Origin of the sequence: Nocardiopsis alkaliphila YIM 80379, from assembly GCF_000341005.1 — a bacterium.
Classification (GTDB): Bacteria; Actinomycetota; Actinomycetes; order Streptosporangiales; family Streptosporangiaceae; genus Nocardiopsis; species Nocardiopsis alkaliphila.
Genome location: NZ_ANBD01000039.1, coordinates 56,710 through 114,380, shown reverse-complemented (window position 1 = coordinate 114,380; position 57,671 = coordinate 56,710). Strand labels below are relative to the sequence as shown.

Annotated in this window: 51 protein-coding genes (2 of these 51 only partly in view); 17 read left to right on the top strand and 34 right to left on the bottom strand. The window is 67.7% G+C overall.

What is annotated here, in order from left to right; genetic code table 11:
- From D472_RS0105895 to D472_RS0105870, 6 genes are all read right to left on the bottom strand, one after another.
- Positions 1–221, bottom strand: the start of a protein-coding gene (locus tag D472_RS0105895) for a M48 metallopeptidase family protein (RefSeq protein ID WP_017603577.1). It extends 346 nt beyond the left edge of the window; 221 of the gene's 567 nt are visible here — the first part of the coding sequence; it begins with the start codon at positions 219–221; the stop codon falls past the left edge of the window.
- Positions 222–506: 285 nt separating this feature from the next.
- Complete coding sequence (locus D472_RS28570; protein ID WP_017603576.1) at positions 507–665, bottom strand: hypothetical protein; 159 nt, start codon at positions 663–665, stop codon at positions 507–509.
- A gap of 50 nt (positions 666–715) precedes the next feature.
- A complete protein-coding gene (locus D472_RS0105885; protein WP_017603575.1) occupies positions 716–994 on the bottom strand; it encodes a WhiB family transcriptional regulator in 279 nt (92 codons plus the stop codon).
- A gap of 198 nt (positions 995–1,192) precedes the next feature.
- Positions 1,193–1,528, bottom strand: coding sequence for a hypothetical protein (locus D472_RS0105880; protein ID WP_017603574.1), 336 nt, complete (start codon positions 1,526–1,528; stop codon positions 1,193–1,195).
- 305 nt (positions 1,529–1,833) lie between these two features.
- Positions 1,834–2,724, bottom strand: coding sequence for an acyl-CoA thioesterase II (gene tesB / locus D472_RS0105875; protein WP_017603573.1), 891 nt, complete (start codon positions 2,722–2,724; stop codon positions 1,834–1,836).
- Positions 2,717–4,825, bottom strand: a complete 2,109-nt coding sequence (locus D472_RS0105870) for an ATP-dependent DNA helicase UvrD2 (protein ID WP_017603572.1) — start codon at positions 4,823–4,825, stop codon at positions 2,717–2,719. The genes tesB and D472_RS0105870 overlap by 8 nt, the downstream gene beginning before the upstream one ends.
- 259 nt (positions 4,826–5,084) lie before the next feature.
- On the opposite strand from D472_RS0105870, the gene D472_RS0105860 reads away from it, so the two are divergent.
- Entirely contained in the window at positions 5,085–5,345 is a 261-nt protein-coding gene (locus tag D472_RS0105860) for a mycoredoxin (RefSeq protein ID WP_026117431.1), read from the top strand.
- Positions 5,346–5,494: 149 nt separating this feature from the next.
- On the top strand, positions 5,495–5,932 hold the full coding sequence (locus tag D472_RS0105855) for an ANTAR domain-containing response regulator (protein WP_017603570.1): 438 nt from the start codon (positions 5,495–5,497) through the stop codon (positions 5,930–5,932).
- A gap of 109 nt (positions 5,933–6,041) precedes the next feature.
- On the opposite strand, the gene nudC is transcribed toward D472_RS0105855, so the two are convergent.
- Both nudC and D472_RS0105845 read right to left on the bottom strand, forming a co-directional pair.
- Positions 6,042–6,992 (bottom strand): NAD(+) diphosphatase, encoded by a 951-nt coding sequence (nudC, locus tag D472_RS0105850; RefSeq protein ID WP_017603569.1) that lies wholly within the window; start codon positions 6,990–6,992, stop codon positions 6,042–6,044.
- 108 nt (positions 6,993–7,100) lie between these two features.
- Positions 7,101–8,483 carry a dipeptidase gene (locus D472_RS0105845; RefSeq protein WP_017603568.1) on the bottom strand — a complete coding sequence of 461 codons (1,383 nt, stop codon included), beginning with the start codon at positions 8,481–8,483 and terminating at the stop codon, positions 7,101–7,103.
- Positions 8,484–8,651: 168 nt separating this feature from the next.
- Here D472_RS0105845 and D472_RS0105840 point away from each other — a divergent pair, with 168 nt between their 5' ends.
- Together D472_RS0105840 and D472_RS0105835 are read left to right on the top strand one after the other, a co-directional pair.
- Positions 8,652–9,194, top strand: a complete 543-nt coding sequence (locus D472_RS0105840) for an EF-hand domain-containing protein (RefSeq protein ID WP_017603567.1) — start codon at positions 8,652–8,654, stop codon at positions 9,192–9,194.
- Between the two features lie 261 nt (positions 9,195–9,455).
- Complete coding sequence (locus D472_RS0105835; RefSeq protein WP_033303235.1) at positions 9,456–10,082, top strand: DUF4333 domain-containing protein; 627 nt, start codon at positions 9,456–9,458, stop codon at positions 10,080–10,082.
- Positions 10,083–10,314: 232 nt separating this feature from the next.
- On the opposite strand, the gene D472_RS0105830 is transcribed toward D472_RS0105835, so the two are convergent.
- The 5 genes from D472_RS0105830 to moeZ form a co-directional block, all read right to left on the bottom strand.
- A complete protein-coding gene (locus D472_RS0105830; RefSeq protein ID WP_017603565.1) occupies positions 10,315–13,752 on the bottom strand; it encodes an ATP-dependent helicase in 3,438 nt (1,145 codons plus the stop codon).
- The gene (locus tag D472_RS0105825) at positions 13,745–16,912 is read right to left on the bottom strand and encodes an ATP-dependent helicase (protein ID WP_026117429.1); all 3,168 of its coding nucleotides are present in this window, start codon (positions 16,910–16,912) and stop codon (positions 13,745–13,747) included. Before D472_RS0105825 ends, D472_RS0105830 begins: the two co-directional genes overlap by 8 nt.
- A gap of 85 nt (positions 16,913–16,997) precedes the next feature.
- Positions 16,998–17,330, bottom strand: coding sequence for an MGMT family protein (locus D472_RS0105820; RefSeq protein WP_017603563.1), 333 nt, complete (start codon positions 17,328–17,330; stop codon positions 16,998–17,000).
- Between the two features lie 78 nt (positions 17,331–17,408).
- A complete protein-coding gene (locus D472_RS0105815; protein WP_017603562.1) occupies positions 17,409–17,801 on the bottom strand; it encodes an SPW repeat domain-containing protein in 393 nt (130 codons plus the stop codon).
- Positions 17,802–18,121: 320 nt separating this feature from the next.
- Complete coding sequence (moeZ, locus tag D472_RS0105810) at positions 18,122–19,285, bottom strand: adenylyltransferase/sulfurtransferase MoeZ (protein WP_017603561.1); 1,164 nt, start codon at positions 19,283–19,285, stop codon at positions 18,122–18,124.
- Positions 19,286–19,564: 279 nt separating this feature from the next.
- Between moeZ and D472_RS0105805 the strand changes: the two genes are divergently transcribed.
- The 3 genes from D472_RS0105805 (at position 19,565) to D472_RS0105795 (ending at position 21,845) form a co-directional block, all read left to right on the top strand.
- Positions 19,565–19,789, top strand: coding sequence for a hypothetical protein (locus D472_RS0105805; RefSeq protein ID WP_017603560.1), 225 nt, complete (start codon positions 19,565–19,567; stop codon positions 19,787–19,789).
- 267 nt (positions 19,790–20,056) lie between these two features.
- Positions 20,057–20,704: a TetR/AcrR family transcriptional regulator gene (locus tag D472_RS0105800; protein ID WP_026117428.1), complete on the top strand. Its 648-nt coding sequence runs from the start codon at positions 20,057–20,059 to the stop codon at positions 20,702–20,704.
- 337 nt (positions 20,705–21,041) lie between these two features.
- On the top strand, positions 21,042–21,845 hold the full coding sequence (locus D472_RS0105795; RefSeq protein WP_017603558.1) for a mechanosensitive ion channel family protein: 804 nt from the start codon (positions 21,042–21,044) through the stop codon (positions 21,843–21,845).
- A gap of 164 nt (positions 21,846–22,009) precedes the next feature.
- Here D472_RS0105795 and D472_RS0105790 read toward each other — a convergent pair whose 3' ends face one another.
- The 3 genes from D472_RS0105790 to D472_RS0105780 form a co-directional block, all read right to left on the bottom strand.
- The gene (locus D472_RS0105790; protein WP_017603557.1) at positions 22,010–22,252 is read right to left on the bottom strand and encodes a hypothetical protein; all 243 of its coding nucleotides are present in this window, start codon (positions 22,250–22,252) and stop codon (positions 22,010–22,012) included.
- Between the two features lie 261 nt (positions 22,253–22,513).
- Positions 22,514–22,825 carry a DUF6401 family natural product biosynthesis protein gene (locus D472_RS0105785; RefSeq protein WP_017603556.1) on the bottom strand — a complete coding sequence of 104 codons (312 nt, stop codon included), beginning with the start codon at positions 22,823–22,825 and terminating at the stop codon, positions 22,514–22,516.
- Between the two features lie 251 nt (positions 22,826–23,076).
- Complete coding sequence (locus tag D472_RS0105780) at positions 23,077–23,760, bottom strand: ferritin-like fold-containing protein (protein WP_017603555.1); 684 nt, start codon at positions 23,758–23,760, stop codon at positions 23,077–23,079.
- A 602-nt stretch (positions 23,761–24,362) separates the two neighbouring features.
- Here D472_RS0105780 and D472_RS0105775 point away from each other — a divergent pair.
- Positions 24,363–25,898 (top strand): DEAD/DEAH box helicase, encoded by a 1,536-nt coding sequence (locus tag D472_RS0105775; RefSeq protein ID WP_017603554.1) that lies wholly within the window; start codon positions 24,363–24,365, stop codon positions 25,896–25,898.
- Positions 25,899–26,214: 316 nt separating this feature from the next.
- Positions 26,215–27,123: an alpha/beta fold hydrolase gene (locus D472_RS0105770; RefSeq protein ID WP_026117427.1), complete on the top strand. Its 909-nt coding sequence runs from the start codon at positions 26,215–26,217 to the stop codon at positions 27,121–27,123.
- Between the two features lie 107 nt (positions 27,124–27,230).
- On the opposite strand, the gene D472_RS0105765 is transcribed toward D472_RS0105770, so the two are convergent.
- The 7 genes from D472_RS0105765 to D472_RS0105735 all read right to left on the bottom strand — a co-directional run bounded on the left by D472_RS0105765 (position 27,231) and on the right by D472_RS0105735 (position 35,166).
- The gene (locus D472_RS0105765) at positions 27,231–28,139 is read right to left on the bottom strand and encodes an MBL fold metallo-hydrolase (RefSeq protein ID WP_017603552.1); all 909 of its coding nucleotides are present in this window, start codon (positions 28,137–28,139) and stop codon (positions 27,231–27,233) included.
- Positions 28,140–28,261: 122 nt separating this feature from the next.
- Positions 28,262–29,137, bottom strand: a complete 876-nt coding sequence (locus tag D472_RS0105760; RefSeq protein ID WP_017603551.1) for a PHP domain-containing protein — start codon at positions 29,135–29,137, stop codon at positions 28,262–28,264.
- A 51-nt stretch (positions 29,138–29,188) separates the two neighbouring features.
- The gene (locus D472_RS0105755; RefSeq protein WP_051045946.1) at positions 29,189–29,854 is read right to left on the bottom strand and encodes a DUF6758 family protein; all 666 of its coding nucleotides are present in this window, start codon (positions 29,852–29,854) and stop codon (positions 29,189–29,191) included.
- Between the two features lie 113 nt (positions 29,855–29,967).
- Positions 29,968–31,860: a translational GTPase TypA gene (typA, locus tag D472_RS0105750; RefSeq protein WP_017603549.1), complete on the bottom strand. Its 1,893-nt coding sequence runs from the start codon at positions 31,858–31,860 to the stop codon at positions 29,968–29,970.
- Positions 31,861–32,007: 147 nt separating this feature from the next.
- Positions 32,008–32,448, bottom strand: coding sequence for a (deoxy)nucleoside triphosphate pyrophosphohydrolase (locus tag D472_RS0105745; RefSeq protein ID WP_017603548.1), 441 nt, complete (start codon positions 32,446–32,448; stop codon positions 32,008–32,010).
- 77 nt (positions 32,449–32,525) lie between these two features.
- Positions 32,526–34,745, bottom strand: coding sequence for an SF1B family DNA helicase RecD2 (gene recD2, locus D472_RS0105740; RefSeq protein WP_017603547.1), 2,220 nt, complete (start codon positions 34,743–34,745; stop codon positions 32,526–32,528).
- A gap of 19 nt (positions 34,746–34,764) precedes the next feature.
- Positions 34,765–35,166: an MmcQ/YjbR family DNA-binding protein gene (locus D472_RS0105735; protein ID WP_033303229.1), complete on the bottom strand. Its 402-nt coding sequence runs from the start codon at positions 35,164–35,166 to the stop codon at positions 34,765–34,767.
- Between the two features lie 192 nt (positions 35,167–35,358).
- On the opposite strand from D472_RS0105735, the gene D472_RS29480 reads away from it, so the two are divergent.
- Positions 35,359–35,559 (top strand): protein kinase domain-containing protein, encoded by a 201-nt coding sequence (locus D472_RS29480; RefSeq protein WP_017603545.1) that lies wholly within the window; start codon positions 35,359–35,361, stop codon positions 35,557–35,559.
- Between the two features lie 17 nt (positions 35,560–35,576).
- On the opposite strand, the gene D472_RS0105725 is transcribed toward D472_RS29480, so the two are convergent.
- A complete protein-coding gene (locus D472_RS0105725) occupies positions 35,577–36,065 on the bottom strand; it encodes a hypothetical protein (protein ID WP_017603544.1) in 489 nt (162 codons plus the stop codon).
- Between the two features lie 376 nt (positions 36,066–36,441).
- Here D472_RS0105725 and D472_RS0105720 point away from each other — a divergent pair, with 376 nt between their 5' ends.
- The gene (locus tag D472_RS0105720) at positions 36,442–38,553 is read left to right on the top strand and encodes a 5'-nucleotidase C-terminal domain-containing protein (RefSeq protein ID WP_017603543.1); all 2,112 of its coding nucleotides are present in this window, start codon (positions 36,442–36,444) and stop codon (positions 38,551–38,553) included.
- Positions 38,554–38,623: 70 nt separating this feature from the next.
- Here D472_RS0105720 and D472_RS0105715 read toward each other — a convergent pair whose 3' ends face one another.
- On the bottom strand, positions 38,624–39,202 hold the full coding sequence (locus D472_RS0105715; protein WP_017603542.1) for a hypothetical protein: 579 nt from the start codon (positions 39,200–39,202) through the stop codon (positions 38,624–38,626).
- A gap of 382 nt (positions 39,203–39,584) precedes the next feature.
- On the opposite strand from D472_RS0105715, the gene D472_RS0105710 reads away from it, so the two are divergent.
- Entirely contained in the window at positions 39,585–40,253 is a 669-nt protein-coding gene (locus D472_RS0105710; protein ID WP_017603541.1) for a response regulator transcription factor, read from the top strand.
- Positions 40,254–40,317: 64 nt separating this feature from the next.
- Positions 40,318–41,604 carry a sensor histidine kinase gene (locus D472_RS0105705; protein WP_026117423.1) on the top strand — a complete coding sequence of 429 codons (1,287 nt, stop codon included), beginning with the start codon at positions 40,318–40,320 and terminating at the stop codon, positions 41,602–41,604.
- 24 nt (positions 41,605–41,628) lie between these two features.
- On the opposite strand, the gene D472_RS24895 is transcribed toward D472_RS0105705, so the two are convergent.
- From D472_RS24895 to wecB, 3 genes are all read right to left on the bottom strand, one after another.
- Complete coding sequence (locus D472_RS24895) at positions 41,629–43,818, bottom strand: glycosyltransferase (RefSeq protein ID WP_017603539.1); 2,190 nt, start codon at positions 43,816–43,818, stop codon at positions 41,629–41,631.
- Positions 43,819–43,915: 97 nt separating this feature from the next.
- Positions 43,916–45,664 (bottom strand): hypothetical protein, encoded by a 1,749-nt coding sequence (locus tag D472_RS0105695; RefSeq protein ID WP_017603538.1) that lies wholly within the window; start codon positions 45,662–45,664, stop codon positions 43,916–43,918.
- A 176-nt stretch (positions 45,665–45,840) separates the two neighbouring features.
- Positions 45,841–46,950 (bottom strand): non-hydrolyzing UDP-N-acetylglucosamine 2-epimerase, encoded by a 1,110-nt coding sequence (gene wecB / locus D472_RS0105690; RefSeq protein WP_026117422.1) that lies wholly within the window; start codon positions 46,948–46,950, stop codon positions 45,841–45,843.
- 173 nt (positions 46,951–47,123) lie between these two features.
- Here wecB and D472_RS0105685 point away from each other — a divergent pair, with 173 nt between their 5' ends.
- The 4 genes from D472_RS0105685 (at position 47,124) to D472_RS0105670 (ending at position 52,534) form a co-directional block, all read left to right on the top strand.
- Positions 47,124–48,893: a glycosyltransferase family 4 protein gene (locus D472_RS0105685; RefSeq protein ID WP_033303223.1), complete on the top strand. Its 1,770-nt coding sequence runs from the start codon at positions 47,124–47,126 to the stop codon at positions 48,891–48,893.
- Positions 48,894–48,996: 103 nt separating this feature from the next.
- Positions 48,997–50,373, top strand: a complete 1,377-nt coding sequence (locus D472_RS0105680) for a nucleotide sugar dehydrogenase (protein ID WP_026117421.1) — start codon at positions 48,997–48,999, stop codon at positions 50,371–50,373.
- A gap of 234 nt (positions 50,374–50,607) precedes the next feature.
- The gene (locus D472_RS0105675; protein WP_193373430.1) at positions 50,608–51,819 is read left to right on the top strand and encodes a glycosyltransferase; all 1,212 of its coding nucleotides are present in this window, start codon (positions 50,608–50,610) and stop codon (positions 51,817–51,819) included.
- A 109-nt stretch (positions 51,820–51,928) separates the two neighbouring features.
- Positions 51,929–52,534, top strand: a complete 606-nt coding sequence (locus D472_RS0105670; RefSeq protein WP_017603533.1) for a malonic semialdehyde reductase — start codon at positions 51,929–51,931, stop codon at positions 52,532–52,534.
- 299 nt (positions 52,535–52,833) lie between these two features.
- Here D472_RS0105670 and D472_RS0105665 read toward each other — a convergent pair whose 3' ends face one another.
- The 6 genes from D472_RS0105665 to D472_RS0105640 form a co-directional block, all read right to left on the bottom strand.
- Positions 52,834–53,664, bottom strand: coding sequence for a glycosyltransferase family 2 protein (locus tag D472_RS0105665; RefSeq protein WP_193373431.1), 831 nt, complete (start codon positions 53,662–53,664; stop codon positions 52,834–52,836).
- A 301-nt stretch (positions 53,665–53,965) separates the two neighbouring features.
- On the bottom strand, positions 53,966–54,736 hold the full coding sequence (locus D472_RS0105660) for a CDP-alcohol phosphatidyltransferase family protein (RefSeq protein WP_017603531.1): 771 nt from the start codon (positions 54,734–54,736) through the stop codon (positions 53,966–53,968).
- Positions 54,714–55,763, bottom strand: coding sequence for an iron-containing alcohol dehydrogenase family protein (locus D472_RS0105655; protein ID WP_017603530.1), 1,050 nt, complete (start codon positions 55,761–55,763; stop codon positions 54,714–54,716). The genes D472_RS0105660 and D472_RS0105655 overlap by 23 nt, the downstream gene beginning before the upstream one ends.
- A gap of 5 nt (positions 55,764–55,768) precedes the next feature.
- Positions 55,769–56,500, bottom strand: a complete 732-nt coding sequence (locus tag D472_RS0105650; RefSeq protein ID WP_017603529.1) for a phosphocholine cytidylyltransferase family protein — start codon at positions 56,498–56,500, stop codon at positions 55,769–55,771.
- A 33-nt stretch (positions 56,501–56,533) separates the two neighbouring features.
- Complete coding sequence (locus D472_RS0105645) at positions 56,534–57,265, bottom strand: DUF5941 domain-containing protein (protein WP_394295613.1); 732 nt, start codon at positions 57,263–57,265, stop codon at positions 56,534–56,536.
- A protein-coding gene (locus D472_RS0105640) for a hypothetical protein (RefSeq protein WP_026117418.1) crosses the window boundary here: on the bottom strand, positions 57,262–57,671 show its 3' portion. It continues 337 nt past the right edge of the window; the window shows 410 of its 747 coding nt (coding positions 338–747); its start codon lies beyond the right edge, outside the window; the stop codon is at positions 57,262–57,264. The genes D472_RS0105645 and D472_RS0105640 overlap by 4 nt, the downstream gene beginning before the upstream one ends.

Here is a 57,671-nt window from a genome sequence, read left to right as displayed (position 1 = left end):
GCCAGTTCGACGGCGCGTTCGTGGAGTTCCCGATCACCGGGGCGGCGCCGGCCCTCCCTCGCCTCGAGTTTTCGCAGCATCTGCTCCACCCAGCGCTTTTCCTCTGCGCGGGAGAACGTGGCGGGCACGAGGACGACCGTGGTGTCCCCGTCCCGGTAGGCCGACACGGTGCGTCGGCGACGAGGACTGCGTCGTACCTCGACTTTGGTGTTCGAGGGCACGAACTTTACGGTAGCCCAGCGGAGCGTTTCCGAACAGGTGTCCCCCGCATCGAAATACCGTCGAGGTGTTTTCCCCTCCGGGTCATCGATCCGAACCGGAAAACACCACCAGGTAGCACATTCCGCCCTGGCCCGCACCACTTCCGGGCGGTGAGACGGGCCACGTCAACGCTTCCTCGGGTCGGATGCGTTCGCTTTTGGTTATACGAACGAGACCGGACGGGCCCGGGGCGAGGGGACCGTTCGGTCTCGTTCATCGACGCGCCGCGCGAACCTCGCCCGGCGTCAACACAGCCGCGACCACGCGATTTCCATGATCGCCGCCTCCGCACGGCGCTGTTCACGCCGGCGGGCGCGAAGGTGCCGGGCACCGATCCTTCTGAGCTGACGGTCACGCGGTTCTTCCTCGCTCCAGTGCACCATGCGCATGAGTTCCTGCATCATCGTCCTTCGGGTCCTTCCGGTTCGTGAGGGCTTGGTGGGGTGAGGTGCCGTCAGGCGGCGACGGGAGCGGGGTTCTTCCGAGGACGACCCCGGGGACGCTTGCGCGCCACGACCTGACCTGAGACGAGCAGCTGCCCGCCCCAGACGCCCCACGGTTCGCTCCGCTCCAGAGCGTCCGCCAGGCACTGTTCCTTGATCGGGCAGTTCCCGCAGATGGCCTTCGCGGCCTCGACGTCGGCGGGGGCCTCGGCGAAGAACAGGTCCGGCTCGAGACGGCAGGGAATGTCGACCTCACCCAGCTGGGGCGTGACCAGGACCGACGCAAGCATCGGTACCCTCCAAGATCTTTGATCGTTCGTACAACGCGGTCGGTGTTCGGTCACCGGAACCGGTCCGGTGCGGGACCTGGACTCTGCGATGCCGCCGTCTTCTCCCCGTCCCTGGGGGACGGAGGGCCGTGACGGAGATACAAAGAAAGCCGCGGGCCCCTGTGCTGGGGTCCGCGGCCACGGAGTGGACTCGCCGGTCTAGACCGGAGTCCTCCGTGGACACTCCCCCAGTGCGCCATAACGGCGCGGGGTTTCGATACGGGCGTGGACGCCACCGGTGAACTCGCCGTGAGCAAGGGCAGGTCCGGACTCATCGCGTCGCAGGCCACCGAGGACACCGGGTTCGGACACACTGGTCCCCTTGAGCAGGGAGATGTCCGCGATGAGCAACTCCACGCCCACGGTGTTCATCCGGTCGCCGGCGAAGGCGCCGTCGATGACGCCACCGCTCAGGTCGGTGCCCGAAACGACATGGGACGACAACGGACGCCACGCGGCGTCGAGGTCGGGGATCCACTGGTTCTTCGTCGTCATCAGATCAGGCACCTCCTTCAAGGTCGGGCACAGGATCTTTCACCTGTACCAAGAGCGGTCATTGCGACGGTGTACACATTACGGATGCCCAAGAAAGACGGCAACCTATTTTTGACCTGCGAAAACGTCCACATCCGGCCAGAACTTCCACGAAGGGGAGGCCGAGGCGAAAGGCATCGACCCTTCCCCCGCCCTGTCGAGACGTCCTCCCGGGTCCGCCCGCCGAACCCCACGCATCGGGTTCGAAAAAGGGGCCGAGGCGAATGGACGCCGGCCATGTGAACGGGCCGGCACCGAGGGCTTTCTCAGTCCCAGCCTTCGGCGTCCACCACGCGGATCATGCCCTCCTGCACCACCGAGCAGACCAGCTGTCCGTCTCTGGTGTAGACCAACCCCCGCGCCAGCCCCCGTGCGCCTTGGGCGGTCGGGGATTCCTGCGCGTACAGCAGCCACTCGTCGGCGCGGAAGGGACGATGGAACCACATGGCGTGGTCCAGGCTGGCCATGGTGATGCCCGCGAACGAACGTCCATGCCGCAACAGGACGGTGTCCAGCAACGTCATGTCGGAGGCGTAGGTCATCAAGCACACCTGGGTGAGTCGATCGTCCGGGAGCCTGCCGTCGACCTTGAACCAGACCGGGTTGGTGGCGGTGCGCAACCCCGGATCACGTTCGGCCTCGAAGGACATCGCACCCACCGGACGCATCTCGATGGGGTGCCACTGAACGAAGTTGGGCACCTTACCGAACGCCTCGTGCAGCCGGTCCCGCGTACTGAGCAGTTCCTCGGGCGGAGGCACGTCCGGCATCGGGATCTGGTGGTCCAACCCCGGTTCCTCCTTGTGGAAGGAGGCCGACAGCGTGAAGATCGCCTTGCCGTGCTGAATCGCCACGACCCTGCGAGTGGTGAAGGAACGCCCGTCGCGCACGCGATCGACCTCGTACACGATCGGCACCGAGGGATCACCCGGACGTATGAAGTACGCGTGCAGGGAGTGCACGTACCTCTCGGAGGGCACCGTCCGCCCCGCCGCCACCAAGGCCTGCCCCGCGACCAACCCGCCGAAGACCCGCTGTGGACCCTCGGCCGGACTGCTTCCACGAAAGATGTTGACCTCGATCTGTTCGAGGTCCAGCACCTTCAGAAGCTCGGGTAGGGACTGTCCTCCCCGCCCGATCCCGTCGCGCTCACTCATCCTCGTCCTCTCCGTCACCAACGGCCGGCTCCCTTGGATCGCGTCCCGCGACCAGTGCGAGCACCGCTTCACCGTAACGATCCAGCTTGGCCGCGCCGACACCGGATACGGCGGACAGCTGCGAGACGCTACCCGGTTCCTGTTCCGCGATGGCTTGGAGGGTGGCGTCGGTGAAGACCACGTAGGCGGGCACCTTCTGGGTCTGCGCGGTCAGGCGTCGCCAGTCTCGCAGGCGCTCCAACAACGCTTCGTCGTAGGTGGAGGGACAATCCAGGCAACGGCCCAGCTTGCGTTCGGTGACGTCGGTGAGCGCGTTGGTGCACACTCGGCAACGCGTGACCCCGCTCTTACGGCGGTCGCGGCGTCCACCCGTAGAGGGTGACGCCGGACGGAGCCCGTCGAGGAAACGTGAGGGTTTGCGGGTCTTGCGCCCCCCGGGCGAGCGAGACAACGACCAGGACATCGCCAGGTGCTCACGAGCACGGGTCACACCCACGTAGAACAGTCGGCGCTCCTCCTCGACCTCCTCGTCGGTCTCGGCGTAGATGATGGGCATCATGCCCTCGGTCAGTCCGACGAGGAACACCGCGTCCCACTCCAGGCCCTTGGCGGAGTGCAGGGAGGCGATGGTGACCCCCTCGAAACCGGGTGCGTGCTCGGTGCTCACCCGGGTTTCGAGCTCTTCGACGAAGTCGCCCATGGTGGCGGTGCCTCCACCCGGCCCGGGCTTGGCCGCCATGTCCTCGGCCAGTTGGGCCAAGGCGGACAGCGACTCCCAACGCTCGCGTGCCTGCCGGCCCTCCGGCGCGGTGTCGGTGAGCCCCATCTGGGAGAGCAGGTGGCGCACCGTCCGAACCAAGGGCTCGGCCTGTTCATCGGCGGCACCACGCCGAGCCCCGCGAAGGACGTGCACGGCCTGCCGGATCTCGGGGCGTTCGAAGAAACGGGTCGTGCCGCGCACGGTGAAGGGCACACCCTGGTCGCTCAAGGCCTGTTCGTAGGCGGCGGACTGGGAGTTGGTGCGTACCAGGATCGCGATCTCACGGGCCGGTAGACCGCCCTCCATCAGGACGCTGATCTTGCGGGCGACACCGGTGGCCTCGGCGAGCTCGTCGTCGTACTCCTGATAGAGGGGGTCCGGGCCATCGGAACGCTGGGCTCGAAGGGTGAGGTGCCCGGCGGATGTGGCCCCCTTGGCTTGGGCGATGACGTGATTGGCCACCCGCACCACCTGGGGGGTGGAGCGGTAGTCGCGGACCAGCCGGACCACGGTGGCGTGCGGGTAGCGGTCGGCGAACCCGGTCAGGTAGGCGGGGGTGGCGCCGGCGAAGGAGTAGATGGTCTGGCTGGGATCGCCGACCACGCACAGGTCGTCTCGGTCGCCCAGCCAGGCGTCCAGCAGCAGCTTCTGGAGCGGGTTGACGTCCTGGAACTCGTCGACGACGAAGTACCGGTACTGGTCACGGACCCGCTGAGCGATGGCCGGGTACTCGGTGATCATCCCCGCGGTGAGTTCGAGCATGGACTCGAAGTCGAGGAGGTTGTACTCACGGCACAGTTCCTCGTAGGCCTCGAAGACCCGGGCGACCTCGCCCGCGGGCATCGGGGCCTGGCGTCCCGCCTTGACGATCGCCTTGTCGTACTCACCGGGGCGAACCTGGGTGACCTTGGCCCACTCGATCTCGCCGGCGAGGTCGCGCAGTCCGGTCCTGTCCGGTTGCAGACCCACGGCGTGGGCGGCGCGCCCCACCGCCTTGATCTTGCTCTCGATCAAGGTGGGTTTTTCACCGCCGACCACTTGGGGCCAGAAGTAGGAGAGTTGACGCAGCGCGGCTGCGTGGAAGGTACGCGCCTGGACTCGGGGGGCGCCCAGGGCGCGCAACCGACCACGCATCTCACCGGCGGCACGAGCGGTGAAGGTGACCGCGAGGATCTGCTGTTCACCGACGACGTTGCCGGCCACCGCGTGCGCGATCCGGTGCGTGATCGCCCGCGTCTTGCCCGTTCCGGCACCCGCCAGGATGCACACGGGCCCACGCAGAGCACGTGCCGCCTCGGTCTGTTCCGGGTCCAGTCCCTCCAGGACGCGGTCGGGGTCCATGGTGCTCCTGCATCTGCTCGGACGGGTGGGTCTGGAGGAACATTGTCTCAAGAATCGACGGGCACCGTACGCCGCTGGCCCGGCTCATCGTCCCCGAGCTGGAGGAACGGCTCAAGTAACACATTCCAGAACCAGTCGCCTCTGTGAGGCGTCCCACGTTGTGTCGAACGTTCATGGGAAGCGAGGCGATCCCCATGGTGTTGGAACCGTTGGGAACCTCCCCGATCATGACCGTCGACATGGAAAAGACGTGAGCGAGATGACGAGTACGGGCACCGAGCAGTTCACGATGTACACCACGCCCTGGTGCGGTTACTGCAAGCGGCTCAAGAGCCAGCTCTCCAGGGAGGGCATCACCGGGCGCGAGGTGGACATCGAGGAGAACCCGGAGGCCGCGGAGTTCGTGATGAAGGTGAACGGTGGGAACCAGACGGTCCCCACCCTGGTCTTCAGCGACGACACGGCCATGACCAACCCGTCGCTCGCTCAGGTGAAGAAGAAGTTGGCCGAGCTGTCCTAGGACGAACGGTGCGGGCCGCGTCCACGTGGCCCGCACCGTGGGGCGCCTCCCTCAGGGTGACATCCCCGGTTCCAGGACCACGGCCGACGCCGACAGACCTGGAAATGGCGGGGAGTGTGGAGTTGGGGGACGATGTGAGGCCTCATGACATGGCGATGACCGACACGGTCGACGCCGAAGTGGTGCGACGCACCTCGAACGGGTGGCGTGTGGGCGGGGGCCAGGACGGCCACGACGTTCCGGACCTGATCAGTGCGATGGTACTGGCCGACCTGCTCGCCACCGAGGCGGGCGGCTCCCGCCAACGTGCTCAGGCCCCCGGCCGAGCACCAGAGGGCGCCTCGGAGGTGGAGCGCCTGAGGCACACCATCGCGCAGTTGGAACACGCCCTGCACTCGCGTGTGGTGGTGGAACAGGCGATCGGTGTCCTGGCCGAACGGCACACCATGCCGCCGCGCGAGGCGTTCGAACGGCTGCGTTCCTGTGCGCGTTCACGCGGACGCAAGGTCGCCGATCTGGCCCAGGACGTGGTGGAGAGCAGCACCAGCCCGTTGACGGTCCTGCCCGACGAGCTCGGCCAAGGCTGAGCGGACCGCGACGTTCGTACCGGCGACGCCCACACGGCGGCCCGACCGGTCGACGCGGACCGTCCGCTACGGGGGGACGGACGGTCCGCGATCTTCACCCGTCCGGCTACTACCAGCCTCCGCTCAGCGCTCCCCCGTACCAGTGCTCGAGGAGTGTGCGGGCGATGGAGACCCGCCCCGGGAGGATGACCTCTCCACTACGGGTCGCCTCGGCCAGTTCCGGACGGGTGAACCACCGGGTCTGGGCGATCTCGTCGTCGGTGGGATCGGCCTGCGCCACCGCCCGGGCGGTATAGCCCATCATGAGACTGCGCGGGAACGGCCAGGGCTGGGAGGACACGTAACGGGGATGCTCCACGACCACACCCGTCTCCTCGGCGACCTCTCGGATGACCGCCTGCTCCAGGGACTCACCGGCGTCGACGAATCCGGCCAGGACGGAGAAGCGCCGCGCGTCCCAGTTGGAGTTGTGGCCGAGCAGCACTTCTTCCCGACCCTCACGTTCACGGTGGACCAGCATGATCACCGCCGGGTCCATCCGAGGGAACTGTTCGGTTCCCTCCTCCTCGCAGACCCGCACGTGGCCGGCCTTCTCGATCCGGGTGCGTGAACCACAGCGTGGACAGAAGCCGTGGGTGGCGTTCCAGTTGGCCAAGGCGATGGCGCGGGTGAACAGGCCGGTGTCATGGTCGTCGAGGATCGCGCCGACCTCGCGCAGGGACGCGGGTTCGGCGACGGGACCGGCGAGAAGTTCCTCGGGAGAGCGGACCGCGAAGTAGGCGCGCTCGCCATCGCTGCCCAGAAGGTAGCGCTCCCCCTTCGGAGCGAGTCCAGGGGTGGTGAGGACGAGTTCTCGGGTCTTACCGGTTGTGACCAGGGCACGGGATTGTTTGGCCATCAACGCCTGCCTGCCATGACCGCCGGGTTCACCGCCCTCCAAGACCAGGACACGCGTGTTCGGGTCGGCCCAAGCCTTGGCCAGCCACTCGTCGTCGCTCCGAAGGTGCGCGGCGGCGCCGACCGCGGCGCGGGAGAGTGCGGGTACGGGGTCCAAGTCCATGGCGCCTTCCTGTGTTCGTGTTCGCTACACCAGGTATAACGGCCTCCGCCTCCCCGCGCACTCCCAACGAGGGAACGGTGGAAGCGCGCGGGTGAGCGACGTCGGGGTTCATACGTCCTTGGCGGTGCCCAGTGCCTCCCACAGGTAGGCGGCGCTCTCCGCGCCCTTGAGCAAGAGGGGCATCTCGACCTTCTCGTTGGGAGCGTGGATGCGGTCCTCGTTGAGGCCCACCGCGACGAACACCAAGGGGGTGTCGAGGATGTCGGCGATGTCGGCCTCGGGTCCGCTTCCGCCCTCACGAGTGAACAGGACCTCCTTGCCGAAGGCCCGGCCCATCGCGGAACGGGCGGCCTTCAACGCGGTGGAGGTCAGGTCGGAGGCACAGGCGCGCACGCCGGGGCCGCCGAACTCCAGTTCGGCGCGGACACCGGCGGGGATGCGGTCCTGCACGTACTCACGGACACGCTTCTGGATCTCCAAGGGCTCCTGGCCGGGTACCAGTCGGAAGCTGATCTTGGCGTGGGCGGAACGGGGGACGATGGTCTTGCCGCCCGCTCCGGTGTGGCCGCCCCACATGCCGTTGATCTCCGCGGTGGGCCGCAGCCAGACACGTTCCAGGGTGCTGTAGCCCTTCTCACCGCGCGGGGCGCTGGAGGCGGCGGTGGCCAGCCACGCCTTCTCGTCGAAGGGCAGACGAGCGATGAGTTCGCGTTCTTCGGCACTGGCCTCGACGACCCCGTCGTAGAATCCGGGGATGGCGACGCGGTCGTCGGCGTCGTGCAGGCCGGAGAGCAGGTCGCTCATGATCTTGAGCGGGTTGGGGACGGCGCCACCGAAGGAACCGCTGTGCAGGTCCCGCTCGGGGCCGTAAAGGTTGATCTCGACGTCGGTGACGCCACGCATGCCCACGCACATGGAGGGAGTATCGGCCGCCCACATGGTGGTGTCGGAGATGACCGCGACATCACAGGCCAAACGCTCACGGTTGGTCTTCATCAGCTCGGCGAAGTGGACCGAACCCGACTCCTCCTCCCCCTCGACCAGTAGCTTGATGGTCACGGGCGGGGCGTCGGCCCCGGCTACGGCCAGGGCGGCGCGCACCCCCAGGGCATGGAAGAGAACCTGACCCTTGTCATCGGAGGCCCCGCGCGCGTACAGGGAGGTCCCGCGTTCGGTGGGCACGAACGGGGGTGTCTGCCACTCCTCCATCGGGTCCACGGGCTGTACGTCGTGGTGGCCGTAGACGAGCACGGTGGGCGCGGCCGGGTCCGTGGCCGGCCACTCCGCGAACACGGCGGGCAGGCCGGGGGTCTGCCAGACCTCGACCGTGGGGAAGCCGGTCTCGGTGAGGTGGTCGGCGAGCCACCGGGCCGAGCGGCGCACGTCCTCGTGGTGCTCGGGGTCGGCGGAGATCGAAGGGATCGCCAGCCACTCCTTGAGCGCGTCGAAGAACTCGTCCTTGTGGGTTTCGATGTAGGCGCGTGCGTCCATCTGTCGTCCTTGTCCTGGACATCTTTGTCGGATTCGACCATAGGACCTGGATGGATGGGGAGGTGACACCCCTCCCCGGGGACAGTGGCATGACGGGAACCGTTTCCGGCCCGTGGGACTCTGACAGAGGAGTCGGGAGAGCCTCGACTCCGCGCACAGGAGGTCCGAGTGAGCACCAATCCCCAGATCACCGCCCGGTTCGGCGACCTCTTCGACGTTCTGGACATCGACGACGACAAGGTCGTGACATGGGATGACTACCAAAGACTCGTGAACCGCTACGTCACCGGATACGGGTTGGAGGCACAAGAGCCCCGGGCCCGAGCCATCCAGAGTGCCTACGAGGCATTGTGGGGCAAGCTGGTCGACCTGTCCGGTGGCGAGGAGGGTCGGTTGGACCGGGAGCGGTTCGTGGCGGCCATTCACGCGGTCTCGGAGGACCGGACCCGTTCGAACGCCGCCGAGGCGGTCGCCGAGGCGATCTTCGACTTGTTGGACGCGGACGGAGACGGGCGGATCAGTGAGGTGGAGTTCCTGATCTACGCGAACGCCTTGGGTGCGGAGGAGGTGAGCGCCCGCAAACGGTTCGCGCACGTGGATACCGACGGAGACGGCGACATCGACCGAGAGGAGTTCGTGCTGTCGGCACGGCGTTACCTGTTCGGCGGCGACATCGACTCGCCGGGCGGGTTCGTCTTCGGCGTGGTCTGACCGGAGCCGGGCGGCGGAGGACGGGGATCTCCACCGCCCGGCGTGGGTGTCCCCACAGGGACCGGCGTCCTGCTACCGGAGCGTACTCGGGAGAGTTCGAAGCCTCCTCGTCCGTGAGCCAGAGGGTTCCCCCTGAACAGCCGGTTCACGAACCGGGCACCGAGACCACGGAATCTATATCAGGCACATTCGGAACTTTCCCGCCATATCCGACATCTGTTCGTGTGGTCCGTCATCCATCACAGAATCCAGGAGGCCGCGATGCGGCGAATCCCCCATAATCGAATTCTCGTCGGAACGGTTCTGGGAACGCTTTCCGTGCTCTTGGCCACCGGCTGCTCGTTCGACTTCAGCCTCGGTGGCCCCGGGGTCATCGAAGCCGAGCAGGTCGCCGAGAAGTCCAGCGAGATGCTGGCCGAGCAGATCGGCGAGGCCCCGGACGAGTTCACCTGCTCTGAGGACCTGCCCGCGGAGGTGGGTGCCGAGATCCGCTGCGAACTCACCCACGGCGGCGAGAGCCTCGGTGTGACCGTCACCACGACCTCGGTGGACGGTGACCAGGCCGAGTGGGACATCAAGGTCGACGAGGCCCCGGCCGATGACACCGCCGCCGGGGAGGACAGCGGCAGCGAGGACAACAGCACCGCGGCGAGCGGCGGCCAGGTCAGCAACACAGAGGTCATCAACCAGACGAGCACCGTGCTGGAGGCCCAGGGCCATTCGCCCGAGAACTTCACCTGCAACGACACCCACCTCGTCGCGGAGGTGGGAGCCGAGTTGGGCTGCCAATTCATGGAGAACGGCGCCACCCACCACATCACCGTCACGGTGACCTCCGTCGAGGGCGACAACGTCCTGTGGGACATCGAGTTCGACGAAGCCCAGTAGCGTCGGCGCACCGCCCGGGCGGGTGCACGGCCTGTCACGAACGATCGCCAGGCCGTGCACCCGCCCGGTGGTGTCTCTGGAACCGTCATGTGCCGGGTCTTGTGGAGCCGTGCTCTCGGATTCTCAGGCCACAGCGCTCGGTCGTTCGTTCTCGAACTCTACGGGTGCGAGCCGGCCGATCGCCGAGTGCCGACGTCGCCGGTCGTGGAGTCCGCGGCCCGGTTCCCGGGGCTCATTCCGGTTCCGGGACACCGGCGATCAGCGCGGCCAGTCCTTGCGCGTCGAGCAGGTCGACCGGGCGGACCGTTTCATTCGCGCGCACGTAGTGGAAGGCCGCGCGCACCTCTTCGGGTTCCACCCCGACCAGATCGGCCCAGGCCAGCCGGTAGGCGGCCAACTGCACCCCCACCGCACGGCGCTCGGCGGCGTTGCCCGGCGGACGCCCGGTCTTCCAGTCGACCACGTCGTAGGTACCGCTCTCGGGGTCACGGAAGACCGCGTCCATGCGTCCTCGGACGAGGCGGTCACCGATGACCGTCTCGAAGGGCACCTCCACCTCCACCGGCACGCGCGCGCCCCACTCGCTCTCCTCGAACCGATGCTGTAGCTCGGCCAGGTCCTCATCCGCACCGGCCGTCTCGTCCGCGGCCCCGGGCAGCTCGTCGAGCAGGGTCGCGCTCTGCCCGAAGCGCTGTTCCAGCCAGTTGTGGAAGGCCGTGCCCCGACGGGTGTGCGGGGCGGGCGGGCGGGGCAGTGGACGACGGATCCGACGTGCCAGGGCGGAGGGGTCGCGGGCCAGCCAGACCATGGAGGAGACCGACAGGTGGTCGGGCAACTCCACCTCTACGGGGCCCTCCCTCGGCCCGGCCGCGCGGTCCCGGTGGGCGAGCAGCAGTTCGATGTCGCGTTCCCAGCCGCCGAGCCTGCGCCGTAGCACCTCGGGGGTCTTGTCGGGGAGGGCGGATCCGCCCTCGCGGATCTTGGCCCGGGCCTTCTCCACCAGGTCGGCCCCGGCCAGGATCTGCTCCCGGCGGGTGCCCGTGTCGCCTTCGAGGGTCATGGTCCGCGCTTCGCCGGACTCGGATTCGCGCGGTTCCTCGGGCACGGGCTCGCTCCCCCCGGCCGTGGGGACATCGGCGGGGGGCCACACGGCCGAGGACTCCTCTTCGTCATGCGGGTTGGTGTCCTCGGGGTCGGGTGGCGGCGCCCAGACCACCACGGACCCGGCGCCCTGTTCGCAGACTTCACGGACCTCCTCCAGGAACACCGAGGGGCCGCGCGGGGAACTGCCGGTCCGGCCCCACCAGTGGCCGCTGCACACCAACGCGTAGGAGGCACGAGTGACCGCCACGTAGGCCAGCCGGCGTTCCTCCATCAGATGGCGGGCCTCCTCCGCCGTCTTGAACTCGGCGATGTCCTCCTTGGTGACACCACTCAGGGTGGGCAGGCTCGCCCGGTCACCGCGCAGCGGGTAGGGCAACAGGTGCTCGGCCTTGACCCAGGCCAGGGAGTCGCGGGCCTTGGCCGGGAACAGCGGCGCGCGCTTGCCCGCACTGATCCCGGGCACGAACACCACCGGCCACTCCAGACCCTTGGCTCCGTGCATGGTCATGAGCTTGACGCTGTCCGAAGCTCCCACGCGTTCACCGGGACTGAGCGCGCTCTCGTTCTCCTCGGCGGCGTTGAGGTAGCCGAGGAAGGAGCCCAGGGTGGGGTCCTCGGTGTTACCGACGAACCGGACCGCGTGGTCCACGAAGGCGTCCAGGTCGGCGCGGGCCGAGAGGGGATCGCGGTTGGTGCGCGAACCCACTTCGATGTCCAGACCGAGCATGCGCTCGACCTCGGTGATGAGGTCGGGAAGGGGCTGGCCGATCAGCTTGCGCAGGGACCGCAGTTCCTCGGCCAGACGACCCAGTCGTTCGTAGGCGGTCTCGGAGTAGTCCTCTGCCGGGCCGGGATCGTCCACGGCGTCCACGAGACTGCCGCTCTCGGCCGTCAGGTCCAGGACGGTGCGGCGGAGCAGGTCGTCATCGCCGTCGTCCTCGTCCTCGGGGCCTGGCGCGGTGAGGTCGCGGCGGGAGTGCCGGGCCAGTTCGGTGGCGCGTGCACCCAACGCGGCGAGGTCCCGAGGCCCGAGCCGCCAACGGGGACCGGTGAGCAGGCGGGCCAGTTCGTTTCCGGCCGAGGCGTCGTGGATCACCCGCAGGGTGGCGATGATGTCCCGGACCTCGGGCACCAGCATGAGGCCGCCCAGGCCGACGACCTCCACCGGAATGTTCCGTGCTTCCAAGGCCTCGCGCAGCGGTGGGAACTGGGAACGCTTGCGGCACAGGATCGCGATGTCGCCGGGGCTGATCCCACCGTCGGGGGCACCACCGGTCTCACCCTCGGGCCAGGCACGGCCATCGGGTGCGAAGACGGGGCCGCCCGGCTCCTCCGCGGTGGCGTCGAGCAAGGCTTGGGCCTGCTCGGCGACCCACTCGGCCTCCTCGGTTTCGGTGGACAACAGTGCGGCGATGGTGGTGCCCCGGTCCCGGCGGGCCGGCCCCGGGTAGAGAACGGGCACTTCGGTGGCTTCGACCCGCAACTCCTCGGAGACGCGTTCGGCCACGTCCAAGACGCGCTGACCGTTGCGGAAGCTCACCGACAGACGCCGTACCGGGGCGGGGCGACCGGGAGCGAGCGGGAAGTCGGTGGGAAAACCGGTGAGGTTGGCGGCGATGGCTCCACGCCACCCATAGATGGACTGGCAGGGGTCGCCGACCGCCGTGACCGGGTGTCCCTCACCGAACAGGGCCCGAAGCAGCACTAGTTGGGCGTGGCTGGTGTCCTGGTACTCGTCCAGCAACACCACCCGGAAGCGACCGCGTTCGATCAGGCCCACCTCGGGGTGGTTGAGGGCGATACGGGCGGCCAAGGCCATCTGTTCACCGAAGTCCATCGCCTCGCGAACACGTTTGGCCTGGTCGTACCGGTCCACCAGGGGCAAGAGCTCCTCACGACGACGCTGGGTCGCCACCAGGTCCCGGGTTTCCTTGGTGGACTTGCGGGTCATGGCGTCCACCTCGGTCTGGATCCACCGGCCCACTCCGCGCACCCGGTCGGTGCTGGTGAGGTGATCGGCGATCTGCCCCGACAGGTCCAGGACCCGGCGGGTGACGGTATCGGCTCCGACGTCGATGTGGTCCATGGGCCCGTCGTATTCATCGACGATCCGAGCGGCCAGTTGCCAGGCCTGGCCCTCGCTGAGCAGCCGAGAGGTGGGCTCCACGGCCTCCCGCAGGGCGTGGTCGGCGACGATGCGCCCCGCGTAGGAGTTGTAGGTGCAGACCGTGGGCTCGCCGTCCAGTGCTTCCTCGGGGAACAGTTCGGTGGCGCGCAACTGTTCCAGGCGCTTGCGCACACGTTCGGCGAGTTCGGCGGTGGCCTTACGGGTGAAGGTCAGCCCGAGAACCTGTTCGGGGCGCACGAGGCCGTTGGCGACCAGCCAGACCACTCGGGCGGCCATGGTCTCGCTCTTGCCCGATCCGGCGCCGGCGATCACCACGCCGGGTTCCAGGGGTGCGGAGATCACCCTGGCCTGCTCGACCGTGGGTTCTGGGCGGCCGAGCAGTCGGGCGAGCTCCGCGGGGCCGAAACTCGGTGCGGGGGTGGGGGTGGCTTCAGACATGTCTGCCCTCGTCCTGGACCGGGCAACAGGCGCGCACCGCGCACGAGTTGCATCCGATGTTGCGGGTTGCGGCGAAGCGAGAGCCGCCCATGCCGGTGGCGACCTCGTGCACGAGGCTCTGCGCCCATTCGGGGTCGGGGTCCTCGCCCAGGGGCGGCTGGGCCTGCTCGCGCGCCTTCTTGCCGAACGCGGCCTTACCGACCTGGACCAGCTCGGCGCCACCCGGTTCGGCCAAGCCGAGTTTGGCGAAGGCGCCCTTGAGCACCGCCATCTGGTAGACGCCCAGCTGGGGATGGCGAGCCAGGTCCTCGGCCTTGGTACCGCCGGTCTTGATGTCGACGACCACGGCACGCCCCTGGTCGTCGCGTTCGAGGCGGTCGACGCGACCGGTGATCTCGATGCCGCCGACGTCCACCTTGAACCCCTCCTCGGTGACGACCAGCTCACGCGGGTTGCTGGCGTCCCAGTCGAGGAGCTTGCGGATCATCTCGTCGGCGCGATCGCGTTGTTTACCGGCCTGCCAAGGGCCGCCGAAGTCCAGGTCGGGCCAGATCTGGTCCATGCGTTCACCGATCTCGTTCGCGGTGCTGCCCTGGGCGACCAGGACCGCGACCGCGTGCACGAGCGTGCCCAGCGCCGAGGCGGAGTCGCCGGAGGAGGCCCCGGCCGCACGTTCCAGCAACCAACGCAGCTGACAGTTGGTGAAGCTCTCCACTTGGGAGGGCGAGACCCGGATGACGTCCTCCGAGTCGGCCAAGGGCCGGTCATCGCTGAAGGGGGTGAGCGCGTACCACTCGGCCGGATCGGCGCCGCGCACCCCCTCCTGCGCGAGGCGGGCCAGGTGGGCGGCGGCGGCCTCGCGCAGGGGGCCGGGGGCCGTGGGGTCGGTGACGACCGAACGCAGATCGGCGACCAGGGCGGGCAAGGACAGCCAACGCCTCCCGGTGCCGACCGGTTCGGGCTCACCCAGTCCCATCTCGGTGATGAAGCGGGAAGGGCGTTCGTCGGTGTCGTCGCCGCCCACACAGGTGACGTGGAGGGTGCGGCGGGCACGAGTGAGGGCCACGTAGAACAGTCGGCGCTCCTCGTCCAGGAGTTTGGAGGCCAGTGCCGCCCCGAAGGAGTCGGCGGAGTGGCTCTGGGAGTCCACGAGTTCCTCCACCCCGAGCAGGGAGCCGCGAAGCCGCAGGTCGGGCCACTCGCCCTCTTGAGCCCCGGCCACTACGACCAGCCCCCACTCCAGACCCTTGGAACGGTGCGCGGTGAGGATCCGCACCGCCTCTCCCTCAGGGGCGCGTTCGGCGAGACTGTCACCGGGGATCTCTTGGGCCACCAGGTCCTCCAGGAACCCGGCGGGGGCCCCGGGAGGCAGTCGGTCACAGTAGCGGGCGGCGCTCTCGAACAAGGCGACCACCGCGTCCAGGTCACGGTCCGCGGCGGCGCCACGGCGTCCCCCGGCCAGACTGGCGCGCAGCAACCGGTCCGCCAGTCCGCTTTCTCGCCATAGTTCCCACAGGAGCTGTTCGGCGTCGGCGCCCTTGGCGGTGAGGTCGCCTACGGTGCGCAGGGCCGTGGCGATCCGGATGGCCGGGGCGGCGATCTCCGGGTCGATCAGGGTGAGTTCGCGCGGATCACGTAGGGCGTCCACCAATAGTCGGGAGGAGGGACGATGGCCTTCCTCCGGTCCCTCCGTGGTGGTTCCGGCGCCCTCGTTGTTCCGGGCGTCGCGGATCCGGTCCAGGTCCAGGCGGCGCAGGGCTCGGACCAGGCGGCGCAGTCGGACGGCGTCGGCCTCCCCGAAGGGGCTCATCAGGAGTTCTCGAGCGGCCTCCTCGTCCAGTCCGTCGGGACGCAGACCATGGCGGATGAGGCCGAGCAGGGGGCGGACGATGGGTTCGGCCGCCACCGGCAGATCGTCCGAACCCACCACGACCGGGACCGACGCCGCGGTCAGCGCGCGACGCAGCACCGGTAGCTGTCGGCTGGAGGAACGCACCAGCACCGCCATGTCCGACCACGGGATTCCGTCGATCAGGTGGGCGCGGCGCAGGGTGTCGGCGATGACCGCGGCTTCCTGGGTGGCGCTGTCGGCCATCGACAGGTGCACCTCGCCGTCGGGGATCCCTTCGGCGGGGACGAGGTCACGGTGGGCGTTGACCCGGTTGGGGCCGGAGACCACCGCGGGCAGTCTGCGGGTGAGCCCACGCGAAGCGGCCAGCAGGGCGGTACCGCTGCGGCGGCAGGTACGCAACGCCACGACCGGGGCGTCGCGACGTTGGAGTGTGCGGAAGCGGGCCGGGAACTCCAGGATGTTGTGCACTTCGGCGCCACGGAACGCGTAGATGGACTGGTCCGGGTCACCGACCGCGATCAGGTCACGACCGTCACCGGCCAGGGCGTGCAGGAGTTCTTCCTGAGCGGGGTCGGTGTCCTGGTACTCGTCGACGAACACGACTTCGTGCGCGGCCCGTTCCCGTGCCTGGACCGCCGGGTCGGAGAGCATGTTCGCCGCGACCCGCACCAGTTCGGCGTAGTTGAGCGTGGGCACCGGGGCGATGTCGAAACGGCCGTTCATGCGGGCCAGGAACCCGGCCGCGGCGGTCCAGTCGTCCCGGTCCCGTTCGGCACCCATCGCGGCCAGTTCAGCGGGTCCCAGGCCGCGTTCCTGGGCGCGCATCAGGAAGTCACGCAGTTCCTCGGCGAAACCACGGGTCTCCAGCGCGGGGCGGAGTCGCTGCGGCCAGTCCAGGCCGCCTTCGGCCGCCTCCCAGGTGAGTAGCTCACGGACCTCCATGAGCTGTTCGGGCCCGGACAACAGGCGGGGAGGAAGGTCGCCCATGCGTTGGAACTCACGTCTGATCAGCGAGTACGCGTAGCTGTGGAAGGTGAGGGCGAGGGGCTCGCGGGTGGTGCGGCGCAGTCGGCCGGTGATTCGCTCGCGTAGTTCTTGGGCCGCCTTGCGGCTGAAGGTCAGTACCAGGATCCGGGAGGGGTCCACCCCACGGTTGTCGATGCGGTCGACGACGGCCTCGACGATGGTGGTGGTCTTTCCGGTCCCCGGCCCCGCGAGCACAAGGAGAGGACCACCCGGGTGGTCGACCACCCGTTGCTGGTTCTCGTCCAGCACCGGCGGCGGCGTCGCTCGGTTGGCGCGCCGCACGAGACGGTACGGGGAAGTGTTCACGTCTCCAGTTCACCAGAGGAGAACGACCACCCCGGACGTCTCGGAAGGGGTCAGGTCTCCCTCAGCCCCCGGTCCGCCCGTCCCACCGGGCCTGGGACATGTCCACCCGGTCGGTGCGGGGCCGCATCGGGGTGCCCTCCGCCGCGTAGTGGGAAAGGGCCCGAACCTCGTGCCCGGCGGCCGGTCGCCCATCCGCCCGCACCACTCGCCACCAGGGGACTCCCCCACCCCAGTGGGACATCACCGCGCCCACCTGCCGGGGCCCGCCCCGACCGACGTATTCGGCGATGTCACCGTAGCTCATCACCCGCCCCGCCGGGATCAGCTCGACCACGGACAGGACCTCCTCGGTGTACTGGTCGGGTGCGGCCTCCTCGGACGGTGCTTCGATCATGGAGGTGAGCCTAGTACCGACGACCCGAAGCCGCCCCACGACGAGGGCGGCTTCGAAGAAGGCCGAGAGGCAATCAGGTCAGGGCGTGCGCGTACTCACCCCGGTCTGTCCGCTCCAGGCCATCTCCGGATCACGTCTGCGGGTCTGTCGTGCCTTGAGCAGGCCCACGACCCCCAAGGCCGCGATGGCGGCTCCGCCGATCCACGCGGTCAACGCGGCCCCCAGGATCTGGGTGAATCCGAGCAGCCACGGCAGGACGAAGAGCAGCGCTCCGCCCGCGATCACACCCATTTCACCGGTCAGCGCGCCGGGACGGGTCAACGACATCACCGCACCGAGGATGACCCCCAGCCCGAGGAGGAAGAACATCCCCCCAGAGAATCCGTACATCCCGTGTACGGTCCAGCTCAGTCCCACGATGAGGCCCAGGGCGATCGCCGCCCAGTCGGCCCAACGTCCCTTCAGGCTCATAACGCCACCTCCCAGAGGCTCCGGGTGCGCCGGTGGTCGATACAGCGACCCGTATCGGGGATTTGTACCCATTCGGGAGCCTTTCAGGGAGGGCCACCACGAAAACACGTCCGGGCGGCGTGGAGAGGATCTCCACACCGCCCGGACCATGGGTGTTCTGGGCCCTGCTCGGTGAACCGCAAAGGGTCGACGTTCGGACGGTGACGGGCGACGGGCGGACCATCACACCGTAGACACCATGGTGCCCCTTGAACCCGTTCCCGACCTCTCAGGTCAGTACGTCCAAGTTCCCGAACACGCCGAAGTGAAGCCGAAGGCGCTCAGTAGCTCGGCAGGCTCGGGTCGATCTGGTTGACCCAGGCCAAGACGCCACCGCCGACGTGCACGGCGTCGGAGAACCCGGCGGCCTTGACCGCGGCCAAGGCCTCGGCCGAACGCACCCCGGACTTGCAGTGCAAGACGACGCGCTTGTCCTGGGGCAGCTTCTCGAAGGCCTTGCCATTGAGGAACTCACCCTTGGGGATGAGCGTCGCGCCCGGGATGTTGACGATCTCGTACTCGTTCTTCTCACGAACGTCCACGAGGTAGATCTCGTCGGGCTTGTCGTCCAAGAGCCCCTTGAGCTCGGGCACGGTGATGGTGGAGTCCGCGGCCGCCTCGGTGGCCTCCTCGGACACCACACCACAGAAGGCCTCGTAGTCGATGAGCTCGGTGACCGGCTCGGTCTCCGGGTCCTTGCGGACCTTGACCTCTCGCCAGCTCATCTCGAGGGCGTCGAAGATGAGCAGACGTCCGACCAGCGGTTCGCCGATACCGGTGATCAGTTTGATGGCCTCGTTGACCATGACCGAACCGATGGAGGCGCACAGGACGCCCAGGACGCCGCCCTCGGCGCAGGAGGGGACCATGCCCGGCGGCGGCGGCTCGGGGTACAGGTCGCGGTACTGCGGCCCGTACTCGTTCCAAAAGACGCTGACCTGGCCGTCGAAGCGGTAGATCGAACCCCACACGTAGGGCTTGTTCAAAATGACGCAGGCGTCGTTGACCAGGTAGCGGGTGGCGAAGTTGTCGGTGCCGTCCAGAACCAGGTCGTAGTCGGCGAAGACCTCCAACGCGTTGTCCGAGTCCAGGCGATCCTGGTGCAGGATCACCTCGACGTTGGGGTTCACCTCCTTGACGCTGTCCCGAGCGGACTCGGCCTTGGGCCGGCCCACATCGCTCTGCCCATGGATGATCTGACGCTGGAGGTTGGATTCGTCCACGACGTCGAAGTCGATGATGCCGAGCGTTCCCACACCCGCGGCGGCGAGGTACAGCAGGGCCGGGGAACCCAGACCGCCCGCGCCGACGACCAGCACCTTCGCGTTCTTCAAACGCTTTTGGCCGTCCATCCCCACGTCCGGGATGATCAGGTGCCGCGAGTAACGGCGCACCTCGTCCACGGTCAGCTCGGCGGCCGGCTCGACCAGCGGCGGCAGCGACACGGTGACTCCTCATGTCTGTTCGGGTTGCCTCGCACCCACACCCGTACCGCAGGGACCCACGGTGGGAGGGGGCGACGCGAAGCCTCTTGCACTTATACCCAACCTAACGGGTGGGGTATTCCATTCCCACCCCGGGGAGGCGTCGCCCACATCGCCCCACGGGATGCCTGATCAGTCCCAACCACGAGGTACGTCCGATTCATTCCGCGCGGGCTCCCTCGCCTCGGCGATGGCCGGATGTAGTGTCACGAGTACCATCGACGACGTTGGGGAGGACTCATGGCATCTTCCGATCAGCGAGGCGACAGACACCGCTCCGACGCCGAGGCGCCGAGCGTGGGCGTTCCCGAGGCCGATGCGGTCGAGCAGCAGATCTCCGTGATCCCACAAGAGGACGGTGACCGGTTCGAGGACGCCTCCCAAGAGGCCTTCGAGGAGGCGAACGAGGCCGACGTGATCGAGCAGTCCCTGGACGCCGGGGACGATGACGAGGAACACCGTTGAAGGTTCTCCCACTTGAACTTCGACGGCCATGGCTCACGTATTCGGTGGCCACTCGACGCCCCTTCCCACCTGCGCCATCGGATTGTCGTCGCGCCTTTGGAGGCCGATCCCTCGCTTCACTCCGCCCACACCCAACTTACGCAGGAGTAAGATGAGGAGAAAGCCGCGGGCCGCGACACGGAGCCGAAGTCGCGCCCGCGGACGCTAGCCGAGCAGATGCCCAGTGAATGGCGTGCATCTGCCATGCCGAGTTCGGAGGGTGTGGGTGTGACAGCTCCTTCAGACGCCCGCGCCCGGGGCACTCGCTTGCCCCGGGTCAGGCGCCGCCGCCAGCTCCTGGCCGCAGCACAGGAGGTTTTCGTCGCCCGCGGATACCACGCGGCGGCGATGGACGAGATCGCGGAACGCGCGGGTGTCAGCAAACCCGTTCTGTACCAGCACTTTCCGGGGAAGTTGGAGCTCTACTTGGCCCTCTTGGAGGAACACTCCGAGGTCTTGGTCGAGAAGCAACGCGAGGCCTTGGAGAGCACCGACGACAACCGTCAGCGTGTCACGGCGAGTTTTCAGGCCTACTTCGACTTCGTCGCGGGCGATGGCGAGGCCTTCCGGCTGGTCTTCGAGTCCGACCTGCGCAACCTCCCTGCGGTCCGGGAGAAGAGCGAGCAGACGTTCCAGCGCTGTGCCGAGTTGATCGGCGATGTGATCCGTCAGGACACGAGCATCTCCGACGAAGAGGCACACCTGCTGAGCATCGCCCTGGTCGGTATGGCCGAGACCAGCGCCAGGTACTGGCTGAACAACCATGGTTCCGTACCCCAGGACGCCGCCGAACAGTTGGTGGCCCGACTGGCTTGGCGTGGAATCAGCGGTTGGGACCTCACCCGCTCGGCCGAGGAGGCCGCTTCCGGGGACTGACCCCGGCGGGAACGTCCACGTCGACCCGGCATCGCAGGGGCCCTCGGGCGTTCGAAAGCACGGTGTGCTTTCGAACGCCCGAGGGCCTTTCGTCTATGAGGGGGCCATGACAAGGTCGACCACGAGTTCTCCCGAATAAGAAAAAGAAATAAATCCATCCCACCTTCAATCTTTCGTAAATTCTCGGCAACCACATCTTCGAATCGATCACAAAAGGTTCGATCTCCGACCTCGGGGTATCGCGGAAATGAGAAGTACCGAGCTTCTCTTCGCCGTATCCGCTCGATCGAGATCATTGGTTCGATGGGCGGTACAAGCGATTCGGAGGTGAAGACGTATGGACATGGGTCAGGGTCTGATGGACGCCTGGCAGGCAGTGGCGAGTTTCGTACCGCTGCTGTTGGGATTCCTGGTGGTCCTCATTCTGGGCTGGTTCATCGCCTGGTTGGTGGGCAAGGGGGTCGCCAAGGGCCTCCACGGCGTCGGACTGGACCGCGCCCTGCACCGTGGCGGCGTGGGAGAGTACTTCGAGCGCAGCCGCTGGACCGCCAGTGAGATCGCCGGAAAGATCGTCTACTACATCGGACTGCTGTTCGTGCTGACGCTCGCGTTCAACGTCTTCGGGACGAATCCGATCAGCACACTGCTCAACGACGTCATCTCGTGGATCCCGAACGCCATCGTCGCGTTGGTCATCATCGTGGTGGCCGGCATGATCGCCAAGGCCGCACGGGATCTCATCAGCGGGGCCTTGGGCGGTCTGTCCTACGGACGCCTCCTGGCCGACATCGCCGCCGTGGCCGTCCTGGCCCTCGGTGTGATCGCCGCCCTGAACCAGATGGGCGTGGCCGTCTCCGTCACCATGCCGGTACTGATCGCAGTGCTGGCGACCGTCGGCGGCATCCTCGTCGTCGGCGTCGGCGGCGGTCTGATCAAGCCGATGCAGGCCCGCTGGGAGAACTGGTTGAACGCTGCGGAGCGTGAAACGGGCAGGATGTCCGAGCAGAGCAGTTACCAGGCCGGCCGGGAGGCCGCGATGAACCGGCCCGGGGCCACGGCCAGGGAAGGCCGGACCGAGGAGAGGGAGGAGGCCTCCACCCTGCCCGGACAGCGCGGGCGTGGCGGCGAGACCACTCCATGAGCGCAGGCCGCACGTGGCCCGTTCGGGGAGGACGGACCACGCCTGGGCCCGGGAGGCCCGGGGGCTCGCCCTAGGGCGACGGAGGAGGGCGAGGCCGATCGGCCTCGCCCTCTTGCCGTGTTCGTGTCGTCGTGTGTCCGAGTTCCCTGGGGTTCGGGATCGGCTCACAGGAATTCGGAGTCGCGCAGCTCCTGCCGGGAGAGGTGTTCGATCCGTCGGAAGGCGAGCACGAGGCTGGCGATCAGGGGAAGGAAAGCCAACCAGAAGACGATGCTCCCGGGCCCCGTGAACACCATCGACGCGAGCGCGACGACAAAAATCAGTGCGAAAAGCGCGAAGTCGACGCGATCCTGCTGGATCAGGACGCCGACGGGTGGGCGCGCCGCCCCATGCCGACCGCTCCTCATTCGCATTCCTTTCTCGCGGCCGTACAAGCCGCTCCGCCAGTTCCGGTGACGCCGGATCCGTTTCGGACCCTTAACACCGTGAATCCCACGTTGCATTCCGCAGGGCCGGTTCCCCTGAGCGGGCCGTGCCGAATCGGCCACCATGAGGCCCGGCACGTTTCAGCCTACGCTCGGTTTCGGCTTTTCGCCGGGGAACCACGAGGGAGGTTGCCGCGAGAAGGCTCGCGTCGAAGATCACACCCGCCTGCGGGTACGACCAACCTAGCGGACGAAACCTCGCTCCTTGGCCAGACGGCAGATCGCGAGAATACGGAGGGTCTCCCAGTCGTATCCCGCGTCATCGGAGTGCCAGCCGCGTTCGAGGCAGCCGTCGAGGAAGCCGTGAAGGTACGTGCCGAGGGTGGTGGCGTCGAGCTCGGCACCGCCGGAGACGATGCCTTCGCACACCTGTGCGGCGTGCTGGTCCAGCTCAGCGCTCATCCAAGGCTCGATCGGGCCCTCGAGAGGGCCGATGCGGTGGAAGTCACGGGTGAGTCCGGCCAGCGGGTGGCGCACGGAGGTCCCACGGGGCATGGAAGTACCTACTCGCGTGGTCAGGAGATGGGAAGTCTCATCGACTATATGTGCTCTGCACCAATGGATCGTAATGAATGTGTTGGAAATTACCCGCTCTTGACCAAGCACTACCAAGCTCAGGCCAAGTGTTCGAAAGAACGACAAAACCAACACACATCGACATCGCGACGGTGCCGGTAGGGCCGTAAGGGCCCGTGGCAAGGCTCTTCCGGCCGAGGACGTGGCAGGGTTCTTCCGGCCGAGGGCTCCTACTCGGACAGGCCCATCGCGGAGAGGCGGGCGAGGTGACCCTCGGTCAGCGAGGCGAACATCCGACTCACCGCGGCGAGGTCACCCAGGCCGGTGGGCTCCTCGTTCTCCTCCGCCTCGCGGGCCAGCAGGGCGGCGAGCTTCGGGCGCTCCACCGCCACTGTCTGTGCCTGGCTCAGCGCCTCGCCCACCAGGCGACGGGCCCACAGGGACAGACGCCCGGCCAGTTTGGGCTCCTTCGCCAAGGCGGCACGTACCTGCCCGGCCACGAACTCGGCCCGACCGGTCTCGGCCAGCACCTTCTCGACCAACGCCTTGGTCTCGGGATCGGCCAGTTCGGCGAGCTTGCAGTAGAAATCGCCCGCGATGCCGTCACCCACGTAGGTCTTGACCAGGCTCTCCAACCAACTCTGCGGCTCGGTGCGCTCGTGCCAGGCGTCCAGAGGCCGCACGAACGGCGTCATCGCCTCTTCCGGATCCACACCGAACCCGACCAGGTGGTCACGGAGCAGGCTGTAGTGCTGTTGCTCCATCGCCGCCAGGCCGGCGAGTTCTCCCCTGGTTCGCAACGACGGCGCGAGCACGGCGTCATCGGCCAGACGGAAGAAGGAACCCAGCTCGGCGTAGGCGAGGAGTCCGAGAAGATCGATCACACCGGGGTCGACGGAAGAGCCTTTGATCATGCCCGTCAGGGTATCGCCAGGGCCCTGGCGGCCCGACCGAGGACTAAACGGTGCCCGAACACGGTTGCACTCGCCAGGAGCGGGTACGGTCTCGGCCGTCCATAAGCCTCGGTGAACCGCTATGTCCACCGGGCGAACCAACAGCTAGACTCTGTGTGATGGCCGGCATGCGCGAACACCGCGCCGCCTACCGCGCCCCTCGAACGCGGGTCCTTGCGCGCGTACCTCTCGGCGCCGCGGAGGCGGGTGCCCGGGGCGCGGGCGCCGAATTCACACGACGTGTCCTCACGACCAGTGCGGCGTGAGGGGGCGATGGTCACGCGCCCAGCGACGCACCGCACACGACAAACCAGCGGATGGAACCAAGAAACCCGCGGCCAGGGCACCCCCCGGGCCGCACGGATCCAGTCGGCAGCGCCACCGCGACCTCCTCGCCCAAGCGAGGACCCGGTGAGCCGCGCCCTCCGCGGCGGTCAGAAGCCGCCCGCGACCGCACCCCGCCGCGGCCACGAACAACGCTGCGGCCCGCCTAGATGGAGGCTTGAGCCCTGAGCAGCACAGACGAGACAACGACGCCCCGAACCACCTTTCGAACCCTTGGTGTGAGCCCTGAGATCGCCGAGGCCCTTGAAGCCGAAGGGATCATCGAGCCCTTTCCCATTCAGGAATTGGCCCTTCCCATCGCGCTGAACGGCAGCGACATCATCGGGCAGGCCCGCACCGGCACCGGCAAGACCCTCGCCTTCGGTCTGCCCCTTCTCCAGAAGGCCCAGGAGAACCCGGGCTCGACCAAGCGGCCGCGCGCCCTGGTCGTGGTCCCCACCCGGGAGTTGGCCATCCAGGTGGCCGCCGACCTGACCACCGCGAGCAAGCGCAGCGGTGGCCGCATCCTCACCGTCTACGGTGGCCGTTCCTACGAGCCGCAGATCACCGGGCTCAAAGAGGGTACCGACGTGGTCGTCGGCACCCCGGGCCGGTTGCTGGACTTGGAGAACCAGAAGCATCTGCGTCTGGACGGCGTCACCGCGGTGGTCTTGGACGAGGCCGACAAGATGCTCGACCTGGGCTTCCTCCCCGACATCGAGCGCATCCTCACCAAGACTCCGAGCAAGCGCCAGACGATGCTCTTCTCGGCCACCATGCCGAGCGAGATCGTCACCCTCTCTCGGAACTACCTGACCCGACCCACGCACGTGCGGGCCGGTGACGACAACGAGATCGACGGCTCCACCATCACCAACCGGATCGCCCAGCACGCGTTCCGCACCCACCAGATGGACAAGCCGGAGATGCTCGCCCGTCTCCTGCAGTCCGAGGACCATGGTCAGAGCATGGTGTTCTGTCAGACCAAGCGGACCTGCGACCGGATCGCGAGCGAACTGAAGACCCGTGGGTTCGCGGCCGCCGCCGTCCATGGCGACCTCGGACAGAGCCAGCGCGAACGCGCCCTGCGCGCCTTCCGCAACGGCAAGATCAACATCTTGGTGGCCACCGACGTGGCGGCACGCGGTCTGGACGTGGACGACGTGACCCACGTGGTCAACTACGAGACGCCCGAGGACGAGAAGACCTACACGCACCGCATCGGTCGTACCGGCCGTGCTGGACGCACGGGCACCGCGGTCACCTTCGTGGACTGGCAGGAGATGCCGCGTTGGAAGCTGATCAACGGTGCGCTCGGCCTGGACTTCCACGAGCCGGTGGAGACCTACTCCACCTCCCCGCACTTCTTCGAGGCCCTGAACATCCCCAAGGGGACCAAGGGCGGACTGGCCGCCGACAAGCGTGGTGAGCACGCCGGTCTGGAGGCCGAGGAGGTCGAGGACATCGGCGACACCGGCCAGACGCGCGGTGGAGGACGTGGTGGCCTTCGAGGCCAAAACGATCGTGGCCGAGATGAACGGCGCGAGCGCCGTCACGGACGCAACCGCAACCGCAAGAGGACCCGCAACGGCGAGACCTCATCCGGGTCCGGGGCGAACACCGAGAAGGCCACCGCCACCGCGTCGGCCACCACGAAGAGCGGTGAACGCCCCGTCGGCGGCTCGGGAGGGTCCGTTGAGGGGGAGGGGGCCCGTCGAGTCCGCCGCCGTCGCCGTACCCGCGGTGGTGCCCGCAGGGACCCCGAGAACACCTGACGTACCTCGGGTTCCTCCCTGATCGGTAGTGCGATCGCCCAAGGCGTGTTCCATGGATGCTGCCCGTCGTCATGAAGATCGCCGCACCGTAGACCTCCGTTGAGGATGGTGGCGGGCGACGGGCGGGCGTATCCAGTGGTGCAGGTACGAGGCCGAAGGAGGAGTTCCCTCTATGCCTTGCCACGCAAGCTCCGTGGCGTCGCACGGCCAGGCCCGCCTTGGTCGGTCGTCGACTGTCGGGAACGCGGTGACGCTACCGCTGGAGCATCGCCTAGCAGGGTAGGTACGCACCGAACATGCCCTAGGGTGGCCCGACGTGAGTACACCTGAGTTCCTCGAACCGCCGCCGGGTGTGCGGCGCACGGACCTGCGTCTTTCGTATGGTCCGGTGGCCGCGCTCCGGGCCCTGCCCACCTCCGGCGGCACCGAACTGTCCCCTGCCGTGCTGGTGCACGGCTTCACCGGCAGCAAGGAAGACTTCATAGCCCTCCTCCAGAGCCTGGCGCAGGCCGGGCGGGAGGTGGTCGCGATCGATCTGCCCGGCACCTATCAGTCGCCGGGCCCTGAGACCCTCACCCCGCCGCCCGGAGTGAGGCTCCCCGACTACCGCCTCTCCTCACTGGGCGAGGTGGTCGTCGAGGTCATGGACCAGGTCGGCGATGGTGGCCCCGTACATTTGGTGGGGCACTCCTTCGGTGGGCTGGTCTCCCGTGAGGCGGCGCTGGTCGACCGTTCCCCGCTCGCCTCCCTCACCCTGTTGTGCTCCGGCCCTGGAGCGTTGAGTGGTGTCTCCGCCGTCCGCGCGCGCAACCTGATCGCCGCCGTGTCGATGAACCCCACCAGTGAACGCCTTCAACAGCTGTGGGAGGAACTCTTCGAGGCCGAGGCGCGCACACGTTCCGCCAAGCCCGAGATCGTCGACTTCCTCCGAGACAGGTTGCTGTCCAGCAGCGCCGTGGGCCTCATGCGGATGGCCGAGGACCTGTTGGGCGCCCCGGACCGGGTGGACGAGTTGGCCGAGTTGGACGTTCGTGCACTGGTCGTCTACGGCGAGAACGATGAGGCCTGGCCCACGTCCGCGCAGGACGACATGGCCGAACGACTCGGCGCCAGGCGTTTGGTGGTCCCGGGTGCGGGCCACTCCCCCAACGTGGAGGCGCCGGAGACCACCTCGAGCGCCCTGACCTCCTTTTGGAACGAGGTCGAGTCGGTCGGCCGCCGCTGAGGCTTCCGTCCGGAGTGACCTCTCCCGCCCTTGGCGCATGACGTGCCGCCACCCGTGGGAACGGATGACGGCACGCTGTGTCCAGGGATCCTCAGGGGAGACCGGGATCAGACCCAGGCGTCGAAGTTCTTGTTCTCGGCCTCCACGGTCGTGGAGGGACCACGGTCCGGCAGGACGCGGGTGTCCGGCGGCAACGTCAGCAGGTTCTCACCGATGGAGGCCAGCTGGGTGGTGTAGTCCAGATAGGTGTCACCGACCTGGCCGGGGCTGCCCTTGAGGAGGGTGTCACCGGAGAACACGGCACCGAGTTGACTGACGTAGTAGCCGACGGTACCGGGGGAGGTGCCCGGCAGAGCCAGGACGTCGATGTGCAGGTCGCCGACGTCCAAGGCACCGCCGCCCTCCACATCGATCTCCGGACGATGCTCCGCGCCGTGGACACGTCGCCAGGCCCGCATCTCGCGAGGGTGCAGGGCGATGTCCGCCTCGGTTTCCTCGGCGATGGTCAGGGCGGCCCCGATGTGCGGGCTGTAACCGTTGGTGCAAGCCACGAGGTAGACCTCACGGTCACCGATGACCTTCATGATCGCCTCGGCGTCGTGGGCCGGGTCGATGACGATGACACCGTCCTTGTCGGCCTCGATGATCCAGGTGTTGTTGAGAACCTCGAACTTCTCGTCACCGAACTCGAACGTGCCGGCGGTGCGCACACGGGTGATGCCGTCGGAGTCGGGACCGGCGACCCCGACCTCCTCGACCTCGTCTTCGTCGTCGGCCTCGAAGGCGGTGGCTCCGGACGCACCGGAGGACTCGTCCTTGGACTCACCGTTCTCGTCTTCGACGTCGACCGCGGCCTTCTCCGTCTCCTCGGAGTCGGACTTCTCGACCTTCTTCGCGTCCTTGTCCTCGGACTCGACCGCCTCGTGGGTCTCCTCTGTGGTGTCCTCCGCGACCTCCGCAGCGGAATCGGTGGCCTCCTGGCCTTCCTGCTTCTTCGACTTCCGCTTCCAGAACACGGTGTCAGACCCTTCGTCCAGATATGTACTGATTCAACACTGTGACCATTGTCGCGCTCTCACACAGTGGTCCGTACCGTATCGAATCCTCGACGCGCCAAGCCCTCTCGGCCACCACTCCCTCAGCCTTTCAAGAGGGAGGCCCCTGTCGCGGGGGCGACGAGCTCCTCGAACGCCTCCGGGGCCGTCGTACGGCGACCGAGTCGGCGACCGGTCAGGGCACCATGGTCGTCGCTGGAGCCGGTGACCACCACACCCAGATCAGTGGCGATCCCGCGCCAGAACTTGGTCTGCGACCGGTTGTGCGAGGGGTGGTCCGCCTCGATCCCGCCCAGGCCGGCCTCGACCATGCGCTCGGCCAACTCGACCGGGACCGCTCCGTTGCTCGCCCCCTCCGCACGCGCCGGGTGGGCCAGGGAACAGACCCCACCCGCCTCACGGACCAAGCGCACCGCACGCACCGGGTCGATCGCGTACCGGGAGGCATAGGCGGGACCGCCCGAGCCGATCCATCGGTCGAAGGCGTCCTGTACGTCCTTGGCCGCGCCCGCCTCCACCACCGCGCGGGCCAGGTGGGGGCGGCCGATCGTGTTGGCGTCGGCGTATTCGGCGTGCCCCGCCCCGGCGATCTCCAGCACCCGTTCCCAGGTCACCTCCACCCCATGCTCTTGGAGTCTACGAACCATCTCCTCCGCCCGGGAGGCCCGGTCGGAACGGACCCGGCGTAGTTCCTCGGCCAACGCCGAAGAATCCGGGTCGAACAGGTAGCAGACCAGATGGACGCTGGATCCCTGGTGGGCACAGGACAATTCCATCCCGGGCACCAAGGTGAACCCGGGTGGCAGGTGTCGGGAGGCCTCCTCGATCCCACCGACCGTGTCGTGGTCGGTCAGGGCGAGCACGTCGAGCCCGGCCTCGACCGCGTACGCGATGACCTCGGCGGGGGTGTCGGTGCCGTCCGAGACCGAACTGTGTGAATGCAGGTCGATACGTGTCACCGGGCGATTGTACGTGCGTGGCCCGGCACCGCGTGGTCCGGGCGAGCCCTCTCAGGCGGTTTCGTCCCTGGGGGCGAGCACCCGACCCAGGAAGGGGCTCGGTGCCCCGAACGGTGGTTCGAGGGCCGGACCACCATCACGCAGGTCCCTCAGGTCACGCAGGGAGTTGATCTCGCACATGAGCATCCCGGTGTCCGCGGAGGCGAACACCACCCACAACCAGTGCGCGAGCGCTTCACCGGTGTAGACGGCGCGGTCTGGGCCCACCTCCAGGTTCCACAGGGCGATCTCGTGCCCGTCGAAGCGAACCTTGGCGTCGGGCGGTCCCTTGTCGAAACCGCTTCCGGGATCGGGCCCCTCCAATCCGGCCAATCGAGCGCCCAAGCCGATCCCGGGGTCCTCCGCGACGATGGCCACCTCACCGACCCCGCCGAGCGGGTTCGGACCGGACAGGGCCACGACGGTCGCGATCGCACCGCTGCGGTCATCACCGACGTCGGCCAATCCGGTGACCACCCAGCCTCCGGGCAGCGGCCACGGGAGCCAGAGGGGGACCTGGGCCTGAGGAAGAAGGACCTCGAGTGTGCTGGAATTCGGGGCGCGCACCCCTTGGAGCGGCGCCACCGGTCCGTGGGCGTCGCACTGCCAGGCGCTGCTCCACAACCCCGGGGGTTGTACGTTGCGCCCGCATCGTGGACACGAGGGCTCGGGTTTCATGTTCTGATCATCTACCCGAGTGGAACCCGTGGAAAACGCGTGACGGGTGGGACACCCTCGTGCCCCACCCGTCGGCCGATCCTCAACCCGGCCGCAAGGCCGGGAAAGCTCCGTTAGCGCTGCTGACGCTTCTTGTTGGCGGTGATACGGGCGCGTTCCTTCTGATCCAAGATGACCTTGCGGATCCGCACGTGCTCGGGGGTCACCTCGACGCACTCGTCCTCACGGCAGAACTCCAACGCCTGTTCCAAGGAGAGCTTGCGCGGCGGCACCAGACGGACGAGCTCGTCGCCGGTGGCCGAACGCATGTTGGTGAGCTTCTTCTCCTTGGTGATGTTGACGTCCATGTCGTCGGCACGCGAGTTCTCCCCGACGATCATGCCCTCGTACACCTCGGTACCGGGCTCGACGAACAGGACGCCGCGTTCTTGCAGGTTGAACATGGCGAAAGCGACGGCCGCACCGGCGCGGTCGGCCACCAGGGAACCGTTGGCTCGTGTGCGCAGATCACCGAACCACGGTTCGAACTTCTCGAACACGTGGTGAGCGATGCCGGTACCACGGGTCTCGGTGAGGAACTCGGTGCGGAAACCGATGAGACCGCGGGAGGGCACCAGCCAGTCCATGCGCACCCAGCCGGTGCCATGGTTGACCATGTTCTCCATGCGGCCCTTACGGACACTGAGCAACTGGGTGATGGCCCCCATGTACTCCTCGGGCGCGTCCACGGTCAAACGCTCGACCGGTTCGTGCACCTTGCCGTCGATGACCTTGGTGACCACCTGCGGCTTGCCGACGGTGAGTTCGTAGCCCTCACGGCGCATCTGCTCCACCAGGATGGCCAGCGCCAGCTCACCACGGCCCTGGACCTCCCAGGCGTCGGGACGCTCGGTGGGCAGGATCCGCAGGGAGACGTTACCGACGAGCTCCTTGTCCAGACGATCCTTGACCAGACGGGCGGTGACCTTGGCGCCCTTGGTCTTGCCGACCAGCGGCGAGGTGTTGGTACCGATGGTCATGGAGATGGCGGGCTCGTCCACCTTGATCAGTGGCAGCGCGACGGGGGTCTCCACGTCGGCGAGGGTCTCGCCGATCATGATGTCCTCGATACCGGCGATGGCCGCGATGTCACCGGGGCCGGCCTTGTCCGCGGGCTTGCGCTCCAGGCCGTCGGTCATGAGCAGTTCGGTGATCTTGACCTGCTGGATGCTGCCGTCGGTGCGGATCCACGCGACCTGCTGCCCCTTGCGGAGCTCGCCCTGCTGAACCCGGACCAGGGCCAGACGACCGAGGAAGGGAGAGGCGTCCAGGTTGGTGACGTGGGCCTGAAGCGGAGCCTGTGGCACGTATTCGGGGGCCGGGATGGTGTCCAGGATCGTGCTGAACAGCGGAACCATGTTGTCGTTGTCGGGCATGGTGCCGTTGGCCGGGCGCTCCACGGAGGCCTTGCCGTCACGGGCGCAGGTATAGACGATCGGAAACTCGATCTGTGACTCGTCGGCGTCCAGGTCCAGGAACAGTTCGTAGGTGTCGTCCACGACCTCGGCGATCCGGCTGTCGGGCCGGTCCACCTTGTTGATCACGAGGATGACGGGAAGCTTGGCCTGGAGGGCCTTGCGAAGCACGAAACGGGTCTGCGGGAGAGGGCCCTCGCTGGCGTCGACCAGCAGGACCACACCGTCGACCATCGACAGACCGCGCTCGACCTCACCACCGAAGTCGGCGTGGCCGGGGGTGTCGATGATGTTGATGACCACGTCCTCGCCCTCGGGCGTGGTGTAGCGAACCGCGGTGTTCTTCGCGAGAATGGTGATGCCCTTCTCGCGCTCCAGGTCATTGGAGTCCATCACCCGCTCGTCGACGTCCTGGTTCTCGCGGAAGACGCCCGCCTGCCAGAGCATAGAGTCGACGAGGGTCGTCTTACCGTGGTCGACGTGGGCCACGATGGCCACGTTGCGCAGGTCGTTTCGGCGGGCGGAGCCCTCCAGGGGTGTGGCACTGGACATGCTTGAAACTCGTTTTCCTGTACTGGGTAGAGACCGCAGGGTGCCACGGCCCGTCACCAGTTTATGCGCTCATAGTGGTTCGAGCGGGAACCGTACGGATCGTCATGGTCGACTTGGTCACCCCTTGGCGGTCGAAGCGGCCTTGCCTCACGATGTCGAGTGTGCCCGGCCGGTCGCTTCCAATAGCGGAACCAGCGGACCCAGGAAGGGACGGTCCGCGGGGAGCCAATCGAGGCTTTGCAACCCGTCGGGATCGACCCAGGCCAGGGCGAGGTGTTCCAGGGGTCGGGGCTCGCCGGCCAGAAGTTCGGCCCGCAGCAACCGGAGGACGGCCGGGCGTACCGACGTACCCCCGGTGAACGGGGCGAGGGGAACGTCGTCGCCGACCGGGGCCCCCGCCCGGATGGTGATCCCCAATTCCTCGCGACATTCGCGAACGAGTGCTTGGGCGGGGCTCTCACCCGGATCGATCTTGCCGCCGGGGAACTCCCAAAGACCACGCAGGGCCGCCGGTTCCGCCCGTTGCGCGGCCAAGACCCTGCCATCACGGACGATGGCGGCACCGACCACGATCAGTTCGTCTCGCACGGTGTCCAGACTAGGAGAAGCCGGCGACGGTCCGGGCTCGTGGAACGTTCGGCCGAGCGGTCCTGGACCGACGGGGTTCAACGGCGCAGCCGGTGGGCGAGGGCGGTGTGGCGACGACCGGAAGAGGCGTTGCGGACCGCCTGGGCCAAGGCGCGGCGAGAGCCCACCAGCACGACCAGCTTCTTGGCACGGGTGATCGCCGTGTAAAGCAGGTTGCGTTGCAGCATCATCCAGGCACTGGTGGTGACGGGGACGACCACGGCCGGGTACTCACTGCCCTGGGACCGGTGCACGGTGATCGCGTAGGCGTGGGCGAGTTCGTCGAGTTCGGCGAAGTCGTAGGTGATCTCTTCGTCCTCGTCGGTGCGGATCGTCACCTCCTGTGCGACGGAATCCAGTCCGGTGACCACCCCGAGGGTGCCGTTGAAGACGCCGTTCCTTCCCTTGTCGTAGTTGTTGCGGATCTGGGTGACCTTGTCACCGACCCGGAAGATCCGGCCCCCGAAACGGCGTTCGGCCACCCTCTCCCCGGACGGGGTGAGCGCCTCCTGTAGGGCCGTGTTGAGGTTCGTGGCCCCGGACGGCCCTCCCTTCATAGGGGTCAGGACCTGGATGTCCCGCAGTGGGTCCAGCCCGAAGCGTCGGGGGACACGGCGGGCCACCACGTCGACGGTCATCGTGGCGGCGGACTCGGCGTCCTCGCAGGGGAACAAGAAGAAGTCGCTCATTCCCTGGAGGTGGGGCGACTCGCCTCGGTTCACTCGGTGGGCGTTGGTGACCACGCCGGACTGTTGGGCCTGACGGAACACGTGGGTCAGGCGAACGTTGGGGATGGGCGAACCCTCCTCCAACAGATCACGCAGAACCTGACCCGCGCCCACCGAGGGCAACTGGTCGACGTCGCCGACGAACACCAGGTGCGCCCCTGGCGGTACCGCCTTGACCAACTTGTTCGCCAGGATGAGGTCGAGCATGGAGGCTTCGTCCACCACGAGCATGTCGCAGTCGAGTGGGTTGTCCCGATCGTGCGCGGCTTCCCCACCCGGACGCAACTCCAGGAGCCGGTGCACGGTGGCGGCCTCGTGTCCGGTGAGTTCGGTGAGGCGTTTGGCCGCCCGTCCGGTGGGCGCGGCCAGGATGACCTTGGCGTTCTTGGCCCGGGCCATGGCGACGATGGAGGCGACGGTGAAGGACTTTCCACAGCCGGGCCCACCCGTGAGCACGCATACCTTCCGGGAGAGCGCCTCCCTGACCGCCTCGCGCTGGCCCTGCGCCAAGGAGGCTCCGGTGTGCCGGTCCAGCCAGTCCAGCGCCACCGGCCAGTCGACGTCGGTGAAGGCCGGCATACGCTCCTCGGGGCCGTCCAAGAGCGCGTGCAGCCCGGAGGCCAGTCCCATCTCGGCTCGGTGGAAGGGAAGCAGGTAGATGGCCTGGACGGGTTCGCCCTCGGGGCCGGGAACGGTCTCACGGGCCACCCCCTCCTCCGCGACGAGTCGGGCCACGCACTCGATGACCAGTCCGGCCTCCACCTGGAGGATCTTGACCGCCGCGGAGATGAGTCGTTCCTCGGGCAAGTAGCAGTGCCCGTCGTTACTCGACTCGGACAAGGTGAACTGGATCCCCGCCATCACTCGCTCAGGGCTGTCGTGCGGGATACCGACCGCCCGGGCGATGGTGTCGGCGGTCTTGAAACCGATCCCCCACACGTCGGAGGCGAGCCGGTAGGGCTCCTTTTGAACCACCTCGATGGAGGAGTCGCCGTACTTCTTGTAGATACGCACGGCCAGCGAGGTGGTGACCTCGACCCCTTGGAGGAACACCATGACCTCCTTGATGGCCTTTTGTTCCTCCCAGGCGTCGGCGATGAGCCTGGTGCGTTTGGGGCCCAACCCCGGTACCTCGATGAGGCGCTTCGGCTCCTCCTCGATGACGTCCAAGGCCTCGGTACCGAAGTGTTCGACGATCCGTTCGGCCATCTTGGGCCCGATCCCCTTGATCAGGCCGGAGCCGAGGTAACGGCGGATGCCCTGGACGGTGGCGGGCAGCACGGTGGTGTAGTCGTCCACGTGGAACTGGCGGCCGTACTGAGGGTGGGACCCCCATCGTCCGCGTAGCCGTAGCGCCTCACCGGGCTGTACCCCCAGTAGGGAACCGACCACGGTGAGCAGGTCGTTGCCGCCCCGGCCGGTATCGACCTTGGCGACGGTGTAGCCGTTCTCCTCGTTGGCGTAGGTGATGCGCTCCAGCACCCCCTGGACCACGGCCTGCCGAGGGGTGGGCTGGGATGTGGTGGCCACTGCTTACCGCCGTCCTTCCTCAGGTGTGCTCGTCGATCGTCGAGGAGCCTCCGTCCAAGGCCGCCGGCACACGGTCTCGGTCCGTCCGACGCAGACCGCGGGCGACCAACCGGTATGAGTGGTCGAGCATGTCCAGGAGTTCGTCGTCTGGGACGCTCCCGTCCAGCCGTACCGAATTCCAGTGACGCTTGTTCATGTGCCATCCAGGGCCGACCACGGAGAACTCGACGCGCAACTCCAAGGCCAGGTCGGGGTCGCACTCGAGGTCGACCATGGCCTGCCCCTCCCCCGATCCCGGAGTGAGCAGCGCGAACATCTTCCGCCGCGCGACCTTGTAGACCAAGGGGCGCGGTCCAAAGGGTTCGTTCTCCTGGGCCTCAGGGAAGCACAGGGCCGCGTCGATGAACTGTTCTGGTCCCATGTTCACCCCGTTCGTCTTCTCCGAGCCGTCATCACCATCGACATTGCCAGAAAGCGAGGACGTTCGGGGCCCGCCGGGAGGGATGAAGGCGCGCGGCACACGCAGACTCGCCCCTTTGGAGCCAGGGGACCCGAGCAGGATCGGTGGCCCTCGGCTGCGCGGACGCGTGGGTTCGGGCGGCGGCGTGGTTGGATGCTCCTGGGGCCGGCGGCGGGGAACGCCCAGGCCCTACGGGCGATCCACTCGGCCGGGGTGGTGCACCGCGACCTGAAGCCGAGCAACGTGGTGACGTCCGCTCAGGGCCCCGAGCCGTTGGACCTCGGGATCGCGCACGCGGCGGAGGGTTCCGACGCCACCAAGTGGCTGCGCCCGCCCCTCCCACCACGCGCCTGAAACACCGGGATCGGGCTCTAGAGCAGCCCGAAGTAGGCACGTCCCTCCTGGGAGAGCATGTTGACCGACATCCAGATGGTGAAGCCCAGCGGCACGGCCATGAGGAGCTCACCGCCGAGCAGGGCCCACACCAGGAGGAGTCCGGCCAGTCCCTGGAAGACCACGGTGCCCCAGTAGACGCCGACGGTGCGGTTGCGCAGGCGCTTGCCCAACAGCAGGGAGAGCGCGCCGTACAAGCCGGTGACCAACGCCATGACGGTCATCATCGCGCGCATCATCTCGGCGTCGACCGCCAGGGCGACCCCTTCCTCGGCCATGAGCGCGGCCTGCTGGTCCAAGGCCTCGTTCAACGCCTCGGCCGGAGCGGCCAACCCCATGAGGAAGAGCAGGGACAGCAGCAGGCCCGACACACCACCGAGGTACATCAAGGTGCGGGTGGTCGTGACCTTGGCCGGCATGGGAGCGTCGGGGCGCATGGCCTCGAAACGAGCGTTGAAGTCCGGCATCCCCTGCCGTGAGGGGACCTCGCCTTGTCCTGGGTCGTGCGGGTCCTGACCAGAGGAAAACACGGACGCCCTCCGAGGGATGTATCGAGAACCGACTGTCCCCTCCATGGTAGAGGTGCGACGCCTTGGGGTTCACGGCCCGGGGATCCCTGGCGAGCATCTTGTCCGAAAGTCACCCACCCAAGGCGACCGTAAGGCGAGCACCGTGACGATGGGCGACACACGGACGTCGAAAATCTCCACGCACACAGGAGATTCTGCAAATCGTAACCCCTTGGCCCGTGCCTCTCCTGTCTGTCCCCTTTAAGGTGAACGGATTCCGTCCCTTACCCCCGGCGGAACCTCCGCACCATCCCCTGAAGGAGCCTCAGCACAGATGTCCAGACTCGTGCGCGTGTCCGGTGCACTGATCCTGACCGGCGCGCTGGTGGTGCCCTTCGCACCCGCCGCCGGCGCGTCCGTTCCGATGGACGCCCCCGAGGGCGCTGCCTTCACCCTCACCGTCCTGCACGGCAACGACCCGGAGTCCGCCCTGCTGCACGCCCCCGCCGACCCGGAGTACGGCGGGGCGGCACGCTTCACCACCCTCCTACGTGATCTTCGGTCCAGTGAGATCGCGGGCGAGGACGTCGGAGACGACGAAGCCGCCAATCGTGGTGTGGTCACCGTGAACTCCGGTGACATGTACCTGCCCGGTCCCGAGCTCTCCGCCTCCCTGGAGGAGGACGCCCCCTTCTACGACGCGATCGTCGCCGCCCACGCCCAGTACGACGCGATCTCCATGGGCAACCACGAGTTCGACTTCGGACCCGACCTGTACGCCGACTTCATCGGCGAGCTCCCCGAGAGCACCAAGGTGGTCGCCGCCAACGTGGACGTGTCCGGTGAACCGGCCCTGGCCGAGCACGAGGCGACGGGGCGCATCGCCCCCAGCACCGTCGTGGACACCGGGGACGAACAAGTCGGCGTCGTCGGCGCCCTCTACCCACCGCTGGCCACGATCAGCAGCCCGCGCGACGTCGTGGTCGACGAGGTCGTCGACCCGGTGCAGACCGAGGTCGATCGGCTGACCACCGATGGCGTCGACAAGATCATCCTGATCTCCCACCTACAGAACATCACCTACGAAGAGCGGGTCGCCCAGGAGCTGACCGGTGTCGACGCCATCGTCTCGGGTGGCGGTCACGAGGTGATGGCCGACGAGGGAGACGCCCTGGTCCCCGGCGATGGGATCACCACCCATCCGGGCACCGGTGAACCGCTCTCCTACCCGTTGATGGTCCAGAACCCCGAGGGCGCCGAGGTTCCGATCGTGACGGCCGGCTCCAACTACAAGTACGTGGGTCGCCTGGTCCTCAACTTCGACGCCGATGGTGATCTGGTCTCGGTCGGTGACCGGTCCGGCCCTGTCGTGGTGGACGGTTCCGTCACCGCCGACCCCGAGATCGAGGCACAGGTCACCAAACCGGTCGCCGACTACGTGGACGAACTCGCCGAGACCGAGGTCGCCCGGAGCGAGGTCGCCCTCGAAGGCCGCCAGGACCCGGGCGTGCGCACCCAGGAGACGAACCTGGGCGACCTGATGGCGGACGCGCTTCTCGACACCGGTGTGCGCAACGCCGAGGAGTACGGCGTCCCCGAGCCGCAGATCGGTATCCAAAACGGCGGAGGCATCCGCAACGCCTCCCTGCTCCCGGCCGGGCCGCTCACCGTGCTGGACACCTATGCGATCGCTCCGTTCGCCAACCAGGTCGCGGTGGTGCCGGACGTGCCTCGCTCCCAGGTCAAGGAACTGTTGGAGCGCGGTGTCGCCTCCGCCCCCGCCGCCGACGGCGGGTTCATGCAGGTCGGCGGGGTCAACTTCGCCTATGACCCAGAACGTACCGCCCAAGAGGTGAACGAGGACGGGGAGGTGCTCACCGCGGGCGAGCGCGTGCGCAACGTGGTCCTGCACGACGGCACCGTACTCGTCGAGGACGGCGAAGTCGTGGAGGGCGATCCCATCAGCATCGCCACCAACGACTTCTCGGCCCGTGGTGGCGACATGTACCCGTTCCGTGGGGCGGACTTCACCGTGGTGGGCTCCACCTACCAGGGCGCCTTGGAGCGGTTCGTGACCTCCACTCTGGAGGGGGAGATCACCGTGGAGGACTACCCCGAGGGCGGTTCCGGCCGCATCGTGATCGGCGACGTCGCCACCACCCCCTCGAACGGCGGCGACGGGGGCGATGATGAGCACGAGGACGACCAGACGCCTTCACCGTCTCCCTCCCCCGACCCGACCGACGGCCCGGACACCGGACCGACCGAAGCCCCGGGTGACGATGGTGGTTCCACCGACGACAAGGGTGGTAAGCCTTCCCTCCCGCTCACGGGTGGTGCCTTGACCGGTCTCATCATCGCGGCACTGGTCGCGGTGGGTGCCGGTGGCGGTGCGCTCTACCTGAGCCGTAAGCGCACGTCGAGCCCGGAGGGGATCGAGGGCTGACACCGACGGACGGCACCGACGTGTGGGCGGGCCCGCCCGTTCCGGGAGGGCCCGCCTGGTGTCCGGATGGTCAGCAACCGACGATGTCCTCCACGTCCTGGGTCATCGCCGTCCGCCCACCCTCGTCCATGCCCGTTCCCTCGAACCAGATGAGCACGACGTGGCAGGCGTTCCGGAGGTCCACCACACCGCTTTCCACTTCGCCTTCCTCCTGACCCAAGAGGCTCAGAACCACCGTGGCTGCGATGAGGGGACCGTCGAAGGAAACGACCCGAACGAGATCCGTCTCCACCGCCATGGTGCAGGTGAAGAGCTCGTCCTCCTCCGCTTCGGTGCCGCACAGCTCATCACTGATGTCCAATCCGGTGTCGAGGCCGTGGTCCTCACGCAGCCCCTCCACCACCTCGTCCGCGGTCATCGACCACGGGTCCGGGGGCCGGGTCGCTCCCTCCGCCGGCTCCAAGGCCGCTTCCCGGGCGGGTTCGGGCGTGGAGATCGGAGTGGGGGAGGGCGCCAGGGCGCGCTCCACCGAAGGCGGCCGGGGAGCCGAGAGTCCGTCCTCGGCGATCCGATCGCCGATCGCCCCGGCCACCGCGAGCCCACCTCCCAGGGTGAAGGCGCCCATCAGGATGGCGATGACGACGAGCATCGCGAGCAGCACCGTCCCGTAAGGCCCCTGTGGCCTTGGAGCCGAAGGAAGCGACCCCTGATGCGGTGGAGGGTCTGGAAGCGAGAAGGACCCTTGAGGGGGAAGCGGCTCCTGGATTCGGTGTCGTCGTGTTGAGGATCCGCGCTCCCCTTCGTCGGGGGATGTGGGGCCGGGGATCACTTGCGAACTCCTCTACCATGTGGTCACAAGATCAAGGCTCCCTGAACGCCTTCCCAATTTCACTGGGAGCATGTAAAGAAAATACTTTACATGGCCAATTGTACTATTTGCCCGTTATGTGATTAGCGTATTTTCAGCCAACCTTGGGCCATCCGGCGCGCATAATAGGGAAATGCGTCACCTGGGACCTACGATCTGCCCCATGACCTGCGTTTTGCTGGCCGAAGACGATGCCTCGATCTCCGAGCCTCTCGCTCGCGCACTGCGACGCGAAGGCTACTCGGTGGACGTGACCGTCAACGGCGTTGAGACACTCGACCGCGCCCGAGCCGGAGACATCGACCTGATGGTCCTGGATCTCGGCCTGCCCGAAATGGACGGCCTAGAGGTGGCACGTCGGCTCCGCGCCGAAGGCCACGGAACGCCGATCCTGATCCTGACCGCACGAGCCGACGAGGTCGACACCGTCGTCGGCTTGGACGCCGGCGCCGATGACTACGTCACCAAACCCTTCCGTCTGGCCGAACTCCTCGCACGCGTACGCGCCCTGCTCCGCCGGGGTGGGGCCGAAGTCCCCGTCGTCCACGGCGTCCGGATCGACAACGACTCCCGCCGAGCCTGGCTCGGTGATCGCGAACTCCAACTCACCACCAAGGAGTTCGACCTGCTTCGCGTTCTGGTTCGTGATGCCGGCAAGGTGGTGACCAGGGAACAGATCATGCGAGAGGTGTGGGACACGAACTGGTGGGGGTCGACCAAGACCTTGGACATGCACATCTCATGGCTGCGCCGTAAACTCGGCGACGACGCCAACCAGCCGTCTTACATCACGACCGTCAGGGGTGTCGGTTTCCGATTCGAACGAGACTGACCCGCCCCCGGGTTCGACACGTTCCTCGGTCGACCTGATCTGGGCCGGACGAACGTGAGGTGACATGCGCAGACGGATGGTTTTCTCCACCCTGCTGGTGACCGTCATCACAGTCATGCTGCTCGGATTACCCTTGGGCGCGCTCACCTACAAGTTGGTGTACGACGACAGCATCCGCCGACTCGAGGGTGAGGCGGAGTTGATCGGTTTCGAGAGCGACGCCATGATCGAACGCGATGGCGACCTGGACCTGGCCGAATTCGACCAGGAGTACTCGGATCGCCACATCCGCATCACCGGCGCGGACGGGGAGAGCATGGTGACCGCGGGCGACCCCGCGCTCGACCCGCGATCCGTGGACTCTCCCGACCTGCTCCGGGCGGAGAGGACCACCGAACTCGGCACCACCGTCGAGGTGTGGGCGAGTTCGGAGTCGCTCCAAGAGAACGTGTTCCGGGCCTGGCTCGGGATCGCCTCACTGTCCCTGTTGGCCTTCGGGGTCGCCGTGGGCCTCTCCGTGGTCCAAGCGCGCAGACTCACCCTGCCTCTGATCGATCTGGCCGCCACCGCCGAACGCCTCGGTTCAGGCGTGACCACACCATGGAACCACCGTTACGGCATCCCGGAGGCGGACCGCGTCGCCGAGGTACTGGACCGCAGCGCCGAACGCATCGCCGGCCTCATCGCCACCGAACGTCACTTCGCAACCGACGCCTCCCATCAGCTGCGCACTCCGTTGACGGCGCTCACCATGCGGTTGGAGGAGATCATCGCCGAGGCGAGCGATCCCGACGTGGTGAGGGCGGAGGGCGAAGCCGCCCTCGCCCAGGCCGAACGCCTCACCGAAACCGTCGAGAGCCTGCTCGGCCGGGCTCGTAAGAGCCAAAACCCCGAAGTGGAACAAGTTCAGCTCGATCCGATCCTCGATCGGATCCAAGAGGAATGGTCACCGGTCTTCCAACGCCAAAAGCGCGAACTCCTGGTCACCGGCGATCCCGGACTGACGGCCATGACGGTTCCCACCGACCTCACCCAGATCCTGGCGACCCTGGTGGAGAACGCCCACAAGCACGGCGCGGGCACGGTGACGATCCGCCGCTTGGACACCGGAAATTCGGTCCGTGTGGAGGTCAGCGACGAGGGTGAGGGTGTCCCCGAGCACCTGGCCGGTCGGCTCTTCGAACGTGAGGTCAGCGGTGGCGGCGGCACCGGCCTGGGCCTGGCTCTGGCCCGGCACATCGCCGAGTCCGAGGGAGCCCGGGTCGAACTGGTCCAGACCCGCCCGACCACCTTCGCGCTCTTCCTGCCCGCCGGGGCCGGTGGTCTGTCGAAGATGACCGGCCCCGTCTGAGTCCTATCCCTCGATCCACCGGCCTCAGGTGGTCACGTGGTCCACTCCGGTACCGACCGGCTCGGGAACCCTGCCGTGGACCACCAGGTCGCTCCACAACGCACGCACCCGCCCCAGACCGTAGACCGAGGTGATCTCGGCGCGTGCCCGTTCGGCCTCGACGGTGAACCGCCCCTGGGAGACCGTGGCGTGGATGGCCTCCGCCATCGTGATCGGATCTTCGTGGATCCAGCGCGGATCGTAGATGGTGTCCGCTCCCGGCCACGGCAACAGCGCGGGGATTCCTCCAGAGGCGGCGCACTCGGCGGGTGCCAGGTGGAAGGATTCGTCGTCGCTGGTGGAGAGCACGAACCCGACCCGACGCAACCAGGTGGCCACGTCCGGGCCGAACCCGTCGAAGACCACCCCGGAGGCGAGCCGCTCCTCGCGCTGGATCCGCCGGTAGACCTTCTCGAAGTGGGCGCGTTCCTCAGGCCGGTTCCAGATCCACCAGTAGTCCCATGGATGTTTGGTCTTGACCGACAGCGTGTAGCGCGGGTCCATCCCGCGCAACTCCGAGAGCACGTCCAGTCCGCGATCCAGACGTTTGCGCGAGGGCGCGATGCCGATCATGCCCAGCGAGTACTCGGCTCCCGCCAATTTGGGCCGGTCCAACTGACGTTCGTCCACCCAATTGGGCAGGACCACCACCTTGTCCTCTGGCCAGCCGGTGAGTTCTCGGGTCAGGTCCGCGTAGTGCGGGCTGACGCACACCACGGCGTCGACCTTGGACACGTCCAATCGACGGGGCCATTCCGCGTACAGCTCGAACCGGTGCAGACGGACGATGAGACGCTGCTCGGGCCGCTTCCACTTGGCGTAGAACAGCGCGTTGGGCCCACACCATTCACAAATGACCACGTCGGCCCAGGCCGCGAGTTCACGGGAGCGGTACTGATCGTGGCTGTTCAGCCCTTCCCACTCGTCGATGCGCACGTCCAGCCCGGGCAGCGAGTCCAGGTACTCGGCCAGGCGGGTGAAGAACTTCAGGTCGTGCCCGGCGATGACGACCTTCAGCGGCCGTTCCGGGTCGGTTCCCTCGGGCGCGGACGGCAACGCCTCGGCGAGGTATCCGCGCAGACGCTCGGCGGCCCGCTCAAGGGAGTGATCGGCCGAGGCCGAGCGGCAGCGTCGCGCGGCCTCGGCGTAGACGGCGCGGTCATGGTAGGCACGGGCGATCACGGCGACCACCGAAGCGGAGTCCTGCCCCGCGAAGAGCGGGTAGTCGGCGCCCAGCAACGCCTCGTGCATCGGGGTGCGGTTGAGAACGACCGGTAGTCCGAGCGCGCCCAACTCCAAGACCTTGGTGGACAGTTCCAGGCTCGCGTCCAGGTCGGGGTCCCGCCAAGAGATCCCGAAGTCGCATTCGGCCGACTGACGTAGCGCCTGTGCACGGGACATCCCACCGCGCCAGTCGACGTGCGGGCTGCTCTCCAAGGCCTTTCGCATACGTTTGGCCCAGTCCGCGGGCTCGGCGTGGATCTTGTCGCCGATCATCACCAACTCCGCGTCCACCCCCACACGGGCGAGTTCCTCGGGCAGCCCGGTCATCTCCAGGGTGTTCCAACGAGGGGCGAACTTGCCGGTGTAGGCCAGGCGGGTACGAGCGTGCACCTGGCCGTCGGCGAGAACCCCCTCGGGCACCACCACGACGGGAGGGAAGAGCACCGCTCGTCCGCAGGCGGCGGGCACCGTGGACTCCAGGAAGGCCCGCATCTCCTCGGTCTGGCAGAGCACGAAACGGGAGGCCAAGGCGATCTCGGTGAGTTCGGCGGTGGTACCGGCGGTGAGTTCGTCGACGCCGTGCGGGAAGTCGGTGAGATAGGTCCACAGCCTTCCGGCCAGACTCGTCTCCTGAGCCGCCAACCCGGCCAGGCGACGGCCTCGCACGACCACCAGGTCGAAAGGCTTACGGGTGTGGAGCCGCCCCATGAGCTCCACGGCCTGCTCGGGGGTGAGGCCGCCAGGGCCCAGGTCGCGGAGCATACGATCCTCATAGGGGCGGACCAACCGGATTCCGGAGGCCTCGTCCAAGGGGGCGGTGAGCCGGTCGGTGCGCACCGGTGCCTTCAGCAGCACGGTGACCTCGCAACCGGCGGCGGCCAGGGACTGGGCCATCGACTGGGCCCAGATCGCCGAACCGTCGATGATGTTGAGGTCCACGTCGCCGTACAAGAGTGCGCGCGGAGGAACTGTGCTCACGTTCTTCCCTTCGGATGCTGGTGGGTTGCCCTGGTTCGACTGTGCCGAAGCGCCCGTCACGGCGAGAACCTCACCCGAACACTCCGGTGGAGGCATGGGCGGGGTCCTCGCTGCCGTTGTCGATTCCGGTTCCGTGGTCGGGCCCCAGCGCCAGGAGGCGGGCCCCACGCCGGTTCCATTCCCGGGGGTGCCGACCGCGCCGTAGCAGGTCGGTACGGACGAGTTCGGGGGCGATATCGGTGACGAACACGTACTGCGGAACACCCGTGTCCCGGTCGAAGAAGCCTCGCTCCCCCGTGCCGGTGCCTTGAGCCTGCTCGGGTACGTCCGCCGATGGGTTCGGGAGACCGACTGCGTCGGCACCGGAGCACTCGGCCGCGCAGACGAGGTCGACCAGACGGTGTCGGTCGGTGTGACCGTTCCATAGGAAGGTCCAGGGCGTGGTCGCCCGATCGGCCAAGGCCGCCCATCGCTGTGGAGCGGACCCATCGGCGTCGGCTCCTTGCCGGGTGAGCTCCGCCGGGGTGTCAGGGGCACCGAAGTGGACTGAACGAACGGTGACTCCCTCCGAGCGAAGGTGTTGGATGCCGGGCAGGCGGGCCGCGGTGGCGGGTACGACCACCTCGGCGGGGCGCAGCCGGGATTCGAGTACCTCCTCGGCGAGACGGGCCGCGTCGTCGGGGGTGGCCGGGTCGGCCAAGACCGCGACGGCACGGCCGCTGAGCGGGAGTTCGGTGCCCGGCGTATCCAGAGCGAAGTCGAGCCCGTCCAGGAGATCGGCCAGGCGGACCGGGGTAGCGTCGTCGAGGAACACCTGGCGAAGCATGGTGCGCACCTCACGGGGCGTGGGCCCCAACGCACGCAGCCGGGGGACGCTGACCGCCAGGTCCTCGCCACCCGCTACGGACACGGCCGGGTGCGCGACCACCCGGGTACCACAGGCCCAGGCGCGGCGACGCAAGGCGGTCTCACCAGGGGTGGCCTCGGGGATGACCGCCACGTTGGCGGCCCGCAACGCGTCCGCCAGACCGGGAGAGTCGGCGTCGACCACCCCCACGCCGAGCTCGAGGAGAACGTCGGGGACACCGGCCTCGGAGCCGGTGCGAACGTAGACCGCCTCGGGGCCGATCGCGAGTTCGGCCGCGACCGGGTTGAACAGGTGCAGGGGGACCCCCGCGTCACCCTTGTGCACACGATCGAATCCAAGGCGACGCAGCGAGGGCGGTGCGGGTGCGTCATCGAGCAGAACGGTGGGAACCCCCCTGGACGCGGCGGACTCCATGACCCAGTGCAGTGCCCGGGTGCGGTCGACGGCGGCGGGATCGCCCACGTGCGCCCAAGGGGACCCGGGGAAGGCCGCCGAGGCCGACACCAGGAGCAGGTCCACGTCCACGGCGTCCATGACGATCTGGGCGTCGTGCGGGCGCAGGGGCACAGAGCACAGGTAGGGATCGATGGCGGTTTGGATGGCGGATCCCACTACGGTGGCGGCGACCAACCGGTCGGCGGTGCCTCCTCCCAGCCCGGTGAGAAGCCGGGCCTCCTGACGGTCCGTGTCGAAGGAACGGATCGGTTCGACCCGGCGGCGGCCGACGTGTGAGGTGCTGCCGCTTCGACGCCACAGTCGATAGAGGTCACGTGGGAGTCGTACCAGGGAACGCCCCGGTCGCTTGGCCGCGGCTGTGAGGGCCCGGCCCACTTGGAGTGAGGTGGAACCTTCCAGGGCCGCCAGACGCCCCTGCGCCTCCTGGAGCTGGGCCTCGCGCTCGGCCAGGGCTTGCCGAAGCTGTTCGGTCTGGCTCTGTTCACGCCGTTTCACGGTCTGCCACCTTGTGCTCGGTTCGGACTGTTCCGTGGCCCACCGGGCGCGGGCCAACCTGGGTGGACGGGTGTGCCGCCCGACGTGTCCCGGGTCGGGTACGAACCCCCAGGGTCAGCCGTACGGCCGGGCCTCGAGGGAGTCGAGAGTCACTCGTGCGGGAGGGTTTCATGGTGTCACCTGGACCACTGGGTGAGGATGGAGGCGATGCGTTCACCGGAGCGACCGTCCCACAGCGGAGGGACGTCACCGAGACGTTCGCCGGTTCGACCCGCTAGGACCTTGTCCAGGGCGGCCAGGAGATCGGCCTCGGTGACGAGCCGGTTGGTTCCATGGGTGATGGTGACCGGCCGTTCGGTGTTGGGGCGCAGGGTCAGGCAGGGGATTCCGAGAATCGTGGTCTCCTCTTGGACCCCGCCGGAGTCGGTGACCACGGCCAAGGCTCCACGGGTGAGCGCGACGAAGTCGAGGTATCCGAGCGGTTCGAGCAGGTGCACGCGGGAGTGGTCACCGAGACCGGCTCCATCGAAGGCCGCCTTGCCTCGTGGGTGTACGGGCATGACGACGTCGACGCGGTCGGCGATCTCGTGGATGCGCTCGGTGAGGCGAGCGACGTTGTCCGAATCATCGACGTTGGCGGGACGGTGCAGGGTGGCCGCCACGTAGCGTTCGGGCAGTTCGAGGCGGGCACGAAGGGCGTCGGCGTCGAAGCGGTCGAGGTTGCCCAGGAGGGTGTCGATCATCGGGTTGCCGACGAGGTGGACCCTGGCCGGGGAGACACCCTCGGTGGCCAGGTGAGCGATCGCCTCGGGACTGGTCGCGAAGCACAGGTCGCTGAGCTGGTCGGTGACCCGCCGGTTGATCTCTTCGGGCATGGTGTCGTCGAAGGAACGCAGACCGGCTTCGACGTGTGCCACCGGGATACCGAGCTTGGCGGCTACCAGGGCCGCGGCGACCGTGGAGTTGACGTCGCCGTAGACCACCACCATGCCTGGAGTGTTCTCGACGAACTCGCGTTCCAAGCCGACCATGAGAGCCGCGGTCTGTGCGGCGTGCGAACCCGAACCGACGCCGAGGTCGACGTCGGGGACGGGCAGGCCCAGGTCTCGGAAGAAGACCGCGGACATGCGGTCGTCGTAGTGCTGTCCGGTGTGCACGACCCGCTGGTGGGCGCCTCGGGCGCGCAGCGCGGAGACGACGGGGGCGGCCTTGACGAAGTTGGGTCGGGCACCGACCACGTGCGCGATCGCGGTGTCCTGGCTTCCTGGAGAGGCGCTCGTTGCCACTGCTGTTTCCTTTGGTCTTCGCGTTGACTGGCTCGGGGTCCTGATCCCCGGATCGGACATCGGGTGTGTACGGAACGTTCCGCCCGGTCGAAGGGCTCCCTTGTCCCGGTGGCCCCGAACGCGACGCCGTGGTGTCACCACCTGGTCACGTCCGCGTGGTTGTGTAACTGACCATGCGAGACATCCGGACTCCCCGACCCCGACCGCCGCGCCCCCGTGTGCTGTGGCCACGAGCGGTGACCTTCGCCGCGACCCTGGCCTGGCACCACCTGCGTGCCGATCCCGCGCGGTTGCCATTGCTGGCCGCCCGGTTGACGCCCGACCCGCTGCGCGGTCCGGTACTCGCCATGGCCGCCCGCTCCGGGGCCCTTCCGCGCGCCTATGCCCTGTGGGATCAGGGTCGGCGCGCGGAGGCACGCGAGGTGCTGCTGGCCGCGGCCCAAGGCGCCACTCCTCGTGGCCTGGGGCGCCTGGTCGCGGCGGCCCTCGCCGCCAAGGACGCGGACACCGCCCGTGAGCTGATCGAGCGCATACCGCCGGGACCGCGTCGCAGCGCCGCCGAGTACAGGGCGGCCCTGGCCACGGGACGCGCCGTTCCCGCACCCCTGTCCGTTTCGCCTGACCATCACGGGATCACGTTAACCCGCGGTGCGCCAACGCGGCCCAACGACACGGTGAACGCTCGGGGACCGGGGCCGGGCGCCGGCGGGCCACGGATCCTACACCTGGTCACCAACGCCCTTCCGCACACCAACGCCGGGTACACCCAGCGCACCCACCGCATCGCGGTGGCCCAGATCGAGGCGGGGATGGACGTACACGTGGTGACCCGGGCCGGATATCCGCTCACCAAGGGGGTACCGGACCCGCGCACGCTGGTGGACGTGGACGGGGTCTCCTATCACCGTCTCCTGCCCTGGAAGGCTCCGGCCGACCCCGCCGCCGAACTCCGTGTCGGGCTACGGATGGCGTCGGAACTGGTGGAGGGACTGCGTCCGGACGTGCTGCACGCGGCGAGCAACCACCACAACGCGCGACTCGCCTTGGAACTGGGGCGCAGGTACGGCCTGCCCGTGGTCTACGAGGTTCGGGGGTTCCTGGAGGAGTCCTGGCTGTCGCGAGATCCCTCCCGAAGCGTTGACGATGCCTTCTACCAGGCCGAACGCGCCGCGGAGACCGAATGCATGCTCGCCGCCGATCTGGTGGTGACCCTGGGTGAGACGATGCGTGCCGACATCGAGGCCCGAGGGGTGCCCCGAGAACGTGTGCTGGTCGTACCCAACGCCGTCGACTCCTCCTTCCTGGAACCGCTTCCCTCTGGCGTCGAGGTCCGTGAGGGGCTGGGGATCGGCCCAGAGGAGTTCGTGGTGGGCACCACCACGAGTTGCTTCGGCTATGAAGGGCTGGACGTGCTCTTGGACGCGGTGGCCGACCTACGGCAACGGGATGAGCCGGTCCACGCCCTCATCGTCGGCGACGGGCCGGAACTGCCGGCGTTGCGTGCCCAGGCGGAGCGATTGGGACTGGCCGGCAGGGCGCATTTCACCGGTCGGGTTCCGGCCGACCGAGTCCGACACCACCACGCCGCGCTCGACGTGTTCGTGGTGCCCAGGCGTGATGAACGGGTCTGTCGATCGGTGACGCCGCTGAAACCCGTGGAGGCCATGGCGGGGGGGCTCCCTATCGTTGCCAGTGATCTACCTGCTCTTAGGGAGATCGTGGAACCAGGGGTGACCGGAGAGTTAATTCCAGCGGGCGAATCGGCACGTCTAGCTGATGCCATCAACAAACTCGCTTACAGTCGGAAAAAGCGGACGTCCTACGGCCGAGCAGGTCAAGACCGTGTCGGTGCCGACCGCACCTGGGCCGAGGCTGTATACCGCTACGACCAGGCGTATCGGGTTCTCATTCTAAAGATGTCCGAATCAGGCCAGAACCCGTAATCGTGGACAGCTCATGCCTACACTCAGACGTCCAGAAATCTGAAATGGCAGTCCTCGAAAAATTTGCGCCCGTTCACGAAATGAATGCGAGTGTGACCACCAAGTGGATGCCGCAACCTCAAACCCAGCCATTGTCCCCGAGCAGAACACCGGCTCGGCCATCGACCTCGTCGTGCTCGGTCTCGGTTACGTCGGTCTGCCGCTGGCGGCCGGGGCCGTTTCCGCGGGCCTGAAGGTCACCGGCTTCGACGTCAGCGCACGGGTGGTCGACGGCCTGGGCCGAGCCGTCTCTCACATCGACGACCTGTCCTCGGACGACATCGCCGCGATGCTGGACCAAGGGTTCAGCGCGACCTCGGACCCGAGCTGCCTGGCCAGGGCACGCACCATCGTCATCTGTGTGCCCACCCCGCTGTCGACCGAGGGCGGCCCGGATCTGAGCGCGGTCACCTCGGCCGCCAAGACCATCGCCGCGCACCTGTCCCCCGGGACCCTGGTGGTCTTGGAGTCGACCACCTATCCCGGCACCACCGACGAGGTCCTGCGTCCGTTGCTGGAGGAGTCCGGTCTGGTCGCCGGGGCCGACTTCCACCTGGCCTTTTCGCCGGAGCGGATCGACCCGGGCAACCCGACCTTCGGGGTGGCCAACACACCCAAGGTCGTGGGCGGTCTGACCCCCGAGTGCGGGGACGCGGCCGCCCGGTTCTACGAGAACTTCGTCGAGACCGTGGTGCGTACCTCCGGTACCCGTGAGGCCGAGATGGCCAAGCTGTTGGAGAACACCTACCGGCACGTCAACATCGCCCTGGTCAACGAGATGGCCGTGTTCTGCCAGGAGTTGGGTGTGGACCTGTGGGACTCCATCGCCGCGGCGGCCACCAAACCGTTCGGCTTCCAGGCCTTCTACCCGGGTCCGGGTGTGGGCGGGCACTGCATCCCCATCGATCCGAACTACCTTTCCTACAAGGTCAAGACGTTGGGGTATCCGTTCCGATTCGTGGAGTTGGCCCAGGAGATCAACGGTCGGATGCCGGCCTACGTGATGCAGCGCGCTCAGGAGTTGCTCAACGATTCGGGGTTGGCGTTGTCGCGTTCGAAGGTGTTGTTGTTGGGGGTGACCTACAAGGCCGATATCGCCGACCAGCGTGAGTCGCCGGCGCGGCCGGTGGCGCGCAAGCTCGCGGCCAAGGGGGCCACGCTCACCTATCACGATCCGTACGTGGAGTCTTGGCGGGTGGACGGGGTGGACGTTTTGCGTTCCACGGACCTGGAGCAGGCCCTGGCCGAGGCGGATCTGACCATCCTGCTGACCGATCACAGCGATTACCGGCCCAAGTTGCTGAGCGAGTACGCGCGGTTGTTGTTGGACACCCGCGGCGTCCTACGCCGCAAAGAGGCGCAGGAGAGCGTGGTCGCCTCTCCCGAGGTGCCATCCCAGGGCCGCCGCAAGGTCCAGCGAGAGGGCCTACGGGTCCTGTAGACGAGTTCGACCACCAAGGCACGCCGGCCCGGACGTTCCACGCGTTCAACGGCGTGTCTTCGTACGTTCACACTCACCCCGCCCAAGGTTCATCAAAAGCACGCCCCGTGGCCATCCGACTTTCCTCCGTGCGTTTCCCCTGGTGAATACCGTGTCGTGCAGGCGATACCGCCGCGTAGCGACGGATCATCGCTGTAGTCGAAACAAATCCGGTGACACACGTAGGTGATCTTCATGCACGCGCTTGTGGCCACGATCGTGCACCATCCCGAGGACGCCCGGATCCTGCATCGTCAGATCCGCGCCTTGGTGGACGCCGGGCACACCGTCACCTACGTCGCACCCTTTCGGGAGTGCGGGGTGACGCCCTGGGAGCGAATCCGGTCAGTGGACGTGCCCCGCGCCAAGGGGCGTGATCGCGTCTCCTCCTTGCGTGCGGCAAGGGCGGTCCTGACCAGGCTGGCTCCCGAGGCCGACCTCCTGCTCTTCCATGACCCCGAACTGCTGATGGCTCTGCCCGCCAATCGGCCGGTCACGGTCTGGGACATCCACGAGGACACCCCCGCGGCGCTGCTCACCAAACCCTGGGTTCCGGGCCCGCTGCGGCGCCCGCTCGGTGGGGTGGTGCGCGGTTTCGAGCGCCACGCGGAACGACGATTGCGCCTGCTCCTGGCGGAGGAGGGGTATCGATCCCGCTTCCGTGGGGACCACCCGGTGGTCCCCAACACCACGGAGGTCCCCCGGACACCGCTACGTCCGCCCGGCGACGACCGGGTCGTCTACCTGGGACACGTATCCATGGCCCGAGGCGCCCATGAGATGGTGCGGATGGGTCGACGGCTGCGCGATCACGGGGTGCGCCTGGAGGTGATCGGCAACGCCGACACCGAGGTCCGCCCCTTGCTGCGCGAGGCCCACCAGGAGGACGCCCTGCACTGGTACGGGTTCGTGCCCAACGACCGCGCCCTGCGGATGGCGTCCGGGGCCTTGGCCGGAATCAGCCTGCTGCACGACACCGACAACTACCGGCACTCGCTGCCCACCAAGATCGTGGAGTACATGGCACACGGACTCCCGGTGGTCACCTCCCCGAACCCGATGGCGGAGGCGTTGGTGACCCGCCGTCCCGAGGGACCGGCGGGGCTGGTGGTCCCTTTCAACGACTCAGAGGCCGCCGTCCGGGCGGTGCTGGAACTACGCCGCGACGAACGGGCCCGTCACGAGTACGCGAGCACGGGGCACCGCATCGCCCAGGATTCGTTCCACTGGCCGGTACAGGCCCGACTGTTCGTGAAGCAGTTGGAAGAGTGGGTCGCCGAGGCCGGCGATCCGGTACCGCTCCGGGACGCCCCAGGGACGTCCGGTCCCCCACCGACAGAGGTACCGGCGTTCCCCGGCGGTGTGTCCCGCCAGCGGAAGCGACGTCGCGCCGCGCTCCGTGAATGAACTCACATATGATTGGTTTCAGAAATATCTTCCCAGTAAACTAGGTTGTGCTGCGTGTCGTCCCCGAAGCGACACGTCCCACCCACGAGCACAGCCGAGGTTTTCGACCATGACTGACACGCTGGCCCTCAGCAAGGACGCACAGGACCTGCTGTTCCGCAGTGCCCGCACCGCCAACACCTTCACCGACGAGCCGGTGACCGAAGAGCAGCTGCGCGCGATCTACGAACTGGTCAAGTTCGGCCCCACCGCCATGAACAACCAGCCGCTGCGCGTCACCGTGGTGCGCTCCCCCCAGGCCCGCGAGCGTCTGGTCCAGCACATGGCGGGCGCCAACGGCCCCAAGACCTCCACGGCTCCGTTGGCGCTCATCCTGACCGCCGACAGCGATTTCCACGAGTACTTTCCGACGACCTTCCCGATCGCCCCGGACGCTCGCGAGAACTTCGCCGGAATGCCGCTCGAAGCCCGTGAGTCCATGGCCATGCAGAACGCCTTCCTCCAGGTCGCCTACCTGATCATCGGGGTGCGCGCCGCGGGCCTGGCCGCCGGCCCGATGACCGGGTTCGACGCCGAGGGCATCCGCAAGGAGTTCTTCGGTGAGGACTCCTCCCGCAAGCCGATCGTCGTGATGAACGTCGGCAAGCCCGGCCCGGACGCCTGGTTCGACCGCCTGCCGCGTCTGGAGTACGAGCAGGCCATCACCGAGATCTGATCCCGGACGGTCTCGAAGGGGGCGGGTGCCGTACGGCACCCGCCCCCTTCGCGCTGCGCGGTCCGGGGCGCCGCGTGGTCCGACCACACCCCTGACAAGGATTCGAAACCGATGTTCGAGGGCGCACGGGACAGAAGGCGGCGCGTCGAGCGCGAAAAGAAGTACCACCGAACGTGTCGCCCCACGAGGAGGAACGGTTCAGGGCCGCTGAGTCCTCCCCTGTCCGGAGCGAACCACGCCAAGGATCTTCTCGAGCGCCCGCGGGGAGCCACGGGCCGAAGGGAACGGGAACGTCGGGTTCAGATGATCGGCGGGCGACCCGCCCGGGTCATCCGCCAGGCGGTGCGCCAACCGATCGGGGTGCGAGGACCGGCGTCCTCACGCCAGCCCTCCCGGAAACCGCCGAACCACGCCTTGAGCGAATCCTTGTCCCGCTCACGAAGCAGGGTGAGTCCGACCCAGGTGCCCAGGTAGGCGAAGGCCAACGGCCAAGGCAGGTTACGGCGAGCCAGCCACACCCGGTTGCGGGCGTTGAGCCGATAGAAGTTCTCGTGCCGGGTCGGTGCCACCGCCGGGTGGTACATGACGGCCTCGGCGTCGTACTCGATGCTGTACCCGGCGTCCATGATCCGCCAGGCCAGGTCCGTCTCCTCATGGGCATAGAAGAATTCCCCCGGAAGGCCCCCACCCTCGTCGAAGGCGGTCCGACGGATGGCACACGCACCACCCAGGAAGGTGGTGACCACGCTGGACCTACGGGAGTCTCCCACCCGAAGCCGGGGCACGTGCCTACGCTGGTCGGGGCCACCGTCGGGGTCGGCGATTCGGAACGAGAGCGCGCCCAGGGTGGGATCCGACCAGAACCGATCGCGCACGTGCCGGGCCAGGTCCATGGAGCGGTACCAGCCGTCATCGTCCAGGAAGAGGATCACGTCGCCCTTGGACGCGCGCACACCGTGGTTACGGCCTTCGGGAATGCCCAGGTTCTCCGGCAGGTTCACCGTGACGACGTCCTCCGGCAGCTCCGGCAGCTTCGCGCCGTTGCCGACGACGACGACCTCGACGTCCGCGCCCTCCTGCTCGAACACACTGGTGATCGCTCGTCGCAGCTCGGCCGGTCGAGTACCCATCGTCAAAAGGACACAGGAGAGGGTGGGTTTACCGGGCACCTGGGAACCGCTCCGTTGCTCCGCTCTGGGCTCCCTCGCCCCGGACACGTCGAAGTCGGCGGACCGACCGGGGTCCTGCGCGGGAGGGGTCACTGGTGTGGCCATGGATGCGAACCGTTCAGTGGACTACGTGCGACTGACAGGTGGACACATGTCAACGCTCGCAGGAACAGACTAACGACAGAATAAAAACGAAGTGTACGGAGCCGTGGAGGGAGTTCGGTCCACGGCTCCGTAGTGACGTCATAACGTCATCGACGCGTTACTCCAAGCGCCGTGAGGCGAGCACGCTCACGAAGTGGGCGAAGCTCATCAGCACCGCCACCGCGGCACACGCCACGACGAGGATCCGAGTGGCCATCAGGTCCCCGAGGAAGAGGTCGGCCACGGCCGCCACCACCACGATCAGGGACAGCTCCACCGCCTGAATCAGACGGTGGACCTTCAGGGCCGAGGCCAGCCGTCGGGCCAGACTCAGACCCGAGGACTTCGGCCGCATGGCCTCCTCGGAGATCTTCTCCGGTAGTCCGGCCTTGGCCCGAGCCACCACCACGTTGTCGGTCTCGGCCTTGATCAGCACGACGCCGAGCGCCGCCGTCATACCGAGGACGACCCAACCGCCCGGCTCGAACCCATCTTGGGCACGAAGACCCAGGCCGATGAGGAGGGCGACCTCGGACACGTAGTGGCCGATCCGGTCCAGGTAGATCCCGGCCACACTGGTGCGACCCGTGTAGCGGGCCACCTCACCGTCGGAACAGTCCAACAGCAGGTAGATCTGTACCAGCACGGCGGCCAGGATGGCCGACCACAATCCACCGAAGGCGACCACGACACCGGCGAGCACCCCGAACACCATCATCAGGTAGGTGATGGGGTTCGGGGGTACTCGCAAGCGCACGAAGAGCGTGGTCAGGTACGGGGAGATGTCCCTCATGTAGAGACGCCCGGCCCAGTGCTCCTCGTTGACACGCTCCTTGATCCCCGCGGGTTGGCCTCCCGCGCGGACCTCAGCGACCGACGGCTTCGACATAGTCAGCGACGCTCCGCCCGATTTCATCCCTGGTCAGGTTCAGATGTTCGAGAATCGTGAACCTTCCCGGACGGGTGTCCGGGGCGTGCTCCACCGCCCGCGCGAACTCGGCCTCGGTGAGGCCGACGTCGGAGGGGACGATGGGCAAGCGGTGACGGAGCAGACAGGAACGGATTTCGTCCAACCGCTCGGCCGGCCAGTCCAGGTGCTCGACCCGAAGGTAGGAGGCGAAGAGCGTCCCCAGACCGGCGAGTTCTCCGTGGTTGCCCTTGCCCGGGTAGAGCTGGGTGATCGCGTGCAGGATCTCGTGGCAGGCACCACTGGCCGGACGGCTGGTACCGGCGACCACCATGGCCATTCCGGACAACACCAGGCCCTCGGCCAAGACCTTGAGGAACCCGTCGGACTCGATGGAGTCGGGACGGTGCAGGACCGCCTCCGCCGCCACACGAGCGAAGGTGACCGCCATGCTGTCGATCGGCTCGTCCTTCACCCTTCCGGCGAGCTCCCAGTCCTCGATCGCGGAGATGTTGCTGACCACGTCGCCGATGCCCGATCGGACCAGGTGCGGGGGCGCCGCGTGGACGTAGTCCACGTCGATGACCACCGCGATGGGCATGGTCACCCCGATGGACGGTTTGCCGCCCTCATGCTCCAGGGAGCTGACCGGGGAGGCGATGCCGTCGTGGGCCAGGTTGGTGGCCACCGCCACCATCGGAATGCCCGCCATGGTCGCGGCGAACTTGGTGACGTCGATGGTCTTGCCGCCACCGATGCCGGCCACGGCCTCGTAGGCGCCCGCCCGCAGCTTCTGACCCAGTTCGGTCGCCGCGTCGACGGTGCCCTCCTCGACCTGGAAGACCTCGCATTGGGGCAGGTCCAGGGCGGCGGCGATCTGGGCGCCCTGTCCCGGCCCCACCGCCACGGCGATACGCCCCTCGGTGGCGATGCGGCGGTCGGCCAACAGCGTCCCGAGGGAGGCGACGGCTCCCCGCCTCACGTCGATCGCCAGGGGGGAGGGGAGCATACGAGCTAGTAGCGGCACGCGATCTCCCTCGCCTTGGCCAGGTCGTCGTGGTCGTCGACCTCGACCCAGTCCACCTTGCCGATGGGGGCGACCGCGATCTTCTCGCCGCGACGGACCAGTTCCTGGTAGCCGTCCTCGTAGTAGAGCTGGGGGTCGCGCTCCCAGGTGGCCTTCAAGGCGTCGGCCAGGCGGGCGTCGAGCGAACCCTCGATGAGGGTGGCCCCGATGTACTCACCCGCGGCGGTGGCGGGGTCCATCAGCTTGGTGATGTTCTGGAGGTGACCGTCCTCGTCCAGGGTCACCTTCATTTCTTCGTCGGCGAGGGTTTTCACGTCGTCCACCGCGAGGAGGAGTTCCGGCCCCCGTGCGGCGAGTAGCGTTTCCTCGATGCTCACCGGATGCACGGTGTCGCCGTTGACCAGGAGGACGCCTTCGGAGAAGAACTCACGCGCGGTCCACAGGGAGTAGGCGTTGTTCCACTCCTCCGCCTTGTCGTTGTAGCTGAGGGTCAGCTTGACGCCATGGCGTTCCTCCAGCGCGGCCTTGCGCTCCTCCACTGCCTCGGCCCGATAGCCGACCACGACGACGACGTCGGTGAGCCCCGCGGCGGCCAGGTTGCGCAGCGAGATGTCCATGATGGTCGTCTCGCCGTCGACGGGCACCAAGGCCTTGGGCAGGGTGTCGGTGTAGGGGCGCAGACGGCGCCCCGCGCCTGCGGCGAGAACCATTCCGAGCATGAGGGTGAGTTCCTCCTTAGGTCGAGGAGGCTTTCACGCCTCCCCGTTCGTTCCGGTGGCCGGTCGGCCCCCGTCTCCGTCGCGGGTGATCGGATGATCTCCCTGCCCTTTCCCGCCGTGGGTCTGGGCGGGACCGGCGCGCACGTCCGCCACCGGGGTGGCGCACCAGGTGCGCGTCGCCTCGCGCACCAGCAGGACTACAAGGTATCCGGCGAGTATGCCGTAGGCGGCGGTGAGGGCGGACATCGCACCCCCGGCCGCGATGACGAGCATGCGGCCGTCCCATCCGAGCGCGGCACGTCGCGACCAGTCCGGTCGCTTCACACCGACCGCGGGCCGGGTGACGTCATCGTGATGGTGGCAGACGATCGTCACCAAGACTACGAACACCAGGGGACCGGGTACGCCAGAGGCGAACCCCAGGACCGCCAGGTAGCCGTACTCCATGGCACGCAGGACGGGGGCTACGAAGTGATCGAACCTCCCATCATGGGGGCCGCCCGAGGCCAGACCGGACAGTAGCAGGGCAGTGACCGGTGCGAATAGGGTAATACCTGCCAACCGCCCCTCCCCCGCCGCCAGCAGCACCACCACGACGAGGGCTCCGACCAATGCCGTGGACAACGGTGGTGCGACGCCGGGAGCGACCCTGCCCAAAAACGTGGACACGTGACCGTCATCACGAAGAAAGCGCAGATCGGTGACGATCGGGGCGAGTCCGTCACCCTCGAGGGACTCACGCACCCGGGCCGATTCCTCGCTCACCGGCCCTCCCCTTGGGAGGCGGGGTCGGCGAGCTCGTGGGTGATCGCCAGCACACAACCGACGATGAGACCGACGAAGGCGAGCCTGGCGTCCCAGACCATGGTCGTCACCGCGATCACCAGGAAGCGGATGGGTTGGCCGAAGGTCAACATCCGTCGAACCGATCGGGCGGGTCCCGAGGTGTCGATCCGGCGGTGGACGACACCGGGCGCCTCGGTCCTCAGTGAGGCGGTCTTCGTCTTCGGGCCACCCCCATCACCGGCCCGCGACCGAGGAACCCTCGTCTCCATGGACTCCCCAGAGCGCCGTTGAAGAGGCAAAGGGAACGGCCGCACCGGGGACCGCGCCGGGGGAGACGAACGCGCCACCAGGAGCGCGTCACGCAGGGCCAGGGCGATCAACGCCC

Bases quoted from the DNA above. Each gene is read 5' to 3' on its own strand.
- D472_RS0105815 (WP_017603562.1), bottom strand. From the start codon at position 17,801: ATGAGCCTGAAGGGACGTTGGGCCGACTGGGCGGCGATCGCCCTGGGC.
- D472_RS0105735 (WP_033303229.1), bottom strand. From the start codon at position 35,166: ATGGGACCAGAACAGTTCATCGACGCGGCCCTGTGCTTCCCTGAGGCC.
- tesB (WP_017603573.1), bottom strand. From the start codon at position 2,724: ATGAGTGAGCGCGACGGGATCGGGCGGGGAGGACAGTCCCTACCCGAG.
- D472_RS0105855 (WP_017603570.1), top strand. From the start codon at position 5,495: ATGGCGATGACCGACACGGTCGACGCCGAAGTGGTGCGACGCACCTCG.
- D472_RS0105705 (WP_026117423.1), top strand. From the start codon at position 40,318: ATGCGCAGACGGATGGTTTTCTCCACCCTGCTGGTGACCGTCATCACA.
- D472_RS0105885 (WP_017603575.1), bottom strand. From the start codon at position 994: ATGCTTGCGTCGGTCCTGGTCACGCCCCAGCTGGGTGAGGTCGACATT.
- D472_RS0105665 (WP_193373431.1), bottom strand. From the start codon at position 53,664: ATGGGTACTCGACCGGCCGAGCTGCGACGAGCGATCACCAGTGTGTTC.
- D472_RS0105660 (WP_017603531.1), bottom strand. From the start codon at position 54,736: ATGTCGAAGCCGTCGGTCGCTGAGGTCCGCGCGGGAGGCCAACCCGCG.
- D472_RS0105655 (WP_017603530.1), bottom strand. From the start codon at position 55,763: ATGCTCCCCTCCCCCCTGGCGATCGACGTGAGGCGGGGAGCCGTCGCC.
- nudC (WP_017603569.1), bottom strand. From the start codon at position 6,992: ATGGACTTGGACCCCGTACCCGCACTCTCCCGCGCCGCGGTCGGCGCC.
- D472_RS0105780 (WP_017603555.1), bottom strand. From the start codon at position 23,760: ATGATCAAAGGCTCTTCCGTCGACCCCGGTGTGATCGATCTTCTCGGA.
- D472_RS28570 (WP_017603576.1), bottom strand. From the start codon at position 665: ATGATGCAGGAACTCATGCGCATGGTGCACTGGAGCGAGGAAGAACCG.
- D472_RS0105790 (WP_017603557.1), bottom strand. From the start codon at position 22,252: ATGAGGAGCGGTCGGCATGGGGCGGCGCGCCCACCCGTCGGCGTCCTG.
- D472_RS0105820 (WP_017603563.1), bottom strand. From the start codon at position 17,330: ATGATCGAAGCACCGTCCGAGGAGGCCGCACCCGACCAGTACACCGAG.
- D472_RS0105845 (WP_017603568.1), bottom strand. From the start codon at position 8,483: ATGGACGCACGCGCCTACATCGAAACCCACAAGGACGAGTTCTTCGAC.
- D472_RS29480 (WP_017603545.1), top strand. From the start codon at position 35,359: ATGCTCCTGGGGCCGGCGGCGGGGAACGCCCAGGCCCTACGGGCGATC.
- D472_RS0105870 (WP_017603572.1), bottom strand. From the start codon at position 4,825: ATGGACCCCGACCGCGTCCTGGAGGGACTGGACCCGGAACAGACCGAG.
- D472_RS0105860 (WP_026117431.1), top strand. From the start codon at position 5,085: ATGACGAGTACGGGCACCGAGCAGTTCACGATGTACACCACGCCCTGG.
- D472_RS0105710 (WP_017603541.1), top strand. From the start codon at position 39,585: ATGACCTGCGTTTTGCTGGCCGAAGACGATGCCTCGATCTCCGAGCCT.
- D472_RS0105805 (WP_017603560.1), top strand. From the start codon at position 19,565: ATGGCATCTTCCGATCAGCGAGGCGACAGACACCGCTCCGACGCCGAG.
- D472_RS0105720 (WP_017603543.1), top strand. From the start codon at position 36,442: ATGTCCAGACTCGTGCGCGTGTCCGGTGCACTGATCCTGACCGGCGCG.
- D472_RS0105715 (WP_017603542.1), bottom strand. From the start codon at position 39,202: ATGCTCGTCGTCATCGCCATCCTGATGGGCGCCTTCACCCTGGGAGGT.
- typA (WP_017603549.1), bottom strand. From the start codon at position 31,860: ATGTCCAGTGCCACACCCCTGGAGGGCTCCGCCCGCCGAAACGACCTG.
- D472_RS0105725 (WP_017603544.1), bottom strand. From the start codon at position 36,065: ATGCCGGACTTCAACGCTCGTTTCGAGGCCATGCGCCCCGACGCTCCC.
- D472_RS0105830 (WP_017603565.1), bottom strand. From the start codon at position 13,752: ATGTCTGAAGCCACCCCCACCCCCGCACCGAGTTTCGGCCCCGCGGAG.
- D472_RS0105685 (WP_033303223.1), top strand. From the start codon at position 47,124: ATGCGAGACATCCGGACTCCCCGACCCCGACCGCCGCGCCCCCGTGTG.
- D472_RS0105795 (WP_017603558.1), top strand. From the start codon at position 21,042: ATGGACATGGGTCAGGGTCTGATGGACGCCTGGCAGGCAGTGGCGAGT.
- D472_RS0105880 (WP_017603574.1), bottom strand. From the start codon at position 1,528: ATGACGACGAAGAACCAGTGGATCCCCGACCTCGACGCCGCGTGGCGT.
- D472_RS0105835 (WP_033303235.1), top strand. From the start codon at position 9,456: ATGCGGCGAATCCCCCATAATCGAATTCTCGTCGGAACGGTTCTGGGA.
- D472_RS0105755 (WP_051045946.1), bottom strand. From the start codon at position 29,854: ATGAAACCCGAGCCCTCGTGTCCACGATGCGGGCGCAACGTACAACCC.
- D472_RS0105650 (WP_017603529.1), bottom strand. From the start codon at position 56,500: ATGCTCGGAATGGTTCTCGCCGCAGGCGCGGGGCGCCGTCTGCGCCCC.
- D472_RS0105670 (WP_017603533.1), top strand. From the start codon at position 51,929: ATGACTGACACGCTGGCCCTCAGCAAGGACGCACAGGACCTGCTGTTC.
- D472_RS0105675 (WP_193373430.1), top strand. From the start codon at position 50,608: ATGCACGCGCTTGTGGCCACGATCGTGCACCATCCCGAGGACGCCCGG.
- D472_RS0105785 (WP_017603556.1), bottom strand. From the start codon at position 22,825: ATGCCCCGTGGGACCTCCGTGCGCCACCCGCTGGCCGGACTCACCCGT.